57 protein-coding genes, 1 tRNA gene and 1 riboswitch (1 of these 59 running past the window's edge) are annotated in these 57,671 nt (G+C 46.3%); of the genes, 39 read left to right on the forward strand and 19 right to left on the reverse strand.

Annotated features, from left to right (window positions below):
- From QZZ36_RS04095 to QZZ36_RS04120, 6 genes are all read left to right on the forward strand, one after another.
- A partial coding sequence (locus QZZ36_RS04095; RefSeq protein WP_295077219.1) for a hypothetical protein occupies positions 1-229 on the forward strand: 229 nt, incomplete at its 5' end.
- A gap of 584 nt (positions 230-813) precedes the next feature.
- Positions 814-1,002 (forward strand): DUF1778 domain-containing protein, encoded by a 189-nt coding sequence (locus tag QZZ36_RS04100; protein ID WP_295077222.1) that lies wholly within the window; start codon positions 814-816, stop codon positions 1,000-1,002.
- Between the two features lie 26 nt (positions 1,003-1,028).
- Positions 1,029-2,027, forward strand: coding sequence for a relaxase/mobilization nuclease domain-containing protein (locus QZZ36_RS04105; protein ID WP_295077516.1), 999 nt, complete (start codon positions 1,029-1,031; stop codon positions 2,025-2,027).
- Positions 2,028-2,119: 92 nt separating this feature from the next.
- On the forward strand, positions 2,120-2,296 hold the full coding sequence (locus QZZ36_RS04110) for a hypothetical protein (protein WP_295077225.1): 177 nt from the start codon (positions 2,120-2,122) through the stop codon (positions 2,294-2,296).
- A 108-nt stretch (positions 2,297-2,404) separates the two neighbouring features.
- A complete protein-coding gene (locus QZZ36_RS04115; RefSeq protein ID WP_295077228.1) occupies positions 2,405-3,268 on the forward strand; it encodes a recombinase family protein in 864 nt (287 codons plus the stop codon).
- A complete protein-coding gene (locus QZZ36_RS04120) occupies positions 3,235-4,062 on the forward strand; it encodes a recombinase zinc beta ribbon domain-containing protein (protein WP_295077231.1) in 828 nt (275 codons plus the stop codon). Before QZZ36_RS04115 ends, QZZ36_RS04120 begins: the two co-directional genes overlap by 34 nt.
- 91 nt (positions 4,063-4,153) lie before the next feature.
- Here QZZ36_RS04120 and QZZ36_RS04125 read toward each other — a convergent pair whose 3' ends face one another.
- A complete protein-coding gene (locus tag QZZ36_RS04125; RefSeq protein ID WP_295077234.1) occupies positions 4,154-4,984 on the reverse strand; it encodes an Mrp/NBP35 family ATP-binding protein in 831 nt (276 codons plus the stop codon).
- Between the two features lie 315 nt (positions 4,985-5,299).
- A riboswitch (FMN riboswitch) is annotated at positions 5,300-5,413 on the forward strand.
- Between the two features lie 136 nt (positions 5,414-5,549).
- Between QZZ36_RS04125 and ribD the strand changes: the two genes are divergently transcribed.
- From ribD to QZZ36_RS04170, 9 genes are read left to right on the forward strand one after another with little or no spacing between them, the layout of a single operon-like run.
- On the forward strand, positions 5,550-6,659 hold the full coding sequence (gene ribD / locus QZZ36_RS04130; RefSeq protein ID WP_295077239.1) for a bifunctional diaminohydroxyphosphoribosylaminopyrimidine deaminase/5-amino-6-(5-phosphoribosylamino)uracil reductase RibD: 1,110 nt from the start codon (positions 5,550-5,552) through the stop codon (positions 6,657-6,659).
- A complete protein-coding gene (locus tag QZZ36_RS04135) occupies positions 6,640-7,284 on the forward strand; it encodes a riboflavin synthase (RefSeq protein ID WP_295077249.1) in 645 nt (214 codons plus the stop codon). The genes ribD and QZZ36_RS04135 overlap by 20 nt, the downstream gene beginning before the upstream one ends.
- A gap of 14 nt (positions 7,285-7,298) precedes the next feature.
- Positions 7,299-8,240, forward strand: a complete 942-nt coding sequence (locus QZZ36_RS04140; RefSeq protein ID WP_295077253.1) for a hypothetical protein — start codon at positions 7,299-7,301, stop codon at positions 8,238-8,240.
- Positions 8,241-8,251: 11 nt separating this feature from the next.
- On the forward strand, positions 8,252-9,451 hold the full coding sequence (locus QZZ36_RS04145; protein ID WP_295077262.1) for a bifunctional 3,4-dihydroxy-2-butanone-4-phosphate synthase/GTP cyclohydrolase II: 1,200 nt from the start codon (positions 8,252-8,254) through the stop codon (positions 9,449-9,451).
- 10 nt (positions 9,452-9,461) lie between these two features.
- Positions 9,462-9,929, forward strand: coding sequence for a hypothetical protein (locus QZZ36_RS04150; protein WP_295077269.1), 468 nt, complete (start codon positions 9,462-9,464; stop codon positions 9,927-9,929).
- Between the two features lie 11 nt (positions 9,930-9,940).
- Positions 9,941-10,465, forward strand: coding sequence for a hypothetical protein (locus QZZ36_RS04155; RefSeq protein ID WP_295077272.1), 525 nt, complete (start codon positions 9,941-9,943; stop codon positions 10,463-10,465).
- A gap of 24 nt (positions 10,466-10,489) precedes the next feature.
- The gene (gene ribE, locus QZZ36_RS04160) at positions 10,490-10,957 is read left to right on the forward strand and encodes a 6,7-dimethyl-8-ribityllumazine synthase (protein ID WP_295077275.1); all 468 of its coding nucleotides are present in this window, start codon (positions 10,490-10,492) and stop codon (positions 10,955-10,957) included.
- Entirely contained in the window at positions 10,957-11,613 is a 657-nt protein-coding gene (locus tag QZZ36_RS04165) for an HAD family hydrolase (protein ID WP_295077278.1), read from the forward strand. Before ribE ends, QZZ36_RS04165 begins: the two co-directional genes overlap by 1 nt.
- 16 nt (positions 11,614-11,629) lie before the next feature.
- Positions 11,630-13,264, forward strand: a complete 1,635-nt coding sequence (locus QZZ36_RS04170) for a hypothetical protein (RefSeq protein ID WP_295077281.1) — start codon at positions 11,630-11,632, stop codon at positions 13,262-13,264.
- A gap of 234 nt (positions 13,265-13,498) precedes the next feature.
- On the opposite strand, the gene QZZ36_RS04175 is transcribed toward QZZ36_RS04170, so the two are convergent.
- The 3 genes from QZZ36_RS04175 to QZZ36_RS04185 form a co-directional block, all read right to left on the reverse strand.
- Positions 13,499-16,501 (reverse strand): ABC transporter ATP-binding protein/permease, encoded by a 3,003-nt coding sequence (locus tag QZZ36_RS04175; RefSeq protein ID WP_295077284.1) that lies wholly within the window; start codon positions 16,499-16,501, stop codon positions 13,499-13,501.
- A gap of 182 nt (positions 16,502-16,683) precedes the next feature.
- Positions 16,684-17,829 carry a ribose-phosphate pyrophosphokinase gene (locus QZZ36_RS04180; RefSeq protein ID WP_295077519.1) on the reverse strand — a complete coding sequence of 382 codons (1,146 nt, stop codon included), beginning with the start codon at positions 17,827-17,829 and terminating at the stop codon, positions 16,684-16,686.
- A 71-nt stretch (positions 17,830-17,900) separates the two neighbouring features.
- A complete protein-coding gene (locus tag QZZ36_RS04185; protein WP_295077288.1) occupies positions 17,901-18,431 on the reverse strand; it encodes an inorganic diphosphatase in 531 nt (176 codons plus the stop codon).
- A 365-nt stretch (positions 18,432-18,796) separates the two neighbouring features.
- Here QZZ36_RS04185 and QZZ36_RS04190 point away from each other — a divergent pair, with 365 nt between their 5' ends.
- Positions 18,797-20,728, forward strand: a complete 1,932-nt coding sequence (locus QZZ36_RS04190) for a GGDEF domain-containing protein (protein ID WP_295077296.1) — start codon at positions 18,797-18,799, stop codon at positions 20,726-20,728.
- A 141-nt stretch (positions 20,729-20,869) separates the two neighbouring features.
- On the opposite strand, the gene QZZ36_RS04195 is transcribed toward QZZ36_RS04190, so the two are convergent.
- On the reverse strand, positions 20,870-22,294 hold the full coding sequence (locus QZZ36_RS04195) for a glycoside hydrolase family 16 protein (protein WP_295077301.1): 1,425 nt from the start codon (positions 22,292-22,294) through the stop codon (positions 20,870-20,872).
- A 307-nt stretch (positions 22,295-22,601) separates the two neighbouring features.
- Between QZZ36_RS04195 and QZZ36_RS04200 the strand changes: the two genes are divergently transcribed.
- Positions 22,602-23,267 (forward strand): hypothetical protein, encoded by a 666-nt coding sequence (locus QZZ36_RS04200; RefSeq protein ID WP_295077305.1) that lies wholly within the window; start codon positions 22,602-22,604, stop codon positions 23,265-23,267.
- 158 nt (positions 23,268-23,425) lie between these two features.
- Here QZZ36_RS04200 and QZZ36_RS04205 read toward each other — a convergent pair whose 3' ends face one another.
- The 6 genes from QZZ36_RS04205 to QZZ36_RS04230 form a co-directional block, all read right to left on the reverse strand.
- Positions 23,426-24,184: a radical SAM protein gene (locus QZZ36_RS04205; RefSeq protein WP_295077314.1), complete on the reverse strand. Its 759-nt coding sequence runs from the start codon at positions 24,182-24,184 to the stop codon at positions 23,426-23,428.
- A 128-nt stretch (positions 24,185-24,312) separates the two neighbouring features.
- Positions 24,313-24,795, reverse strand: a complete 483-nt coding sequence (locus QZZ36_RS04210) for a dCMP deaminase family protein (RefSeq protein WP_295077316.1) — start codon at positions 24,793-24,795, stop codon at positions 24,313-24,315.
- A 250-nt stretch (positions 24,796-25,045) separates the two neighbouring features.
- Positions 25,046-25,201: a hypothetical protein gene (locus QZZ36_RS04215; protein WP_295077321.1), complete on the reverse strand. Its 156-nt coding sequence runs from the start codon at positions 25,199-25,201 to the stop codon at positions 25,046-25,048.
- A 13-nt stretch (positions 25,202-25,214) separates the two neighbouring features.
- Entirely contained in the window at positions 25,215-25,865 is a 651-nt protein-coding gene (locus QZZ36_RS04220) for a DUF6883 domain-containing protein (protein ID WP_295077324.1), read from the reverse strand.
- 121 nt (positions 25,866-25,986) lie between these two features.
- Positions 25,987-26,058, reverse strand: a tRNA-Gln gene (locus QZZ36_RS04225).
- Positions 26,059-26,131: 73 nt separating this feature from the next.
- Positions 26,132-27,574: an MATE family efflux transporter gene (locus tag QZZ36_RS04230; protein WP_295077327.1), complete on the reverse strand. Its 1,443-nt coding sequence runs from the start codon at positions 27,572-27,574 to the stop codon at positions 26,132-26,134.
- 239 nt (positions 27,575-27,813) lie between these two features.
- Here QZZ36_RS04230 and QZZ36_RS04235 point away from each other — a divergent pair, with 239 nt between their 5' ends.
- From QZZ36_RS04235 to QZZ36_RS04315, 17 genes are all read left to right on the forward strand, one after another.
- The gene (locus QZZ36_RS04235; RefSeq protein WP_295077330.1) at positions 27,814-28,824 is read left to right on the forward strand and encodes a dockerin type I domain-containing protein; all 1,011 of its coding nucleotides are present in this window, start codon (positions 27,814-27,816) and stop codon (positions 28,822-28,824) included.
- Between the two features lie 13 nt (positions 28,825-28,837).
- On the forward strand, positions 28,838-29,395 hold the full coding sequence (locus tag QZZ36_RS04240; protein WP_295077332.1) for a Maf family protein: 558 nt from the start codon (positions 28,838-28,840) through the stop codon (positions 29,393-29,395).
- A 168-nt stretch (positions 29,396-29,563) separates the two neighbouring features.
- Positions 29,564-30,832 carry a DUF1015 domain-containing protein gene (locus tag QZZ36_RS04245; protein ID WP_295077334.1) on the forward strand — a complete coding sequence of 423 codons (1,269 nt, stop codon included), beginning with the start codon at positions 29,564-29,566 and terminating at the stop codon, positions 30,830-30,832.
- Positions 30,832-31,077 (forward strand): DUF3781 domain-containing protein, encoded by a 246-nt coding sequence (locus tag QZZ36_RS04250; RefSeq protein ID WP_295077336.1) that lies wholly within the window; start codon positions 30,832-30,834, stop codon positions 31,075-31,077. Before QZZ36_RS04245 ends, QZZ36_RS04250 begins: the two co-directional genes overlap by 1 nt.
- Position 31,078: 1 nt before the next feature.
- On the forward strand, positions 31,079-31,552 hold the full coding sequence (locus tag QZZ36_RS04255) for a GNAT family N-acetyltransferase (RefSeq protein WP_295077338.1): 474 nt from the start codon (positions 31,079-31,081) through the stop codon (positions 31,550-31,552).
- A gap of 10 nt (positions 31,553-31,562) precedes the next feature.
- Positions 31,563-32,312, forward strand: a complete 750-nt coding sequence (locus QZZ36_RS04260) for a tRNA threonylcarbamoyladenosine dehydratase (protein ID WP_295077340.1) — start codon at positions 31,563-31,565, stop codon at positions 32,310-32,312.
- A gap of 12 nt (positions 32,313-32,324) precedes the next feature.
- On the forward strand, positions 32,325-33,098 hold the full coding sequence (locus QZZ36_RS04265; protein ID WP_295077342.1) for a class I SAM-dependent methyltransferase: 774 nt from the start codon (positions 32,325-32,327) through the stop codon (positions 33,096-33,098).
- An 80-nt stretch (positions 33,099-33,178) separates the two neighbouring features.
- Entirely contained in the window at positions 33,179-34,900 is a 1,722-nt protein-coding gene (locus tag QZZ36_RS04270; RefSeq protein ID WP_295077344.1) for a DEAD/DEAH box helicase, read from the forward strand.
- A gap of 256 nt (positions 34,901-35,156) precedes the next feature.
- The gene (locus QZZ36_RS04275) at positions 35,157-35,972 is read left to right on the forward strand and encodes a sigma-E processing peptidase SpoIIGA (RefSeq protein ID WP_295077346.1); all 816 of its coding nucleotides are present in this window, start codon (positions 35,157-35,159) and stop codon (positions 35,970-35,972) included.
- A 22-nt stretch (positions 35,973-35,994) separates the two neighbouring features.
- A complete protein-coding gene (gene sigE / locus QZZ36_RS04280; protein ID WP_295077348.1) occupies positions 35,995-36,693 on the forward strand; it encodes an RNA polymerase sporulation sigma factor SigE in 699 nt (232 codons plus the stop codon).
- Between the two features lie 125 nt (positions 36,694-36,818).
- Complete coding sequence (recJ, locus tag QZZ36_RS04285; protein ID WP_295077351.1) at positions 36,819-38,855, forward strand: single-stranded-DNA-specific exonuclease RecJ; 2,037 nt, start codon at positions 36,819-36,821, stop codon at positions 38,853-38,855.
- A gap of 11 nt (positions 38,856-38,866) precedes the next feature.
- Positions 38,867-41,164, forward strand: coding sequence for a bifunctional (p)ppGpp synthetase/guanosine-3',5'-bis(diphosphate) 3'-pyrophosphohydrolase (locus tag QZZ36_RS04290; RefSeq protein WP_295077354.1), 2,298 nt, complete (start codon positions 38,867-38,869; stop codon positions 41,162-41,164).
- 11 nt (positions 41,165-41,175) lie between these two features.
- A complete protein-coding gene (locus QZZ36_RS04295) occupies positions 41,176-41,817 on the forward strand; it encodes an MBL fold metallo-hydrolase (protein ID WP_295077357.1) in 642 nt (213 codons plus the stop codon).
- Positions 41,807-43,291 (forward strand): coproporphyrinogen dehydrogenase HemZ, encoded by a 1,485-nt coding sequence (gene hemZ / locus QZZ36_RS04300; RefSeq protein ID WP_295077359.1) that lies wholly within the window; start codon positions 41,807-41,809, stop codon positions 43,289-43,291. The genes QZZ36_RS04295 and hemZ overlap by 11 nt, the downstream gene beginning before the upstream one ends.
- Positions 43,255-44,613 carry a 23S rRNA (uracil(1939)-C(5))-methyltransferase RlmD gene (gene rlmD, locus QZZ36_RS04305; RefSeq protein WP_295077362.1) on the forward strand — a complete coding sequence of 453 codons (1,359 nt, stop codon included), beginning with the start codon at positions 43,255-43,257 and terminating at the stop codon, positions 44,611-44,613. The genes hemZ and rlmD overlap by 37 nt, the downstream gene beginning before the upstream one ends.
- Before the next feature lie 372 nt (positions 44,614-44,985).
- Positions 44,986-45,642, forward strand: coding sequence for a CpXC domain-containing protein (locus QZZ36_RS04310; protein ID WP_295077365.1), 657 nt, complete (start codon positions 44,986-44,988; stop codon positions 45,640-45,642).
- A gap of 336 nt (positions 45,643-45,978) precedes the next feature.
- On the forward strand, positions 45,979-47,043 hold the full coding sequence (locus QZZ36_RS04315) for a GGDEF domain-containing protein (protein ID WP_295077368.1): 1,065 nt from the start codon (positions 45,979-45,981) through the stop codon (positions 47,041-47,043).
- A gap of 93 nt (positions 47,044-47,136) precedes the next feature.
- Here the strand turns inward: QZZ36_RS04315 and QZZ36_RS04320 are convergent, their stop codons facing one another.
- The 3 genes from QZZ36_RS04320 to ligA all read right to left on the reverse strand — a co-directional run bounded on the left by QZZ36_RS04320 (position 47,137) and on the right by ligA (position 50,477).
- Positions 47,137-47,838, reverse strand: a complete 702-nt coding sequence (locus QZZ36_RS04320) for a zf-HC2 domain-containing protein (protein WP_295077372.1) — start codon at positions 47,836-47,838, stop codon at positions 47,137-47,139.
- On the reverse strand, positions 47,835-48,332 hold the full coding sequence (locus tag QZZ36_RS04325) for an RNA polymerase sigma factor (RefSeq protein ID WP_295077374.1): 498 nt from the start codon (positions 48,330-48,332) through the stop codon (positions 47,835-47,837). Before QZZ36_RS04325 ends, QZZ36_RS04320 begins: the two co-directional genes overlap by 4 nt.
- A gap of 189 nt (positions 48,333-48,521) precedes the next feature.
- Positions 48,522-50,477: an NAD-dependent DNA ligase LigA gene (gene ligA / locus QZZ36_RS04330; protein WP_295077377.1), complete on the reverse strand. Its 1,956-nt coding sequence runs from the start codon at positions 50,475-50,477 to the stop codon at positions 48,522-48,524.
- A gap of 217 nt (positions 50,478-50,694) precedes the next feature.
- Between ligA and QZZ36_RS04335 the strand changes: the two genes are divergently transcribed.
- The 5 genes from QZZ36_RS04335 (at position 50,695) to QZZ36_RS04355 (ending at position 54,712) form a co-directional block, all read left to right on the forward strand.
- Complete coding sequence (locus QZZ36_RS04335; RefSeq protein ID WP_295077380.1) at positions 50,695-51,939, forward strand: hypothetical protein; 1,245 nt, start codon at positions 50,695-50,697, stop codon at positions 51,937-51,939.
- 50 nt (positions 51,940-51,989) lie between these two features.
- Entirely contained in the window at positions 51,990-52,226 is a 237-nt protein-coding gene (locus tag QZZ36_RS04340; RefSeq protein WP_295077383.1) for a hypothetical protein, read from the forward strand.
- Between the two features lie 148 nt (positions 52,227-52,374).
- Entirely contained in the window at positions 52,375-53,184 is an 810-nt protein-coding gene (locus tag QZZ36_RS04345; RefSeq protein ID WP_295077386.1) for an RNA methyltransferase, read from the forward strand.
- A 51-nt stretch (positions 53,185-53,235) separates the two neighbouring features.
- Positions 53,236-53,712 (forward strand): LURP-one-related family protein, encoded by a 477-nt coding sequence (locus QZZ36_RS04350; RefSeq protein WP_295077388.1) that lies wholly within the window; start codon positions 53,236-53,238, stop codon positions 53,710-53,712.
- A gap of 19 nt (positions 53,713-53,731) precedes the next feature.
- The gene (locus QZZ36_RS04355; RefSeq protein WP_295077390.1) at positions 53,732-54,712 is read left to right on the forward strand and encodes a Gfo/Idh/MocA family oxidoreductase; all 981 of its coding nucleotides are present in this window, start codon (positions 53,732-53,734) and stop codon (positions 54,710-54,712) included.
- Between the two features lie 30 nt (positions 54,713-54,742).
- Here the strand turns inward: QZZ36_RS04355 and upp are convergent, their stop codons facing one another.
- The 5 genes in view from upp to QZZ36_RS04380 are tightly spaced (at most 16 nt apart) and all read right to left on the reverse strand, a layout consistent with a single transcriptional unit that may run on beyond the window.
- A complete protein-coding gene (gene upp, locus QZZ36_RS04360; protein WP_294754324.1) occupies positions 54,743-55,372 on the reverse strand; it encodes a uracil phosphoribosyltransferase in 630 nt (209 codons plus the stop codon).
- A gap of 16 nt (positions 55,373-55,388) precedes the next feature.
- Positions 55,389-55,826 carry a ribose 5-phosphate isomerase B gene (gene rpiB / locus QZZ36_RS04365; RefSeq protein WP_295077395.1) on the reverse strand — a complete coding sequence of 146 codons (438 nt, stop codon included), beginning with the start codon at positions 55,824-55,826 and terminating at the stop codon, positions 55,389-55,391.
- Positions 55,827-55,842: 16 nt separating this feature from the next.
- Positions 55,843-56,529, reverse strand: coding sequence for a tRNA (adenosine(37)-N6)-threonylcarbamoyltransferase complex dimerization subunit type 1 TsaB (gene tsaB / locus QZZ36_RS04370; RefSeq protein WP_295077397.1), 687 nt, complete (start codon positions 56,527-56,529; stop codon positions 55,843-55,845).
- Complete coding sequence (gene tsaE / locus QZZ36_RS04375) at positions 56,510-56,950, reverse strand: tRNA (adenosine(37)-N6)-threonylcarbamoyltransferase complex ATPase subunit type 1 TsaE (RefSeq protein ID WP_295077400.1); 441 nt, start codon at positions 56,948-56,950, stop codon at positions 56,510-56,512. The genes tsaB and tsaE overlap by 20 nt, the downstream gene beginning before the upstream one ends.
- A gap of 6 nt (positions 56,951-56,956) precedes the next feature.
- On the reverse strand, positions 56,957-57,671 hold the 3' portion of the coding sequence (locus tag QZZ36_RS04380; protein ID WP_295077403.1) for a formate--tetrahydrofolate ligase. The gene runs 959 nt beyond the window's last position; 715 of the gene's 1,674 nt are visible here — the last part of the coding sequence; the start codon falls outside the window, past its right edge — the gene reads right to left on this strand; it ends in the stop codon at positions 56,957-56,959.

Raw genomic sequence — 57,671 nt, forward strand, 5'->3', positions numbered from 1 at the left:
AAGGAATCTTAACACAATTGAGATCGCTGAGCGAATGAGCACTACTGTCCGAGCTGTACAAAGGCTGTTACATCGAGCTTTGATAAAACTGCGCGAAGAATATGTTTCGCTATTTGAAGAAGCCAAAGCGTGCGGCTATCCGAAATGCGTCGAGCATAACTATGAGCGTATACTTCGGTTCTTTGAACAGTATGAGATCATACTTACAAAGAACGATCCCGCGGCGTAAACCTAACCCCACAGCATTAGTTTGCTGTGGGGATTTTTCAATCCTGCCGATTAGTAAACATTACTAAACAGGATATCAAAAATCATTTATCGGCTATACAACTCTACAAAATAATAAGGCGTATTTCTTGAAATGTTCGTTTTTTGCATTTCCCACCTCTATATATATGAAGGCAGTCCTCTCTTAACCGCTAACAGAGTGACGGTATGACAGTAAAATTGAGGTGTTGAAAATGCTGACTATGCCGTCACCCATGTTTAGCAAATATCTATATATCGTTGAAAGTTCGGGTGACGGTAAAAAATGCGGGTGACGGTATACTCACGCACAAAACGCGCCGTTTCTGCCGCCGATACCGAAAGCGGATACCTATCCCAGCTGCGGCGGTGAAAGCGGTTGTCGCGCAACGTGGAGCGAATGTGGGCAGCATTGGCATATGGAGAAAACTAACGCTGACGGAGCAGTACAGGCAGCGGAGGTTTGAAAAAGCCAGCATCGCATTCGGCAGTCCGCCGAACGCTTGCTGGTCGGGGAGACCCCCGAACCCCCTCTCAAAAATCGTACAATGAAAGGAAGGTGATACAATGCGAAAAAGAAACAGAACGATCACAATTCGCTGTACCGATGATGAGTACCAGCAGATACACAGCAAGGCTGAATGGCACAAATTATCGCTAAGCGACTTCGTTCTCAGGTCGGCTATGGACAAAAAGATAATCGTAGCTGACGGATTGGACGAGGTCGCAAAGCAGCAGAAAAGTATGAGGTTATAGTCGCAACCCACATCGACCGCGAGCATATTCACTCGCACTTCGTTTTCAACTCCGTCAGCTTCGATGGCGGAAAGAAATACCATTCCAACAAGGAGCCAGTCGAGGAGCTGATGAAGCTCAGCGATGAAATTTGTCAGCGGTACGGAGTTCATGTACTTGATGCTCCCAAGAAGAAAATGAACAAAGACTTCCTTTCCGACAGCGAGTACAGGTCAGCCAAGCGCGGTGAGAGCTTCAAGTGGGAGCTGATGAACGTCATCAATCAGGTGATGAAACAGGCGAAGTCAAAGAAGCAGTTCTGCTGCTTGATGAAGCAGCAGGGCTACGATGTAAGGTGGGAGGACAACCGTAAATACATTACCTACACCTGCCCGAACAAGAGAAAGTGCCGTGACAACAAGCTTCACGGCGAGAAGTATAGAAAGGAGAATATGGAGCATGAGTTCGAGATTAGACGAATTGAATCAGATGTACAACAAGGAATTATCACAGGCAGCGGACGCTCCGCCTGCAGTTTTAGTGCTCGATTCCAACTGGAGAGCGCTGATAGAATTGAACAGGCAGATGTCTCAGGAGCAGTTGGAAATACTCAGCAGTCTCTCGACGCTGTCAACCAAAGCGGAGACAGAACAGGTGCTGAAAACAGTTCGCTCCGAGCAGAGAGCGACCATAGAAACCTGTCGGGAACTTCTGAATCAGGCAATGGAACTGTCAGAAACAGCGGCGGCTCAATTAGAGAAAGCGACAACAGACCTGTCCTCACAGGCTGGGAAGCTGAACGAAGAATATGGCTCGAAGCTGAAAGAGCTCGACGAGTACAAACACAGGCTCAGCTTGAAAGCAGCCAAGTGGATAGTGATATCACAGTCGGTATTGATAGCATTGTCAGCGGCGTTACAGCTGTGGCTACGCTGATAGAGGACGAGCCTGCTGACGATACCGAGTACGCTCGGGAGCACATTGACAGCAAGGCTCTTGCCGAGGAACGAGAGCGAAAGGAAGCTCTCGGAATACACATGGGATAACCCAAATCTAATACGAAAGGACTTTTAAAAATGAACAACGCAAATCACATACGAAACATGAACGAGAGAACAATAAGGAGAGTGGTTATTGAATGGCAGAAAAGGATAATAAAACTTCAACGAACAAGTATGCGGAAATGCGAAGAACGCAGTATGAACTTAGGAAAGTCGTTATTGACGGCAAGACCTATACCGTCATAAATGCAACGCCGACTGATACGAATGTGACTGCGGCAGACAGACTCCGCGAACTTGTGAAAGCATATTAACGAAAATTTTACTGGGCTTTTGAGCCGAGTAGGAGTATACTGTTGGTGTACCGAGCGGTACACCAACAGAGTCCTATTCGGTTTGGTTTCCAGAGAAGGAGGATTTTAATGAAACCAAACAACGATCAAATTACAGCTTTGTATTGCCGACTTTCACAGGAAGATGCTCGCGAGGGCGAGTCGCTGTCAATAGAGAATCAGAAGAAAATGCTCATGGATTATGCTGAAAAGAATGGCTTTCGTAACTGTCAATTCTATATTGACGACGGTTACAGCGGAGTCAGCAGCAACCGTCCTGACTACCAACGAATGCTTAATGACGTTGAGAACGAGCTTGTGGGAACAGTCATTGTGAAAGATCAGAGCCGACTTTCGAGAAATTATCTCGAAGCAGGCAGACTTATGGAACTGGTGTTTCCTGCTAACGATGTCAGATTTATAGCAATCACAGACGGTGTTGATTCAGCCAATGGTATCAACGAGATGTCAGGCATAAAGAACTATTTTAATGACTTTTTCGCTCGTGACACATCAAAGAAGATACGTGCGGTTCAGAGAGCAAAAGGCGAGCGCGGAGAGCGTGTCGGAACGATAACTCCATACGGATACTTGAAAGATGCTGATACAAAACAGCTTGTCCCCGACCCGATCACTGCACCAATAGTGCATAAGATATTTGAGCTGTGCGCTGACGGAAAAGGTGTAAGAGCTATCTGCAATTACCTTTATGAGAACAAAGTCGAGACACCCGGGGTATATGAGTTCAAAACAAAGGGAAAAACTTGTAAACACCCTACTCTTGATACTCCATACATCTGGACACAAAGCACAGTAAGAGATATGCTCTCAAACAGGATATACTGCGGAGATACGGTCAACTTCAGCACATACAGCAAGTCCAACAAGCTTAAGAAAAGGCTGAAAATGCGCCTGAGAATATGCTTATCTTCGAGAATACTCATGAGCCGATAGTCAGCCGAGAACTGTTTGGGTTAGTGCAAAAGCGTTACGAAGGTAGGAAACGTCCCGACAGGCTTGGCGATGTTGATAAATATGCAGGATACTTGTACTGTGCCGACTGCGGAGCAAAGATGTATCTTCACAGAGGGAGCAATATCAAGTCCGATAATAATTACTATCAATGCGGTGGCTATCAGGCAAAGGGCAAGAATTACTGTACGGTACACAGCATAAAGGCAGATGTGCTCGATAAACTTGTCTTGGACGGTATCAAGTTCATGACCGACTTGGCAAGGGAGAAACCGCAGGAGTTCTATGACATAGCAGTTAAGAGCAATATGGCTAATGCCGAGAAGCAGCGGAAGGAGTCCGAAGTAAAGCATTCCAAACTGCAAACTCGTATCAAGGAGCTTGATAGCATTATGAGCTGCTTGTATGAGGATAGAGCATTGGATAAGATTACTCTCGAACGCTATGACAAGCTCGCATCAGGCTATGAGAAAGAGCAGAGTGAAATAAAAGCCGAACTTGAAACCCTCTCCATACAACTTGAAAACATGGAACATCAGGATAAAGCAGTGCAGGATTTCATTGAAAACGCAAAGGCTGACCTTGAAATGGAAGAGCTTACACCAAAGCTGCTCAGATTATTCATATCTCGTATTGAAGTATATGAAAAGCCTGAGAAGCATTCAAAAACCTGCGGAAATGATGTTGTGATACACTATTCATTTCATTCAATGCACAAGCCTATGCCTGTACTTACTCCGTCAAAGAACAGAACATTCACACAGGCAGCCTGCTAAACAGCAGAAACCCGAGGACGATATGCCCTCGGGTTACATAAGGAATATATAGTTCCGTTAAGGATAGCGGGCTAATATCCGCCCCTGCAAATTATTTTTCCATTGAAACGATCTTCTCGGCAGCCTCTGTGAGCCATTCGCCCTCAAAGAGCTCGATCGTACCCTGATCGCAGAGCTTTGCAAGCTGAGGGTCAATGGGGAGCTTTGCAAGTACCGGGATATCGTACTGAGCAGCTATCTCCTCTATATGGCTCTCGCCGTAGATGCTGTGGCGCTTGCCGCAGTCGGGACATTCAAAATAGCTCATATTCTCGATGATACCGAGTATGGGGATATTCATGAGCTTAGCCATTTTGACCGCCTTCTCCACTATCATGGAAACAAGCTCCTGAGGAGAAGTTACTATAACTATACCGTCGACCGGCAGTGACTGGAAAACAGTCAGCGGTACGTCGCCTGTTCCGGGAGGCATATCAATAACGAGGCAGTCGATATCCTTCCATATAACGTCAGTCCAGAACTGCTTTACGACACCTGCGATAACAGGGCCTCTCCATACAACAGGGTCGGACTCGTTCTCAAGGAGAAGATTTATAGACATGATGTCAAGTCCCATTTTTGTTTTTGCGGGGATTATTCCGAACTCGCAGGCATCAGCCTTCTGATGTATGCCGAAAGCCTTTGGTATAGAGGGACCTGTGATATCAGCGTCCATGATACCCACATTCTTTCCGAGTCTCTGCATTGATACGGCAAGCAGTGAAGATACCAGTGTCTTACCGACGCCGCCCTTTCCGCTGACAACTCCTACCACCTTGCCGATATTACTCATGGCATTGGGCTTTTCAAGCAGGCTCTGGGGCTCTTTTCTGCTGCCGCAATCGCTTCCGCAGCTTGAGCAGTCGTGTGTACATTCGCTCATAAAAAAAACACTCCTTATGATATAATGATAATATTATACCACACAATTCAGAAAATAGCAATAGGATATTGACAAATGTATAACACAGTGATATAATATCAGTTGAGAGTTGACAGTTTAGAGTGGAGAGTTATTGTATCGCCTTACGGCGATGTTATTTAAATAAGTCTGCGAAGCAGACACATTAACTCTCAATTCTCAACTCTTAACTCTCAACTTTTAAGAGTATCTTCGGGGCAGGGTGTGATTCCCTACCGGCAGGCGGAGAGGCTCCGCTCCCGGCATACGCTCCGGAGAAATAACTGAACATTATACAATTATCTTCGGGGCAGGGTGTGATTCCCTACCGGCAGTATAGCCTGCGAGCCTTGTGGCTGATTCGGTGAGATTCCGAAGCCGACGGTAAAGTCCGGATGAAAGAAGATAAACCGCACACCAATGTGCAGTAAAAGACTTAACGCCCCGTTATCAGGGGTTTTTTCTGTTTTCAGGGGATATTGTCCTTAATATCATATACCGCTAATCACTATGCACTAAATATTTTTCAACAATACCAGGAGGAACTATGTCTCACGAAGAATTTATGCGCGCAGCTCTTTTACTTGCCCGCAGGGGTATGGGCTTCACATCTCCCAATCCGATGGTGGGAGCTGTCATCGTCAAAAAAGGCGAGATAATCGGCAGCGGCTATCACAAGCGCTACGGCGATCTCCACGCTGAACGCAGCGCATTTGCGGACTGTGAAGCAAAGGGGATAGACTGCAAGGGCGCAGATATGTACGTAACTCTCGAACCCTGCTGTCACCACGGCAAGCAGCCCCCATGCACCGAGGCTGTCATAGCTCACGGCATAAAAAGAGTGTTCATCGGCTCATCAGATCCGAATCCCCTTGTTGCAGGCAAGGGTACGCAGATACTTCGCGACAGCGGCATAGAAGTGACAGAAGGCATCCTCAAAGATGAATGCGACGCCCTGAATGAGATCTTCTTCCATTATATCACAACAGGTCTCCCATTTGTGACAATGAAATACGCGATGACACTTGACGGAAAGATAGCCTGCTATACGGGAGAATCCAAATGGATAACCGGCGAAGCCGCACGGGCTCACGTGCAGCACGAAAGGCTTCATCACAGCGCAGTAATGGTAGGATTGGGAACAGTCATCGCAGACGATCCCCTGCTCACCTGCCGCCTTGAAAACAGCCGTGATCCAATACGAATAATATGCGACAGCAAACTCAGAACTCCCCTTAACTGCAATATCATAAAGACCGCCAGGGAAGTCCCGACCATTATTGCTACGGTATCAGAGGACAAAGAAGAAGCAGCACGCTTTGAAGAGGCAGGCTGCCGTATAATAAGAACTGCTGCGAAGGACAGCCGCGTAGACCTGATGGAACTAATGAAACAGCTCGGCAGCGAAAGGCTTGACAGCGTACTCCTTGAAGGCGGCGGAGAACTGAACTGGTCTGCTCTCAATGCAGGCATAGTGACAAAGATACAGGCTTATATAGCACCAAAGCTCTTCGGCGGCAGAGGCAGTTCACCTGTATCGGGAACAGGCGTACCAATGCCTGACGAGGCATTTATGCTTGAAAAATGCAGTATGATCAATATCGGAGAGGATATACTCATAGAAAGCAGGGTGAAGAATGTTCACGGGAATAATTGAAGAGGTGGGGACCGTAAAAGCGGTAAAGCGCTCCGGCAGCTCCTCCTTTATTGAGATACAGGCGGAAAAGGTGCTTGAGGACGTAAGCGTCGGAGACAGTATAGCCGTAAACGGCGTATGTCTTACGGTAACCCATTTCGGCGGCGGAGTATTCCGTGCAGACGTTATGAACGAAACTCTCAGCCGTTCATCGCTTGGCAGCCTTGCTTCAGGAAGTCCGGTGAATCTTGAACGTGCTATGGCTGCAAACGGACGCTTCGGCGGACATATAGTCTCCGGACACATCGACGGTACGGGTACAGTCACCGACATCAGAAACGACGGTATAGCAGTGTGGTACACGATAAGCGCCGACCCGGAGATAATGAGATATATAGTTGAAAAGGGCTCCATAGCCATTGACGGGATAAGCCTTACCGTTGCAAAGGTGACGGATACCTCATTCAGCGTTTCCATAATCCCCCACACAGCTTCACAGACAACTCTCGGCACGAAAAAGAAGGGTGACACTGTGAACCTTGAAAACGATATCATCGGCAAGTACGTTGAAAAGCTTATGAAGCCCGCGGAAAATACCGGAAAAAGCGGCATAACCATGGACTTCCTTGTAAAAAACGGTTTCTGAAGGAGACAATAAATATGAAAATATTTAAAACGGCTGTTCTGATCTCTCTTTTATTCTCGGCGGCACTGACAGGCTGTAAAAGCGGCAGCGGAGTCAATGTCAATGCCAATGCCAAATACAATTCGGAAGGCAAGAAAACAGAAACAGGCGATCATGAGGTCGATCCTGCCTCTCTCGGCATAGACCTCGATACAGAAAAAAAGGACTACAAGACAGAGCTCTTTACTCAGATGGATTTCGTATTCGATACCGACAAAAGCGTTTCGGAAGTAGGTGTTGATATAAACACCGGAAATATAACAATTGCCTGCTCCGGCGACAACAAGACAGGTTTATCTCTTGATTATACCGTTTACGCCGACACAGACGAGGTCTGTCAGGAGGTAAAGAGCCACCTGAACGCCACTGCTGAGGTAAACGGCAGCAGGCTCGACCTGAAGCTCATCGAGGACAAAACAGGTGAGAATATCGACAGCTGGCTCAAAAAGAATATCCCTGACTGCCGCGTGGAATACGATCTCTATGTGACCGTTCCGAAATTCGTAAAGAGCTTCGACGCAAAGGAAATTGTGGGAAATATCTCCTTCGGTGAACTGAGCGGTAAATTCAGCGCCAGTGTGAACGTCGGCAATATATGCTGCAACGGCACCGGATTCACTGAGGCTTCGGTATTGAAATGCATTGTAGGCAATATCGACCTGATGGACTGCACCTACAAGGCTGACACCGATATATCCGCAGATACCGGCAACATCTCATTCGGACTGCCGGCAAGCGGTTCCGGAGGTGCAAAGCTCAAAGTCGCTGCCGATACCGGAAACATTATGATAAAGGGGAACGGCAGCTACGATGTCTCAGACGAAAAGAAAAAGGGTACCTCACACAGCATGACCATAAGCGCCGAAGGCTGTACTGCGGCTCTTTCCGCTAAAAGCGGCGAAATAACCAAAGAGTAAGGAGTAATTCTATGTTCCGCTACAACACTGTTGAGGAAGCCTGCGAGGCTCTCCGTAACGGCGAGATAATCCTCGTCACAGACGACGAGGACAGAGAGAACGAAGGCGACATGATATGTGCCGCACAGTTTGCAACTACTGAAAACGTAAACTTCATGGCAGCTCACGCAAAAGGGCTTATCTGTATGCCAATGAGCGCCGGATTGTGCGACAGACTTCATCTGCCGCAGATGGTTGACTACAACACCGATAACCACTGCACAGCATTCACGGTCTCCATCGACCACATTAACACAACAACAGGCATTTCCGCCGAGGAAAGAGGCTATACAGCACGTATGTGCGTATCTCCCGATTCAAAGCCGGAGGACTTCCGGCGTCCGGGACATATGTTTCCGCTTACTGCAAAGAAAAACGGCGTTCTCGAACGGGAGGGTCATACCGAAGCTACGGTGGACCTGATGCGTTTAGCCGGTCTTGAGGAGTGCGGTCTGTGCTGTGAGATAATGCGGGATGACGGAACTATGATGCGCACCGATGAGCTCAGGCAGAAAGCGCAGGAGTGGAACATGAAGTTCATAACCATACAGTCGCTGAAGGAGTACAGGAAGGTGCATGACGTGCTTGTGGAGTGCGTGGCGAATACGAAGCTCCCCACAAAATACGGTGAATTCCGTGCCCTCGGATACGTCAACAAGCTCAACGGCGAGCACCATGTTGCTCTTGTTAAAGGCGATATAGACGACGGACAGGATATACTCTGCCGAGTACATTCCGAGTGCCTCACAGGTGACGCCTTCGGCTCGCTCAAATGTGACTGCGGACAGCAGTTTGCAGCGGCAATGACGCAGATAGAAAAAGAGGGGCGCGGGGTACTTCTCTATATGCGGCAGGAGGGACGAGGCATAGGACTTATCAATAAGCTCCGCGCCTACGAATTGCAGGACAAGGGAATGGATACCCTCGAAGCGAATCTCGCTCTCGGCTTTCCCGGAGATATGCGCGAATACTACATCGGAGCGCAGATACTCCGCGACCTTGGCTGCAAAACACTGAGACTGCTGACCAACAACCCCGACAAGGTTTACGGACTCAGCGGCTTCGGACTTGAAATAAAGGAGCGTGTGCCAATACAGGTGGACGCTACCGCCTACGACCTGTTCTATCTCAAAACGAAACGCGACAAGATGGGACATATTCTTAATTACTGAGGTGTTTATCATGAGTACATTTTTTACAGTCGTTCTTATCATTCTTTGCGCAGCCGCTCTTGTATATGATATATGCTGTTTCATTTCATGGTCGAGAGCAAAGGAAAAGTCGTTCATAAGCAATATCCTGGCGCTCGCAGGCATTATTGTTCTCGCTGTCTGCGGTTTGTTCTTAAAAAATACCGCTCATTCCGTTCTTATGATACTGCTCGCTGTGCTCCTTATCCCCTGCGATATCACCTGCCTTTCACCAGAGGGTATCAGGACTGCCATTTTCGCAAACAAGGGCATTTCTCCTGTGAAGAACCTGAGCTATGAATACGGCAAGGGACTGTTCGGAATGGAGAAGCTCGATCTTTTCATAAACGATAAAAAGTTCGCAAAGGGCTTCAATCTCGGCATAAAGAAGATGAAGACAGTAAAAATGCTGGCTGACTGGTACGGTAAGCACGGCTACGAAAATCCCCTTACAAAGTAAAGGAGAAAGCCATGACTGCTATGAGGATAATCTCGATATCAGCACTCTGCATAATGAGTGCGGTATTCATATTCGGTATCATAGGATATTTCATATTCCGCAGCCGCGTGAAAACAAAAAAGACAGCTGTGAAACTGAAGAGACAGCTAAAAAAGAATGCTGTATGGTGGAGCTGCTGTTGGGCCGCATGGCTGCTCATCGGCTTCATGTACTGGAACGCCGCAAGAATAGAGCACAATGATGAACAGCTCGTCAACTTCGGTCTGCTGTTCATTGCCGGAGTCCTTCTCACGATACTTCTCCTGCTTGATTTCTTCATAGGAAAATATGCCTACATAACCTCACAGAGAGTGTATTTTCCTGATAACTTCGGACTTGCCCGCAATAAGAAAAGTGTCATGTACAAATTCAACGGCAGTACTCTGCAGCTCTGGTTCAATAACGGCATAATGCCTAAGGAGTTCTCTGTTCCCGAAAAGGAGGAAGAGCTCAGAAAGCTCCTGAAAGACAACTACAAGCTCAACAAGACTGTATAAGCTAAAAGAAAGGAAAAATATACAATGAAAACTTACGAAGGTAAACTTATCTCAAAGGACATAAGAATAGGTATCGTCGTTGCACGTTTCAACGAGTTCATCACCTCAAAGCTCCTCGGAGGGGCAGTTGACGTCCTCAAACGTCATGATGTAAGTGAAGGCGCTATTGATATCGCTTGGGTACCCGGTGCATTCGAGATACCGCTCATAGCTTCAAAAATGGCTAACTCAGGAAAATACGACGCTGTAATATGCCTTGGCGCGATCATAAGAGGAAGCACATCACACTACGACCTCGTCTGCAACGAGGCCGCAAAGGGCATTGCTCAGGTATCACTCCAGACAGGCATACCGGTAATGTTCGGTGTCATAACGACCGAGAATATCGAACAGGCTATCGAACGTGCAGGCTCAAAGGCCGGAAACAAGGGCAGCGAGTGCGCTGAAGGCGCTATCGAGATGATAAACCTCATCAGAGAGATAGAGGCATAATGACAAATCTTATTTTCGACTACGACGGTACTTTACACAACTCCATGCTCACCTACGCTCCTGCGTTCAGGGATACGATGAAATGGCTCTCCGACAACGGATATATAGCTGAAAAGGAATACTCCGACAACGAGATAAGCTGCTGGCTTGGATTCAATTCCACAGATATGTGGAACAGCTTTCACCCGGAGCTTGACCCTGAAATAAGGGAAAAAGCACGTCTTATGCTGGGCAGGGATATGGCTGAACGCATAGACAACGGCGAAGGCGCTCTCTATGACGGAGCCGAGGAAACACTGTCGGAGCTGAAAAAGCGCGGCTATACTCTTATATTTCTGAGCAACTGCCGCTTTCACTACCTTGAACGTCACAGACGTGTTTTTGGACTTGACCGTTTTTTCGATCACTACTATTGCTGTGAAGCTTTTGACTTCATACCTAAATATAAAATATTCCCAAAGATTGCTCCCGCTCATAAGGGGAACTTCATAGTAATAGGTGATCGTTTCCATGATATAGAGACCGCTGTAAGGAACGGACTGCCGTCAATAGGCTGCAGCTACGGATTCGGTTCCCCTGAGGAGCTTTCCGGAGCTGATATCATTGTTGACAGCATTACCGGCATACCTGCCGCGGCAGAAAGACTTCCACACTGAAAGGAAGGGGATGGATATGAGATCTGCCCGTCTTATAGCTATTGCAGCTGCAGCTGTATTTTCCGTTTCATGCTTTTCATGTTCGGATAACAACAGACCGCCGCGCATATCACGCTACAGGGACAAAGTAAAAGAATTCAAGATAGGTCAGGCAGGTATAGACAACGACGACAGCACAGATCAGCTGCCGGAACGGAGCAATCTGGACGATGTCGAGGAATCTGTCAGAAAGCTGCTTGATGATATAGGAAGATCAGATAACGAAGAAGCTGTAAAAGCCGATATCGACAGCCTGCTGTCTATGTACGATACAATATACGAAGCACGCACGAATGCCGAATTCATTTTTTACCGCAACTATACTGACAAGCACGTGGAAGCGCTCTACAATGAATACTACCATGACGCTGCCGTTGCGGCGGATCTGATAATGTACGGCTTCAACCGCGGAGCTGACAGCGATTACTCTTCTCTTTTTGAAAAGCTTGTTGACAAGGAGGGAAAGGAGCACTATGTATACAGTCTTTCCTCTGCCCGTGCAGAAGCTGAATCGAGCTTCCTTGACATTGCCGAGACGAAAAGCGAATACTACGAGGTAATAAATGACGCCTCTCTCTCCGTAGGCGAAAAGGATCTGCGCTGTGCAGAGCTTCTCCTTGAATTAATCGAGGACTATACTCCCGAAACCTTCTACACCCAGTATGACAGAGACTATACCGGCGAGGAGATACTCGAACTCGGCAAAACAGTATCAGACAAGATAATACCGGTATACAAGGAAATGCTGAAAGACTATTTCGGCACGGTATCATGGTCTGATTACTTTTCCGAAGACGACTCGGAGGAAAATCCGTTTGAAACTGTAAGGGAATACGCAAAGACGCTTTCACCTGAGTTTGACAAGTATTCGCAGAAGCTCATTGATGAAAAGCTGTATACCGTATGCTACAACGACGACGCTTTTGAGGGAGCATTCACCGACGAGCTCCCGACCCAGAACAGCGCAAAGATATTCATAGGAAATATGGGCAACAGCCGGAACAGGCTCACTACCGCCATACATGAATTCGGTCACTACTACGCCTCTTTCTTTGATGAGACCCATGCGCTTATGGCAAAGAACAATCTCGATATCGCCGAGATACAGTCTCAGGGCTTCGAGCTGCTCTTCATGCAGTTCTACAACGATATCTACGGCAAGAGCGGAGACAGCATGAAGCTTTACAGGATACTTAATATTGCGGATTCAATAGTATGCGGCTTCCTTGTCGGAGAATTTGAATACAGCATTATTTCCGAAAAGGATTCCATAACTCCGGAAGAGGTAGTTGACAAATTCAACGATCTTTTTGAGGAACTTGAAATAGATTATCACCTTTCGGATATACCGCATATCATTGAGAGCCCGGGCTACTACATAAGCTATGCGACTTCCGCGCTCGCAAGCCTTGACCTCCTCGACGACGTCATGAATGACCCTGCAAAGGCTCTTGAAAAGTACGAGAAAATGGCGAGGATATCAAACAACTCAGGCGAATACAGCTTCCGTGCAGCGCTGAAGGAATGCGGCTTCGATGATGTTCTTACAAAAGAATACATCACATCTCTTGCCGCAAAGCTGAAAATGTACTCAAAGGAACTAAGCAGATAAAGAACTTTTTTGGTGGTCGGGAACTGCCGGGCGTTTGCGTAATTGCCCGAAACCACAAATACAAATCCTGTCAGGACCGCCACTTATGGCGCTTGTCTTGGTCTTGACCGAATCTGGATTTGTGGTATAATAAGCAATTTCGAACGCCGGATGCACAATAAACCGCCAAAATAATTATATACCCGAAAAATAAAGGAATGCAAGGGACATATTCCCTGCATTCCTTTTTTATTGTCATTCTGTTCTGAGCGCTACCACAGGATCTCTCTTAGCCGCCAGTCCGGCAGGGATAAGTCCTGCAATAAGCGTGAGCACCATGCTTATTATCACGAGTATCACCGCTCCCGTAAAAGGCATATGAGCCCTAAGGGTATCAAGTGAAGTGACCTTGTGTATTATCGCATTTATCGGTATCGTGAGCAGCACGGAAACACCTATTCCGATAAGTCCTGCGGTAAGTCCCACAAGCAGCGTCTCCGCGTTGAATACTGTGCGTACATTGCGCTTGGAAGCGCCGATAGCTCTGAGTATTCCGATCTCACGGGTACGTTCAAGTACGGAGATATACGTAATGATACCTATCATTATGGACGATACTACAAGAGATATACCCACGAAAGCTATGAGCAGGTAAGATATACCGCTTATTATTCCGGTTATTGACGACATGAGAAGAGCTACCACGTCGGTATAGTGTATAACGTCAGCTTCCTCCGCACCGTCATTATAACGTGTTATCGCGTCTGCTATTTCGTCCTTTTCCTCGAAGCTCTTCGCAAAAATGCGTATTACCGACGGATCGGCTTCATCTGCTACGCCAAGAAGCTTCAGGTTGTCTTCGTATGTTGAATCCGATATCTCCTCAGGAGTATACTTTTCAAATATCACTCCATAGTTTTCAGGGCTTATCTCAGCTGTATCGAGCATAGCAGCAAGCTCCGCATTGCTCAGCGAACCGAGCTGCTCCTGTGACAGCTTTGCGTACTGCTCTGCTATCTGCTCTCTTATAGCCTGCTCAGCGTAGTTCTTTATCTCCTCATCGCTCATCTGACTTACGAATGAAGTGATCTGCGACGCATCTACTCCAAGCTCGGAAGAATACATTTCTGTTATCTGCTGTACGAAAGACTTCCTGTCGAAGTCCTTCATTGCCGCGGCAACCTGTTCGTCTGCCTGCTTAGGATCCGGCTGTGCAGCCACAAGGCGGAAGATATCAGCCTTTGTATCAGTGTCAGCCTTTTTTATGAATGCCTTTGCAGTCTCAGCCTTTTCCTCCGGAGTCGGAGCCGTATATTCATCTGTCATGAACTTCGTTCCCGTGATGATATCGTTCTCCTTATCATCTTGCTGTGCCTTTACTATATCGCTGCTGTTTGTCTTTTCTATAACGTAATTTGTGAGCAGGCTCGTATAACCCATATAGCTCTTCAGCATAGGAGCCTTTACATCCTCGCCCGGACGTATGAAGCCGACTATCTTTATCTCTGTTCCGATATCGTCGCTGTTGAACAGATATTCAAGACCGGTCTGTGTAGCAGTAAGGTCATTGTAGCCTTTTCCTGAAGAAATGCCCTGATAGTATTCACAGGGAAGTATCATTTTGAACTTCTTGCCTGTTATCTCGTCAAGGCTCCATTCAAGCTGACCGTAATCGTTTATCTCCTGATTGCTCATGATGGCATTGAGCTTTTCGTTGAAGCCCTCCTGATCCTTTAGTCCGAGTGCGTACACTATAATATCAGGTATCTCGTTGTTCCTCGTCAGGACTATAACAGCTTCATCGTATTTTTCCGGCCATTTACCGTTAACAAGCTCATACTGCTCCTTTACGATATCGTTTACAGGTTCACCGTTTTCGCCCGGCAGAAGCTCCTGCATAACATTCAGACCGAAAGCCTGCATCTCCATATCAGCCATCGGGTTGTTCATCGTAGCGGTCATAATGTCTGATTTGCCCATGCCAAGCGCTTTGCTGTACATATCCATAAAATCGACCTTGATTATCTCGCCTGAGGGAGATTTGGTAAACACCGGCATTTTCAGGTCGTATCCGTAGCTTACGGCACTTGACTTATCCTTAATAACGCTGTCATTGTCAAGGAAGGTCTTGAAGTCCTTCATATTGTTTATCTGCTTTGCGGAAGCATTGAAGGAATTGAACATATCATATACCTGAGTATTGGCATATACCGTATCATCCCTGAACTCACGGCTCTCATACTCCTTCTGATTGTTCATAAGAGCCTCTATCATTCCTGAGGTATCAGTATTTTCGCGCATTATTTCCAGCGGATATGATGAAAGCGTCTCCTCCTGAACATCGTTTATATAATCATTTACGCCTGTAGCAAGTGAAAGTATCAGCGCTATGCCGATTATACCTATAGAACCTGCAAAGGCAGTAAGTATAGTCCTGCCTTTTTTTGTAAGTAGGTTGTTGAGAGAAAGGGAGACCGCCGTACCGAATGACATTGATACCCGTTTTTTCTTTTCATCAGTCTTTTTCTTTGACTTTTCTGCTTTTTCCTTCTTCTTTTTCCTGCTTTTTGCAGTTTCACCGTCAAAAGGATCGCTGTCGTCCGTAAGTCTGCCGTCCTTAATCCTTACAATACGGGTAGCATACTGATCCGCAAGCTCAGGATTATGCGTTACCATGATAACGAGTTTATCCTTTGCTATCTCCTTCAGAAGTTCCATTACCTGTATGGAGGTCTCCGAATCAAGAGCTCCGGTAGGCTCGTCTGCAAGGAGTATATCCGGATCGTTTATCAGAGCACGGGCTATAGCCACACGCTGCATCTGTCCGCCTGACAGCTGATTCGGCTTTTTATGGAGCTGATCTCCGAGACCGACTTTTTCAAGGGCTTCCTTTGCGCGTCTGCGGCGTTCTGACTTTGATACGCCCGAAATAGTCAGAGCGAGCTCGACATTTGAGAGCACTGTCTGATGCGGTATAAGGTTATAGCTCTGGAATATGAAGCCTATTGAATGATTGCGGTATGCGTCCCAGTTTCTGTCCTTGTATTCCTTAGTTGACACCCCATTGATGATAAGATCACCGGAAGTATAATGATCCAGTCCTCCGATGATATTGAGCAGCGTTGTCTTGCCGCAGCCCGAATGGCCAAGTACAGCTACAAATTCACTTTCACGGAAGGTGATACTTACCCCTCTTAAAGCGGTAACGATATTTTCTCCGCTGCCATACTCCTTAACGATCTCCTTTAATTGAAGCATAACGATCCCCTACTTTCAATTTTTTAACCATATTATTGTATCTGTGATTGATTCTCACCTTATCCATTATAGCACTTTGACGAATAATTGTCAATTTCGTTTGTAGTAAATTAACAAGGTCTTAACGTATTTTTCACAAATAAAAAGGGCGCTGTTTGTAAACAACGCCCAATATATATTTATTACTTCATGCCATACTTTTTGAGAAGAGTTTCGATCTTTGTATGAGGATCGATTATCTTGCTGATAGAAACGTCATGATTGATAGCTTCAATAAAATACGCGATATACTTTGACACGTCAACCTCATGGAACCATTGTCTGCTGAGGAGCTCCGGTGTCCTGTAGGTAAGATTGGTACCGAATACGCCGTCGATAGTGCCCTCCTCGTATGCCTTGTCGAACTTTTCAAGGCCGTTGGTGAAGATAGCATAAGTAGCGTAAGCATAGATCCTGCCTGCGTTCTTCTTTTTAAGAGCAGAAGCAACATCGAGCATTGATTCACCCGATGAGATGATATCGTCTGAAACGAAGATGTCCTTGCCCTCAACAGGATTTCCGAGATACTCATGAGCAACTATAGGGTTGCGTCCGTTTACTATAGTGGAGTAATCTCTTCTCTTGTAGAACATACCCATTTCAACTCCGAGAACAGAAGCATAGTACATATTTCTGTTGAGAGCGCCTTCATCGGGGCTTACTACCATGAACTTCTCCTTGTTGAAGCTGATGTCCTTTATATCCTTGAGCATTGCCTTGAGCACCTGATAGGTAGGCATTACATTGTCGAATCCCATAAGGGGTATAGCGTTCTGGACTCTCGGATCGTGAGCGTCAAAAGTAACTATATTGGAAACGCCCATAGCTTCAAGCTCCTGGAGAGCACAGGCACAGTCAAGTGATTCGCGGTAGCTTCTTCTGTGCTGACGACCGCCGTAAAGAGTAGGCATAATGACAGTTATGCGGTGAGCCTTTCCGCTTGCAGCCTGTATTATTCTTTTAAGATCCTGAAAATGATCGTCGGGAGACATAGCGTTCTGCATTCCGAAGTAATCATACTTTATGCTGTAGTTTCCCACATCAATGATTATGAAAAGATCCTTGCCGCGTATAGTAGACTTGATATATCCCTTGCCGTCACCGGAAGAAAATCTCGGACACTCGCTCTCTACGAGGAAGGTATCAACATTGATACCGCCTTTTCCTGCCCAGTCAACGAGATAGTCATCGATCTTTTTTCCCAGCTCTGTAACGCTGTTCATAGCGATGATGCCGATAGGTGCGACGTTGGAATCGCTGCCGAATAAAATTTCACTTGAAGCTGTCATAACACTTTTTTCGCACGTGATCACGCGCGATACTCCTTTCGCTTTTTAGTCACTTTCGGTCAAAGCCCTGCTTATTTGCAGAAATACTCGATATAGCGTTCGATATCACCGCTGATGATCTCTCTGGCAATGTCGGCATGATCGACCTCGTTAACGGCTGTTGTTTTGTTTTCAAGTTCCTTGTAAACCTTGAAGAAATGCGTCATTTCGTCAAAAACGTGCTTAGGGAGTTCCTCGATATCCTTGTACATATTGTAATTCGGATCGTCGAACGGGATAGCGATGATCTTCTCATCGTGATGTCCGTTGTCAAGCATTCTGATAACTCCGATAGGATAGCATCTTACCAGCGTGAGCGGCATGAGCTGCTCCGAACAGAGCACCAGTACGTCGAGGGGGTCGTTATCGTCTGAATACGTCCTCGGAATAAAACCGTAATTTGCAGGGTAATGAGTGGAGGTATAGAGGATACGGTCCATTTTTATAAGACCTGTCTCCTTGTCAAGCTCATACTTGATCTTGCTGCCCTTGCCGATCTCGATCACCGCAATAAAATCATCCGGAGTTATTCTCTTTGGACTTATTTTGTGCCAGATATTCATAATTTCCCTCCTCCAAAGCATATCTGTACGTGCAGCGGACACGTTGACAGAACATTGATAAGCCATTAAACATGACGTTATCCCCTACAAATTAGTATACCATTTTTTTGAGATTTGTCAATATACGCCCTGATTTTCAGCAATTATGATAAATTATCCTGAAATCCTGAGATATTTTCGTCTTTTCGTCTTTTGCAGAAAATTCACAGATTTAATTTATATTGCTCTATAATGTCGCTTTATTAACAAAAAATGAATATAGCTAATGAATATTATAATTTTCATCTATTGCTTTTTGTGAAAAAATATAGTAAAATATATTTGTATAATTTCAAACGGAAGACGAATGAAAGGAGTGACATAACTTGATAGGTTCACGTATCGCTGTTATCATTGAAGAAATAGGACAAAGTTATCAGAGCACTATACTTGGCGGAATAGACCAGGGTGCCAAGGAATTCGGACTGAATATCGCAGCATTCACGTCGTTCAGCGGCGATATGGATAATCCCCGTCACGATATGGGCGAATTCAACATCTTCAATCTCCCTGATTTCAAGGATTTCGACGGAGCTATCCTGCTTACGAATACTCTTTCATACAAACCTGTGGTAAAGGAAATACTTGACCGTATAAAAAGGGCGGGGATCCCTGCCGTAAGCATAGATAATGACATAAAGGACTTCTACTACATCGGAAGCGACAATTTTTCTGCAATGCGCAGTATCACCGAGCATATGATAAATGTTCACGGGTTCACTAAATTCGCTTATATCTCAGGTCCCGGAGAAAACCCCGAAAGCTCCGACAGACTTGCCGCTTTCTGCACAGTCCTCGATGAACACGGGCTGGATATAAGTGATGAAGCCATATATTACGGAGATTTCCGTGCGCCTACCGGGAAAATGGCTGTGGAGCATTTCCTTGAAGAGCTTTCTGAAATGCCGCAGGCTATAATCTGCGCAAACGACGAAATGGCTGCGTCGGCGATAACAACTCTCAGGAGCCACGGCATCAGCGTCCCCGGAGATATAGCAGTGACCGGCTTTGACAATACCTACAATCACCACAATTACCTTGTAGAGCTGACATCTGTTGACCGTCCGCTGGAGCTTTCCGGACTTCTTGCCTGCCAGCTGCTATATAATCACCTTAACAAGATACCGCAGGACAGAAAGCTGCTTCTGAATATGACTCCCCACTTTACAGAAAGCTGCGGCTGCGGCCACAATGCGCTGTCCGATGTCTCAGAGCTGAAGGAACTCAATTTCCGCAACTACTCCAACTTTGAAACAGTTCAGATATATATGGGGGTCCTTAACCGTATGTCCACGCAGCTCCTTGCCTGCAACAGCTTCAGCGACTACATAGTCACACTGAAAAAGACTGCCGTTGAGATACATCCGGACGAATTTTACTTCTGTCTCTGCGACAACTGGAACATTGAATCCGCTATCGACACCTCGACCACTCTTGACGGAGTCGACAACTCCGTACCAATGACATATACAGACTATGTTACCGTTCAGATAGCCTATGTTAACGGTGAATTCCTTGAATGTGACAAGATAAAGTCAAAGGACGTTTTTCCGCCGTCAGCCGAAAACGGCAAGTCCGGCAAGCTTTATTACATAACTCCGCTTCATTTCGGAGAACGCTGTCTCGGTTACATGATAATACGAAGCTCAAGTCTTGCGCTCCAGAACATAATGTTCGAGACCTTTGTCATAAATATATGCAACTCCCTTGAAAACATCAGGAAGCTGATGTGTCTCGAATACGCTGTCAAGCGTCTTGGCAACCTCTACGTTCAGGATACATTCTCAGGCATATTCAACCGCAATGGCTTTGTCCACGCTACAAACGACCTGTATCACGAGTGTATCGAAAAGAAACGGGATATAATGCTAATGTTCCTTGATCTTGACGGTCTGAAGGAAATAAACGATACCTTCGGACACAGCACCGGCGACAAGGCTATATGCTGTATAGCAGGCGTACTCAAGGATTCCTGCTGCAGCAATGAGGTGTTCTGCCGTTTCGGCGGAGATGAATTCATTGTTTTCGGCGCGGATTATACAAAAGAGATGGCTGAGGATCTTACAGCCGTTATACAGAATAATATCAAGTACATCAACGACAGCGCACTGTATCCGTTTACTCTCAGCGCAAGCTCAGGCTTTGTCGTTGCTACTCCGAAGATAGGCGAGGACATTTTCTACTTCGTTACCGAAGCAGACAAGATCATGTATAACGAAAAGCGCAGAAAAAAGCACTCAAATTACCTGAAATCCTAAAATGTAACAATACAGGACTGAGTTGCTGCCCTCCCCTTTCCAGAGACTTTTACCTATATAACAAAAAAGACCTGCAGGAATGCAGGTCTTTTCTTATATGGTGAAAACAGAGTTTCAGGAAATGAGCTTGCGGCACGTTTTTTATTTCCATGATATATTGTAAAGTGTGACCTCATGCCCGCCGAGTGCGGCGGCATTGTCGATATTTCCCAGCTGGAACTTTATATCCGCCGACATATCGCTATCAAAGGTGACGTCAAAGCTGAAATGCTTCTTCTCTGTCGATATTTCCACTTTTTCGTTGAGATATCTCATGTAGGAGCTGTCCTCGGCTGTGACTACCATATTTCTCGGAACTGTTGAGCTCACATCGAATTCAAGGGTATGCTTTTCGCCTGCCATGACCTCTTTTCCGCGAAGAAGTCCCATTACCGCATATTCCAGCTCTCCTGCGTTCCTGATATCTATGACGGTGCAGCCCTCCTTATTGGTCACGGAAGCATCTGCGCCCTCTATATAATTGTCAAGAGCAAGCGAGCTCATCTCAGTGGGAGCAAAGCCGGAATCCTTCTTTTCATAGACACGGACATAGTCTATATCGAAGTGCTTCTCGCCCTCCGCAAATATACCCGGTTCCGCATAAATGCCGTCCACTCCGTCGAAATGTCCGCCCACCGCAAGATTGAGTATTATATAAAAATTCTGGTCAAAGGGAGCCGGATAGCTGAAGCCCTCGGAGTACCATTCTGTCTGGGTGCTGTAAAGTATGCCGTCAACGTACCAGCGTATCTCTCCGCGTTCCCATTCAACGCTGTAGGTATGCCAGTTAACGGAGCTGTCTCCCTCAGGAAAATCATAATCATTGGTAAGGTAGGTGTTTGCAGGCCATGCGCCGCCGAAGTGTATGGTTCCGCATATCTTCTCCGGAGTGCTGCCCCAGCCCTCCATAATATCTATTTCTCCCGATGAAGCCCAGCCGCCGTAAACACTGTCCTCAGGGAGCATCCATATTGCAGGCCACAGTGACTTGCCGGAGTCGCAGCGTGCCCGCACCTCTATTCTTCCGCCGCAGACCGAGAACTTATGCTGTGTGTTTATACGAGCGGAGGTATAGTCGTAGCTGCCCTGCTTTTCATCCATCCAGTTTTCCTTGCGGGCTGCGATAGTAAGTATACCGTCTTTGACAGTGGTGTTCCGGGAGGTGTAGAACTCCTGCTCGTTATTGCCCCAGCCGTTGGTGACATAGTTGCCGCTGTCGTCAAGCTTCCAGTTGCCGAGCTCATAGGACCATTTGCTCATGTCAAGCTCGTTTCCGCTGAACTCGTCGCTCCACAGCAGCGTGTAACCGTCTTCCGGCTCTGTTCCCGCATTGCTGCCGAGAAGGAAGCCGCTGAGACACCGGAGCTCTTCCGCGGAAGCTCCGCTTTTTCGTGCGCTTACCATATCAAATATATCCACAATGCCGTCACTGTTGAAATCCATAGCTGTACTGCTGTCCGCAAATACCGCCGCAGGAAGAGATGCAAGCATTACTGCTGCCGCTGCAATTATTTTTAAGATCTTCATATAATCCTCCAAGCCATAGCAGCAATGGAACTGCCGCTGTTTTACGACCTGATTTTATCATAAAAAGCAGCCTGTGTCAAGACAAAAACCCTGTTTTTATGTGCAAATGAACTACTTTTGGTATTGATTGCACCGGCTTTTAACTGCATTTCGGCAACTTTTTCGTTTTTCTCTTGAAATTACGGAAAGTACATGATATAATGTTCCATGTCGGAGTCATAACTTTTTTTGGCTTATGCCTTGAAAAAAAGAAATCTGCTCCGTATACTATATATTGGAATAATTATGATCCTATGGAGGTCTTTTTATGAAAAAGTTAATCACATCGGCAGCGGTATGTTCAGTGGCACTCTGCGCTCTTGTTTCATGCGGCAGCAAGGACAAGGAAGAAAAAGGTTCCAAAAAGGCAAATGAAATTGTTGGAAAATGGTCAATGAGCGGCATAGAAAGCACAGGTGTTGACGGAGGCGGACTTGTCTTCAAGGAAGACGGAAAGGGTTCGGTTTATGAAGACACTTCTTCGCTCCTTCACTTTGAGAGCGAGGGTTTCAATGTAGGCGGCACGGTTATATCAAACGAGTACATCAAGGAAGAGGGCGATAACCTCATTGTTGATGTAATGGGAAATGAAATGCTCAATATGAAAAAACTTGAGACAAAGGACGGCAACGACGGTCTGTATGAGCTCAAGGGCGGTATGCTTTACACAAGTATCGTTGACGGTATGAAGAATAAAGGTAATTTAGAAGAGGACAAACTCAATATCACTATTGACTTTGAGGGCGCGCACAGCGAAGTTGTTTTCAATGATATCTTTACATATTCGACCAAAAAGGATAAGCTGACTGTATCCGGATTCTCCGGATTCCTTGAGGGTGACGGTGATTCCATCACAGCTGATTATAAGATAGAGGGAGATACTCTCACTATCATTGATACAAAGTCAACTGAAAAGCTTACAAGAGTAAAGTAATAAAAAGCTGTCTTGTGTTATATTCAGATAAAAATTTTTTATGATTATAATTGAGGGAGGATCCTTTTTCAAAAAGATCCTCCCTCAAACTGCTTTATGAGAAAACACATATGTCTCCGGATTTAGCCCTTGTATCAGTACAAAACCGGATACCGGGATCATTTTACAGCGGTATATGCTTCGATTATATCCATAATGTCAGAGCTGTATATATTTCCGCCAAGTACGCTCCCGTCAGGATCAAAGCACAGGGAGCGTATGTCTGACGGATCGTCCTCATAAGGATTTATATACTCTTCATCGCCGTCAAAGTACTCAGAGAGGTTTATTGCAGCGTTACCCTGCGGGAATATCACATTACCGCTGTCTGCGCTGAAACCGTTTGCTGCAAAAGCGCCAATAAGCTCCCTCGTTTTTATGTTATACGGATTGTCGTCATCAGCGCTGACAAGCCATGCAGGGTGAAGCTCGATAAAAACGCCGTTCTCACGGACACATTCAGCGAAATACTCCACCAGCTCAAGAGGTATCGTCTCCTGATGGAATGCATCAACGGACAGCATAACACGGTTCACGCCGCTTTCCGACAGCATTTTCGCAACTTCACTGATTCTCCGTCTGTCCCTGCTGAAAAAGCCGTTGGTTATGATCTCACGCTGCTTTATGCCAGCCTTTGCCGCGGCATTGTGTATCATGCAGACGGTTTCGGGAAAAAGCAGCGGCTCACCGCCGAAGGTCATGAGAGACTTTATATCATAGTGCCGGCAGACCTCCGTTACAGTCTTTGCTGCCGTCTCACCGTCAATATGTTCTCCTGCGAAAGCATGGCTGCCCTCGCTGCAATGCTTGCAGCGGCCGGTACAGCCCATTGTAACGACAAATTCTATCCTGTCAAGATTTCTTGTATATATGTTCATAATAACTGCTCCTTTTATATTTATACTTTATAAATAAAGGTGCAGCACGGGAACATTTCTTACTCCGGTGTATCGTTCCCTGTTACCGCACCGGGCAGTTAATTCGTTTTATCACCATTTTTCTCACCTCAAACCGAAAGGACTATATCCTTGCCGCTGGGAATATATTCGGACGTTTCAACGCCGCACTTCTCAAAGAGTATGCACGAAGCCTTTACCGCTTCTGTGCCGGCATATTTGTTGTTATAGTATACCACCCGCTTTATGCCCGACTGTATTATAGCCTTTGCGCACTCGTTGCAGGGGAAAAGCGTCACATAAAGAGTACAGCCGGCAAGACTTGCAAAGCTGCTGTTCAGTATGGCATTGAGCTCCGCATGGCATACAAAGGGGTACTTTGTATCGAGGCTCGTCTCGCCCTCGCGCTCCCACGGCATATCGTCGTCGTTGCAGCCGGTGGGCATACCGTTGTATCCCACTGATACTATCTTGTGCTTGTCGTTCACTATACAGGCGCCCACTTGTGTGGAGTTGTCCTTGCTGCGCTGTGCCGAGAGCATGGCGATACCCATGAAGTACTCGTCCCAGCTTATATAGTCGCTTCTTTTCATTTGATTCACCTCGGAATTATTCACGTAATTGATAACTTATAATAGCATATCCGGGGAAAAATGTCAATCTTTAGGGGGAGTGATTAGTTTTTAGTGATTAGTGCTTAGTTTAATAAGCTGAAAAACCGTCCTTGAACTGCGCCCTCTGTGTACCGTTATGGTCGGGGCGAAGGTTCGGCTTTGCCATGCTCCCACCTCCTGCTTGGGGTATAAGAAAACCGCCCATTACTGAGCGGTTAAGTTAATATACTTAGTTGCCTAATACTTCAACAATGTCATCTGGAGTGATGTCTCTAATATCAAAGCCGGGGAATTCAACCATATATGTTTGAAATTTCTCGCTTACTTCAACAATATACCCGACTTCGCCAGTCGCTATTTTAACTTTTGTATAAGGCTTAAGCATAATTCCCCCTCCTTTACTTATCAACATACAAACTTGTCAAATGAAAACCTTTTTGTTCGTTTATATCATCAAGCCAAGCTGTTAACACTTTTGCGGTTTTGCCATTGACACCAGTAATCTCGTAATGCAATTCATATTTGTCACCCTGAGGATTATGTCCTTTTTCAATTAGTTTCTCCCGAACGAAATTTCCGCGAATCTGCTCTTCCAAGAGTTCATAATTATCTAAATTATAGCCTAAAGCCGATTCAAACGCTTTGGCTTTATCTGGCTGTTTTTCAGGATTAAGTGCATACTCGATAAATTTCCTTTTGTCAATGGTTGCATTTTCACCTGTAACATTGTTTATTCCTACTATTTTAATTTTACCATCATTCGCGCCATTTGTCAACCCTCTGATTTGTGAAAGATTCCTCTGCTCAATAGCTCTACCCTCGGCTTCCGAGAGTGTTGGTGCTGTATAGTCTGCTGCATTTGCGTTCGGGAGTTCCTCCCACGTCTTGGAACGTGAGCCGTCGGCGTTCTGCTTGCCACGCAGTACCTGTCCGTCGTAGATGATAGTGCAGTCACAGTTATCGTGCCTGCGGAATATGCCTTGCGGCTGGTCTTTAATCTCATATTTGCCTGCAACGTCAGAGCACCATTGGCAGCAGTCCGTACCCATACGGATTATGTATCATTTCAGTCGAAAAAAAGTTTCGATCAATTCTTATAAACTAAGCACTATGCACTAATAACTAACCACTAAAAACTAAGCCCCTCGGTGAAACCGAGGGGCGTTGGGATTGGGGCAGCGGGATTTGAACCCACGAATGCAGGAGTCAAAGTCCTGTGCCTTACCGCTTGGCTATGCCCCAACACTTACCAAAATATTATAACAAAAATCCTGCAATAAATCAATACCGCAGGATTTTTATTTTTATTTTAACTTTACCACCATTCCTTCTCATGCATATCCTTGAACTCGCCTATCGCCATAATAACAGCGACAACCGCCGAAAGCACATCGGCAACGGGTCCTGCATAGGTTATGCCGTCTATCGCAAAAACCATAGGCAGAAGTATCAGCAGTGGCATAAAGAAGATTATCTGTCTTGTAAGTGAAAGGAATATGCCCTTTACAGGCTTGCCTATCGAAGTGAAGAACGTCGAAATTATAGGCTGCAGGCAGTTTAGCCAAGTAAAGAACAGGAATATACGGAAGAACTTTGCTCCGAATTCATAATATCCATCACTCGCTCCGCTGTTCGCAAATACGCTGAGTATCTGTTTCGGGAACAACTGGAAGAGTACAAACGCTACAAGTGAAATAGCCGCTCCTGTCTTGACAGCCATCCAGAACGCACTCTTGACCCTGTCATAATTCCTTGCTCCGTAATTGAAGCTCTCAATGGGCTGTGTACCCTGCGCAAGTCCTATAACGATGGAGAATACTATCATATTCACCTTCATAACGATACTTGCTACAGCGATAGGATCTTCAGCGCCGTACTTTGACAATGCTCCGTAGTGCCTGAGGGAATTGTTCAGAACTATCTGCACCAAAGCTATAGCAAGCTGATTGAAGCATGAAGCCATTCCTATCGAGCAGACACGTCTTACAATGCCGAATGACGGGATAAGGTGCTTTCCGAAGAGATATACCGTCTTGAAGTTGAAACAGTATATAATAACTATCAGTGCGGATATAAACTGTCCTATGACCGTTGCTACAGCGGCGCCCTTCATTCCCCAGCCGAGAACAAGTACGAAGACCGCATCAAGTATAGTATTAATAACAGCTCCGGTAACATTGCATATCATTGTCATTTTAGGACTGCCGTCCGCCCTGACGATATGTCCTCCTCCTGCCGTCAGAATAAGGAAAGGAAATCCGAAAGCAGTATACCTTACATATTCCTCTGCATACGGAAGAACAGCGTCGGTAGCACCGAATCTCTTCAGCAAAGGTGTAAGGAACATAAGCGTTACGACCGACAGGACAATACCGCTTATCGCAAGCAGAGACAAAGCATTTCCGGCGAAATAAGGCGCTCTCTTCTTATCGCCCATACCAAGGGCAAGATTGAAGCAGGACGCTCCGCCGATACCGAGCAGCAATGCTATAGCCATGCAGCCGGTAGTAAACGGGAAAGCTATACCGGTCGCCGTATTTCCGAGAGTACCCACAGCCTTGCCGATAAACAGCTGATCCACCATATTGTATAGTGCGCTTACCAGCATACCTATTATGCTCGGTATAGCGAACTTCATCATAAGTGACCTTACAGGAGCATTGCCAAGCGGATTTCCCATTCCGTCAGGCGGTCCTCCCACGCCCTGAGGCGGTCCTCCCACACCCGGAGGCGGTCCTCCATAATTTCTGTTATTCATATTTTTACCCTTCTTTTCTCTTTAACATCAAATACTTTCTAATTATACATCATATAAAATAAAAATACAATAGTGAGATTAAAAATGTTATGCCAAATTTTTCTTGATACATTTAGTTGAACATAATGCAATTTCAACAATCAGGATATCATTTGTTCTTGACAGTATGCTGTGTGTGTGGTAAAATTATTTCAGGGGATATCACGTTATTTCACTTAAAACAAAAAGGGGGTATCATTGTGAAGCATAACAGACTTTTCACATTTTTGATCACTGTCACGTTTTCCTGCATACTATGCACATTTGTGCATCAGGCAAGAGCCGACAGCACTGTTTTCAGCACCGGTGATGTAAACGGCGACGGATTTGTTGATGCGGTAGATGCATCAGCCGTTCTTGCGGAATATGCGCAAATCTCGGCTGAACTGCCTGAAAGCTTCTCCCCGGCTCAGAAGTCAGCCGCCGATGTGAATAACGACGGTTTTAATGACGCCGTAGACGCTTCACAGATACTTTCATACTATGCCTATCTTTCTGCCGGAGGTACAGCTGAGCTTAAAGACTTCATTAATACACCACCTGCAATTACAATGACCTCCTCTGTCTCTGAAATATTAATTCCCACAACTACCACCATTCCGCAGGAATACTTGGTTAACGGCTACAGCAAGTACGATCTGCTTTCAGATGATACAGAAAAGGCTGTACAGGCATTTAAGAATTTATCTTCCCAATTAAGAAATGAAATGTATGGTAGCTATATAGTTAGAGGCTCATGGGGAGGATCAAATGGAGCAGATCAAGCTAAGGTAATATTAGCTGCATTAAATTATAATCAAGGAATAGCTCCAGAAGTTTTAGCAAGTAATGAAACATTGGGTACGTACTCACAAGATGAATTGATTCAATATTGTGAAGCTCTTGATATTGCAGGACAAAGATATAATGGTTTGAATTTTAACAAGTACATGTTAGATGAAGAATTGGCTAACTATTTTACAGATTTAATAGCTAAATATGATAATTGGCGCGATGGAGATGAAGAATCATTGCTTGATGAACTAGAACAACATAATATAACTTTTGAACTCCTTGAACCAGAAAAAATAGAAAATATAATAAAAACGTATATGTATACATCAGTATGTTATCATACTGATGGATGGCCACAAGATAGAATGACAAAATTTTTAGCAAATAACTTAATAACACCAATGTACCAAAGTTATGAACAATACATAACCAAATAAAGGTCGTGAAAATATGAAGCTAATACTTGCTTCGGCTTCGCCGAGAAGGCGCGAGCTGATGAAATATATATCCTGCGACTTTGAAGCTGTCTCAACCGACTGTGACGAGACTCTACCAAAGGATATCAAGCCTGCGGCAGCTGCGGAATATCTTGCTACAGTCAAAGCAAAGGCAGCTGCGGAAAAATATCCGGACTGCATAGTCATCGGCTGCGATACCACCGTTTTATGCGGCAGCGAGATACTTGGCAAACCAATGGATAAAGCTCAGTGTATCGCTGATATTTCAAAGCTTTCAGGGCGTACTCATCAGGTAGTCACAGGCTGCTGCATAATAAGCGGCGGAGATATCACCTCATTCTCAGAGGTCACAGACGTTACCTTCCGCAGACTGTCCGCTGCCGAGATCGAAGCCTACGCCGACACAGACGAGCCCTACGACAAGGCAGGCGGCTATGGTATACAGGGGCTGGGCTCGGCCCTTATTTCCCACATTGACGGAGACTTCTTCAACGTGGTGGGACTGCCCGTAGCACGGCTTTTCAATGAACTGAAAAAAGTTGAGAGTTAAGAGTGTAGAGTTGAGAGTTGTTGTGTTCGCTTCGCTCACATATTTTTAATATTATCGCCGCAGGCGATACCATAACTTTCAACTCTCAATTCTCAACTCTCAACTTTAAATCGGAACGCCGCCCCTACAAATCACTAAAACTAAGTAACTATAAAGGAGTATCCAATCATGAACTCAACCGCATTTCATTCTGCTGACATTCTTTTACCCAAGGACTGCGATATGCACAAGTGGTCCGTTATCGCCTGCGACCAGTACACCAGCGAGCCTGAGTACTGGGACGAGGTAAGCGCTACAGTGGGCAGCGCTCCCTCAACGCTGAACCTTATCCTACCCGAACTCTATCTCGAACAGGACGGCGTCGCAAAGCGTATAGACGATATCCATACTGCTATGGACAAGTATATTGCTGAAAGTATTTTCACCGAGTACAAGGACGCTATGGTCTACGTTGAGCGCACTCAGAGCAACGGGATACTCCGTCAGGGCATCGTGGGAGCTATCGACCTTGAAAAGTACGACTTCTCAAAGGGCAGCACCTCTGAGGTAAGAGCTACCGAGGCTACAGTTATCGAGCGTATCCCTCCCCGTATCAAAGTAAGGCAGGGCGCTCCCCTTGAACTTCCCCATATTATGATACTTATCGACGACCCGAACAATACAGTTATCGAGCCCCTTGCAAAAGCTGTTTCCGACGACAGCAGGCTTTACGATTTTAAGCTCATGCAGAACGGCGGCAGCATAAAGGGCTGGCTTGTGGACAAGTCAGCACAGGAGGCTGTCGACAAGGCTCTCTGCGCACTTGCAGATCCCGATACCTTCTGTAAAAAATACGGTCTTTCTGATACTCCCGTACTCCTCTATGCTATGGGCGACGGAAATCATTCTCTCGCAACTGCAAAGGAATTCTACGAGCAGCTGAAAAAGGCTAACCCAGGCAAGGACTTATCAAATCACCCTGCACGCTATGCGCTTGCCGAGATAGTTAATCTCCACAGTGAAGCTCTCAAATTTGAGGCTATACACCGCCTTGTATATGATGTTGACTGCGACAGGCTCATCGGAGAGCTCACAGCCGCACTGGAGCTTTCCGAGACAAAGACCTCGGACCAGTACGTTATCTGCTCATGCAAGGGCACCGAAAAGAAGCTTTACATCAACAAAAAGTCCTCAAATCTGTCTGTTGGTTCTCTCCAGAACTTCCTCGACGGCTATATCAAGGCAAACGGTGGAAAGATAGACTATATCCACGGAGCCGATACAGTAAAGTCTCTCGCTGACAAGCACAACGGTATCGCATTCATACTTCCCGATATGGACAAATCCCAGCTCTTCCCCACTGTCATCAAGGACGGCGCTCTTCCGAGAAAGACCTTCTCAATGGGTCACGCCGAGGACAAGAGATTTTACATCGAAGCCCGCAGGATCACTGAATAATGGAATTACTGAACAATATCGCCAAGCTTCATACAACGGAGCTTGGCGCAGTTCGTATAAAGAGGAATCTCTCACTGGATACAGAAGATACTGTCGCATGGTGCAGGGAGCAGATAAGCTCTCCCGGAGCTGTTATCGAGCGCAATGGCAAGAACTGGTACATAACCGTAAACGGCTGTATCATCACCGTTAATGCTTACAGCTATACCATAATCACCGCACATAAGCTCAGAAAGGAAAGATAATATGAACATAAGAAGATTTAAAGAATCAGACGCAGAAGCAGTCTCGGCTGTTGTCATAAAAACTATAAGAATATCCAACGCAAAGGACTACCCTGCCGACCTTATGGAAGAGATCGTAGAATCTCAGCAGCCGCAGAATATTCTCGAACGTGCGGGCTGGACCCATTTCTATGTTGTTGAGGATAACGATGATATCATCGGCTGCGGCTCTATAGGACCTTTCTGGGGCAAGGAGGACGAGAGCGGTCTGTTCACTATATTTGTACTCCCAGAGTATCAGGGAAAAGGCGCAGGCAGGCTCATTATGGAAACTCTCGAAAATGACGAGTACTTCCTCCGGGCAAAGCGCATTGAGATACCCTCCTCAATAACAGGCTGCCAGTTCTACAGAAAGTTCGGTTACGACTACAAGAACGGCATTGCGGAGCTTGACGATGAGCGGCTTTACCGCCTTGAAAAGTTCCGAGAAGTATAAGGAGTAAACTATGTCCGAACGCTTTTCAAGAACCGGGCTTCTCTTAGGAGAGGAAGCTATGAATATACTTGCAAACTCCCGCGTTGCCGTTTTCGGCGTGGGCGGAGTAGGCGGCTATGCCGTTGAAGCTCTCGCACGCTCCGGCGTGGGAGCACTTGATCTCATCGACGACGACAAGGTCTGCGTGACCAATATAAACCGTCAGATCATAGCCCTTGGCAGCACCGTGGGTATGTACAAGGTTGACGCGGCGGCGGAGCGTATCCGCGACATCAATCCCGAATGCAGGGTGACCTGCCACAAGATGTTCTATATGCCGGACAACGCCGATAAGCTTGACTTTTCTCAGTACGACTACGTTATAGACGCTATCGACACCGTAACGGGCAAGATCGAGATAATCATGCAGGCTGAAAAAGCAGGAGTTCCCGTCATAAGCTCAATGGGTGCAGGCAACAAGCTTGACCCCACTGCCTTTGAAGTTGCCGATATATACAAGACCTCTGTATGTCCTCTCGCAAGAGCAATCCGTTATCAGCTGAAACGACGCGGCATAAAGAAGCTTAAAGTGGTCTACTCAAAGGAACAGCCCTTAGTGCCGCAGGGCATTGCCGCAGAGGACGGTTCTGGCAAAACGGATATGCGCACCGGAACAGCAAGGCGCTCAACTCCCGGTTCAACAGCCTTTGTACCCTCTGTCGCCGGACTTATCATAGCCGGCGAGGTCATAAAGGATCTCACAGGTCTGAACAAAAAATAAAGGAACGATAAAATGACGTACAGTGAAGATAGCATTTCTGCCGCAAAACAATGCTTTGAAGCTTCCTTTGCAGAAAAGGACTTTTACGACAGGCAGACTCAGGACAGCTCGCATATTGATTCGATAATTGATATCCTGCCGGTAAAAAGCGGCATGAGAATACTCGACCTCGGTACGGGCAGCGGCTATCTTGCCTTTGCCATCGCCCGAAGATATCCGGACGTATCATTAACCGGACTTGATATCGTTGAAAAAGCTCTTGAGCAAAACAGGAAAAGAGCTGAACATGAAGGAATTGAAAATTTAAGCTTTTCAAGCTATGACGGCATATCCTTTCCCTTTGAAAAAGGCAGCTTTGATATGGTCGTATCACGTTACGCTCTCCACCACTTCCCAGATATACACAAAAGTCTTTCGGAAGTACACCGCGTTCTGTCTGAAAAAGGCTGCTTTTTCATTTCAGACCCGTCTCCGAACGAAAATGATACCAGCGGGTTTGCCGATGAGTATATGCAGGTAAAACCCGACGGACATATCAGGTTCCGCACATTCGCCGAATGGATCGCTCTTTGCAGTCAGAACGGTTTTTATCTTGAAGAATCATTTGTGAGCAGTATCCGTTTTCCGAGGAAATATGAGAAAATATATGATCCTGTCATCAGCCGGCACCCTCAGAAAACGGTAAAGAGCTACGGAATAAAGATAAACGGCGGAGAAATATTCATAACCGAACAGGTAAACAATATTCTTTTCCGCAGGAACTCCGACAGAACTATTAATATTTAACTATTAAATTCCCTTGACCTTTTTGTCTTTTTGTGCTATGATATTTTGTATTGGAATAAAGATGGAAGAAAGGTAACAAAATGCATTTTAACGAACTGAATTTATCGGATGAGCTTCTCCGTGCTGTTGAAGAACTGGGATACACGGAGATGACTGAGATACAGCAGCAGAGCATACCATTGCTGCTTGAAGGACGCGACGTTGTTGGGCGCTCAAATACAGGCACCGGCAAGACTGCCGCTTTCGGCATACCGGCTGTGGAGAGTATAACCGAGGCGGACAGGAAGTCTGCCGTCATTCTCATACTATGCCCCACAAGAGAGCTTGCGATGCAGGCAAACGAGGAAATTCGCAAGTTTGCCAAATTCAAGGAGGGCGTAAAGTCCTCTGCCGTTTACGGTGGCGCAAGCATGGAAAAGCAGATACACGAGCTGAAACGTGGCGCTAATATCGTTATAGGCACTCCCGGACGTATAATGGATCATATCCGCAGAAAAACGCTGCGGCTTGACAATATCCGCACCGTTATACTTGACGAGGCTGACGAAATGCTGAACATGGGCTTCCGCGAGGATATAGAATCCATACTCGCAGATATCCCTGAGGACAGACAGACTGTTCTCTTCTCTGCGACTATGCCGAAGGAGATAATGGCTATCACCGAAAAGTATCAGCAGGATCCGGTACATATAAAGATCAGATCAGCCCAGAAAACTGTCGAACTCATAGAGCAGTTCTACTTTGAAGTTGCAATGGGACGCAAGACCGACGCGCTGAAGCTTCTTCTCACAGCATATAAGCCTTCTTCCGCAATGGTCTTCTGCAACACAAAGGTCATGGTGGATCAGCTCACGGAGGAGCTTGTCAGAAGCGGCTTCCGCGCAGCAGGCCTCCACGGTGATATGAAGCAGATACAGCGTACACAGGTAATGAACAGCTTCAAGAACAGGGCTGCGGAGATACTTGTAGCTACAGACGTTGCCGCAAGAGGTATCGATGTGAGCGGAGTTGACGCTGTATTCAACTACGATCTGCCTCAGGACAATGAGTACTACATACACCGTATCGGCAGAACAGGCCGGGCAGGCAGAACAGGTACGGCTTATACCCTTATAAGCGGCAGGAAACAGCTTTTCGACCTGAGGGCAATAGAGAAGTATACCCATGCTGAGATACGCGAAATGCCGCTTCCAGACAAGGCTGATATAATAGCCATGAAGAAGGAGTCTCTCATAAAGGAGATATCAGAGGCACAGGCAGGTCACAACGCTTATGATATACTTGACAGGCTCGCTTCACAGGGAATAGACTACCGGGAAGCTGCCGCAAGGATAATAGAAAAGCAGCTGAAGGCAGAGACCGACGCCCTTCCGGACTTTGAGAGCGCACGTCCGCTCAAAAAGGGCAGGAACAACGGCGCAAAAACTGTAAAGATAGTTATAAACGTGGGAAGAAACCGCCGCATAGCTCCGAATTTCATACTCGGAGCACTTGTTGACGCCACCGGAATGACGGGCAAGGATTTCGGCAAGATAGATATATTCGACGAGCATACTACCGTTGAAGTGCCGGAAGCCGAGTCCGAATATATAATTGAAAGCACGGACTCAATAAAAATAAACGGAAACAAGGTGGAGGTCAAGCTGTACAAGGGCTCAGACCTGGGAGCACGCAGGAACCGCCGCCCCGATGACAAGCCTCGTTTTGACCGGAAAAAGGCTGCTTACGGCAATAAAAAAAGAGCGGAGCTTTTCTCCGATTACATACCTAACCGAAAAAAGCGCATGAAAAAAAGACATTAAGGAGGTATTCAAATGCATAATGACAAAAAAACATGGACAAGGATAATTATATTAGCTCTTGCGATCATAATGGCGCTGGGTGCTATAATACTTCCGTTCCTGGGATAAAATATCAAACGCTGCTGCTTCATGATGAGACAGCAGCGTTTTTCTTTTTTCCCCCAGTCAGAATATCAGACGTATACTGCGTTATGACATATTTCTCGGACCTGCTGCAATATAATTGTACTACAGACAGCAGACCGGGAGGTGTTCCGTGCAGACGATATATATTGACGTACTGATTGTCCTTAATATCTATGTAAACTTTTTCCTGCTGCGGATCACCGCAGGAATAACACATTCGCCCCTGCGTACATGGAGATGTACAGCTGCTTCGGTCTACGGGAGCCTTTTCTCCCTTACGATACTTCTTCCGTTTCTCGGAAATACGGTATCTCTGATCATAAAACTTGCAGCTGCCGTCACCATAGTAGCATTTGCGTTCGGTATCCGCTGCCCCAGGAGACTGCTCATAAACACTGCCGCTTTTTTCGCTGCGAATTTTGTCCTTGCAGGGACAGTATACAGCGTATATACCCTGCTGAAACCTGATTTCATTCACTTCAACAACGGCTGCTTTTACATAGATTTTTCGCTGCTGATACTCATAATCACAACGGCAGCGCTGTATTTCGCCGTAAGGATCGTGCGCATATTTACAGACAAAGCTCCCGCCGGTGATTACCGCGTACTGATACGCGCAGGGAAAAAGGTTATATCACTTACCGGACTTGCCGACACCGGCAACGGTCTTGTAGACTATTTTACCGGCTCCCCTGTGATAATCTGCTCTGAGGAGAGCTTCCCGGAGCTTACCGGTAGAGAGCTGGATATATCGCTGCTGCCAAAGGGCTTCCGCCTGCTCCCCTGCTCGGCAGTGTCCGGCAGCGGACTTATTCCCGTTTTCCGTCCTGACGAGGTACTGATAATCAGCTGCACACAAAATGAAAAGAAACCTGTTGACGCTGTCATAGGCTTTGGCGAAAGCGGCGGAAAAGCCGTTTTCAATCCGAAGCTGCTGAAAATATAGCCATAAACGAAGGAGAAAAAACATGAACATCATCAGAAAGATCAAAGCGTACCTGAAAAAACATTTTCCCGGAGAAGTATTCTACGTAAACGGCTCGGATACTCTTCCGCCTCCCCTCACAAAAGAAGAAGAAAACGAAGTATTTACACGTCTCGGTGAACATGACACAGATGCCCGCAACTGCCTTATCGAGCATAATCTCCGCCTTGTGGTATACATAGCGAAGAAGTTCGAGTCCACAGGCATAGGCATTGAGGATCTTGTATCCATAGGCACTATAGGGCTTATAAAAGCCGTCAATACCTTCTGTCCCACTAAGAATATCAAGCTTGCGACCTACGCCTCTCGCTGCATAGAGAACGAGATACTCATGTTCCTGCGCAAATCCTCCCAGTACCGAAACGATCTTTCCATAGACGAGCCGCTCAATATTGACTATGACGGAAACGAGCTCCTGCTCTCGGATATTCTCGGTACCGACGACGATATAGTCAACAAGGGCATAGAGAACGAAGCGGAAAGGGATATACTCCGCAGCGCCGTAGCCGAGCTCGGCGACCGTGAACGGGAAATAATGGAAATGCGTTTCGGACTTATCGACGGCAAGGAGAAGACGCAGAAGGAGGTCGCCGACAGTATAGGCATATCCCAGTCCTATATATCAAGACTTGAAAAAAAGATAATCAAAAAGCTCCGGGTAAAGATAGAAAGTGTTTCGTGACTAAAAGTCCCTGCCATAGCAGGGGCTTTTTCTGTCATATTCAGTTTTTTTGCTGTCTGCTATTGTAAAAAAAGCGTTTTTGTGATATAATGAATTAAATATATCTTTTCATCAGGAGTCACTATATGAAAAAATGGAATGTCGGCAGACCCGACAGAAAAACGATCTCAGCGCTCATGCTCGGCTGCGGCGTCACCTCACTGACGGCTGCCGCTCTTGCAGCCAAGGGGTATTCCTCCGCTGAGTCCGTAATGGAGAGCCTTAATGCGGACGAGCTTTCCGATCCCTTTCTCATAAAGGATATGCAGCAGGCGGCTGATACTATAAATACCGCCATAGAAAACGGTGAACGTATATGTATTTACGGGGATTACGACTGCGACGGCATAATGTCTGCCGTCATACTTTATTCCTATCTCCTTGAAGCCGGAGCTGACGTTACATATTATATCCCCGAACGCACAGAGGGCTACGGTCTTAACATAAAGGCGGCAGATAAAATAGCTGCTGACGGCGTATCGCTCATAATCACTGTTGATAACGGCATATCGGCTATCGAAGAAGCCGAATACATATACGCCCTCGGAATGAGGCTCGTAGTTACGGATCACCACCGTCAGGGCGAACAGCTCCCCCGCGCGGAAGCGGTTGTGGACCCACACAGGCACGACTGCTTCTCCCCTTTCAAGGATATGTGCGGCGCAGGTATTGCGCTGAAGCTGGTGGCTGCACTTGACGGCGGCGACTACACCATGGCGCTGGAGCAGTTCGGCGATCTCGCAGCTATAGCAACTGTTGCCGACATTGTAAGCCTTAAAGGTGAAAACCGTTTCCTTGTCTCCTACGGACTGGAGCTTATCAGCAATACAGACCGTCCTGCCCTTATGGCTCTGAAAGAAGTATGCGGACTTAATGGCAAGCCCGTAGATACACGTTCCGTAGGCTTCGGGATAGGTCCGAGGATAAACGCGGCAGGAAGATTCGGCTCCCCGAAAACTGCTGCGGAGCTTTTTCTCTGCGAGGACTATGACGAAGCACTCAAAGCCGCGCAGGAGCTCGACAGTCTCAATAATCTGCGCAAGGACGAGGAAAACTCCATTATTTCCGAAATATACTCCATGATAGACAGCGACCCACATATCATACGCGAAAGAGTGATATTCCTCTGCGAAAAGAACTGGCATCACGGTGTGATTGGAATAGTTGCCTCACGTATCGTCGAGCAGTTCGGCAAGCCCTGCTTCATAGTATCGGAGGCTGAAGGCGAGCTGAGAGGCTCTGCCCGCTCTTTCGGTGAGTTCTCCGTATTTGAAGCGCTGACCGCTGCCTCAGATGTACTTGAAAAATTCGGCGGACACCCCGGCGCAGGGGGCTTCACCATAAAAAACGGAATGGCGGAAAGCTTTCATCAGCTCCTTGAAAAGTACGCCCTTGATAATCACAGGGTAATGCCGGCAGCGGAGCTTTCCGCCGACAGTCCGGTGTCCCCTCAGGAGCTTGAAATTGAAAATATAAAAGGACTTGACGTCCTTGAACCCTTCGGCACTGACAATGAAAAGCCCCTTTTCTATATCGAGAACGCTCAGATACTTGATATAGTCCCACTTTCGGACGGTGCTCACACAAAGCTGCGGATAAAGGTCGGCTACACACAGGCTGACGCTCTGATGTTCAGGAAGTCTCCCCATGAGCTCCCCGTATCAAAGGGCGATGTATGCAGCATGATAGTTTCACTGGGAGTGAACGAGTTTCGCGGCACTGTCTCACCCAATATCATCATAAGCGATATCCGTCCGCAGCCCTTTGAGCAGAGCAGATATTTCGCCGCTCTGAATGCCTTTGAAGCTTTCATGCGCGGTGAAGAGCTCCCTCAGAACTACTATCCGAGTATGTATCCGTCACGTGACGATGTCGTAAAGATATACAAGTCCATACCCGACGGAGGTATTAACACGGACACGCTCTATATCAGGCTCAATGACAGGAATATAAACTTCTGTAGGTTCTGTATTTCCGTTGAAGCTCTCAGACAGCTCGGACTCGTCAGCGTTTCATTTGCTGAAATGACAATAAAAAGGATCAGCGTAACTCAGAAAGCCGATCTGGACTCGGCTCCCGTACTTGCTTCTCTCAGAAGCAGGCTCGGTAAAAGCCATAAATAAGGAGAATAGATATGACAGATGACATGAATGTATCAAATCTCACACATCATGAGGTCGAAGTCCCGATACCAGAATCGGCGCTACCCAAGGATCCCACTGATTTTCTCAATGATATCCCCGATTTCAAGGACGATTACACCATTGAGAAGATAATACAGAAGATACTCACTGACGATAAGCAGTACGATCTCAGCAAGATCATTTCCGCTTACGAATTCGCTGCGAAGGCTCATGAGGGACAGACACGCTCCTCAGGACAGCCATATATCACACACCCCTTAGCCGTATCCTATACCCTTCTTGAACTGGGTATGGACACCGATACTATCTGTGCAGCCCTGCTCCACGACGTAGTAGAGGATACAGACGCCACTCTTGATGATATAAAGAAGCGTTTCGGACAGGACGTTGCCCTCCTCGTTGACGGAGTAACAAAGCTGAGCAAGATCCCCACCTCCAGCAAGGAGGAGCAGCAGGCTGAGAATATCCGAAAGATACTCCTTGCGATGTCTCAGGATATCCGTGTAATGATAATCAAGCTCAGCGACCGTCTCCACAATATGCGCACGCTGAAATACCGTCCTCTCGAAAAGCAGAGGAACACCGCTCTCGAAACAATGAATATCTACGCTCCTATCGCTCACCGCCTTGGTATAAGAGCCATGAAGGAGGAGCTTCAGGATCTTGCTTTCCACTTCCTCGACCCATATGCCTACTCTGAAATTGAAAATATACTCGAAAACAAGAAGGAAGAGCGGGAGGCGTTTATCGAGATAATCAAGAGCCGTATCGCTCAGCGCTTCAAGTCGGAGGAATTCGCTCAGCCGCCGCAGATAGACGGACGAGTAAAGAGCATATACAGCATTTACCGAAAGATATTCATAAACCACAAGGATATCGACGAGATATACGACAAATACGCAGTAAGAATAATCGTTACCACTATCGCCGAATGCTACAATGTTCTCGGACTTATCCACGATATGTTCAAGCCCCTTCCCAACCGCTTCAAGGACTATATCTCCACACCCAAGAACAATATGTATCAGTCTCTGCACACCACTGTTCTCGGCAAGGAGGGCATACCCTTCGAGGTGCAGATACGTACATGGGATATGCACGAGACCGCGGAATACGGTATCGCAGCCCACTGGAAATACAAGGAGGGCATACAGGGCAAGGATAAGATGGAGCACCGTCTCGCATGGGTGCGTCAGGTGATCGAGGCCCAGCAGACCTCCGACGACGTTGAGGAGATAGTCCGCATAATCAAAACCGATCTCGACCCGGAGGATATAGTAGTAATGACTCCAAAGGGTATGTCGGTAAGTCTGCCTATAAACTCCACCGTTATCGACTTCGCCTACCGTATCCACACTCAGATAGGTCACAAGACCGTAGGCGCAAAGGTGGACGGAAGGATAGTCCCCCTCGATTACAAGCTCCAGACCGGTCAGATATGCGAGATCATCACCAGCAAGGACCCGGAAAAGGGCCCCAACCGCGCATGGCTGAACATAGTGCAGACCAACGAAGCACGCTCCAAGATACGCTCATGGTTCAAGAAGGAAAGGCGCGAGGAGAATATCACTGAGGGAAAGACCCAGCTTGAACGTGAATTCAAGCGCCACAGGATAAATCTCAGGGAAGATCAGTACACCGAGTTCCTGCAGGACGACTTCAAACGCCACAACTGCGAAAATCTTGAGGACTTCTACGCTTCCATAGGCTACGGAGGCATAACTCTCTCAAAGATGATGCCACGCCTGAAGGACAAGTACGAAAAGCTCCACGAAAATGACGACGAGCCGTCGGTAGTTCCGCTCATCAAGCCAAAGCCCAACGGCAGGAGCAGTATCATACTTGACCAGATAGACGATATGCTCATTAAATTCGCTCAGTGCTGCAATCCTCTTCCCGGTGATGATATTATCGGATTCATCACAAGAGGCTACGGCATATCTGTTCACACTACCAGCTGTACCAACTACAAGGCTGCCCTGGCAAGAAATATCCCTGAGGAGCTTGACCGCTGGGTGGAGATACAGTGGACAGACAACAGCGATACACAGCTTCAGACAAGCTTTGAAGTCACAGCTACAGACCGCGTTGGACTGGTATACGATATTTCCGCAGTCCTGCTCGAAGCCCGTGTGCCGATCGTCCATTCAGCTTCAAGAGTGCTGAAAAACGGCAATGCGCTGTTTGAAGCCACTATCGTTATATCAAGCACGGAACAGCTGAAGAATCTCTTTGAGAAGCTCAGGAAGATAAAGGGCGTTATCTCTGTAGAGAGAGCCGCTATTTAAGGAGGATACACATGAAGATACATCATTTGCAGCTCGGACCGATGCGCTCAAACTGCTATATAGTCGAGACAGCTCCGGGACGCTGCGTTGCCGTAGATATCGGCGGCGACAGCAGACTGCTTCTTGAATTCCTGAAAATGAAAAAGCTCAGGCTTAAAAAGATACTCCTCACCCACGGTCATTTCGATCATTTCGGCGGCGCGGAGGAGGTTCATCAGGCTACCGGTGCGGAAATATATATCCATGAGCTTGATGCTCATATGCTCACAAGCGAATCTGCTTCACTCGCCACGAATATGTCATTCATTAAATTTGTACCGGTCACTGACTGGACCTGTATTTTCGGCGACTGCTACATTAATGACGGCGACTGCTCTTTCAGGGTCATCCATACTCCCGGACATTCACGCGGAAGCGTATGCTATGTCTGCGAAGATGTCATTTTTTCCGGAGACACCCTTTTCTGTTGCTCCGTCGGAAGGACAGATTTCCCAGACGGCAGCGTGGCAGCCATGACCTATTCTCTGAATAAGCTTTATAACCTTGAGGGCGATTACACGGTACATCCCGGACATAACGGAAGCACCACCCTCGGCTACGAGCGTGAATCAAATCCGTATATGAAACAGTTCAGAGGTAAAAATGACGACTGATAATACCAAAATGCCGATAATTCTCATCGGCAATTCTTTTAAATACGAGATCGAAGCCACAATGAAGCTCTTTTTCAGTACGGCTCATTACACCTTTGGCAGTTCCCGTGATGATATCACAGGAGATGAGTATGTAATCGCAGAGGTCTCCGGAGACGGAAAGACTATAACCGCAGAAGTAAAGCTCAGCGGCGAAGCCCCTGTGATACGCTGTTCTTCTCCCGGTGATACGTCAGAAAACGAGCATGAGCTTTGCAGACTTATCTTCCATATACTCTGCGAAAAAACAGGAATAAGACCCCCATGGGGACTTATGACCGGGATACGTCCCGTAAAAAAGGTCATCGAGCTCATGGATCAGGGGCTTTCAAGGGAAGATATATTCAGGGATCTGTCAGACAGATATGAAGTCACTGAAAAAAAACTTCAGCTTGCTTATGATACCGCTGTAAATCAGCTCCCTATAGTCGAAAGGATAGACAGCTCGGCTGTTAGTCTTTACGTTTCCATACCCTTCTGTCCTACAAGGTGCAGCTACTGCTCCTTCGTATCACATTCAATGGATTCTGCAATGAAGCTGATGCCGGAATACGTTTCGGCGCTGTGCCGGGAGCTTGAGATACTCGGAAATATCGTAAAAGAGACCGGTACAAAGGTGGATACCGTTTACTTCGGAGGGGGCACTCCCACTTCTCTGTCAGCACAGGATCTGAAAACAATTATGGAAGCCGTTGCGAAAAACTTCGATATCGCAAATATCCGCGAATACAGCGTTGAGGCAGGACGCCCAGACACCATAACAGAGGAAAAGCTCAGGGTAATAAAGGATCTGGGCGCTGACAGAATATCCGTAAATCCTCAGACTCTCAATGACGATGTGCTGAAGGTCATCGGCAGAAGGCACTCCGGCGGGGACTTTATCAGAGCATTTGAGCTAGCAAGAAATATCGGCTTCAGGAATATCAATACCGACCTTATAGCAGGTCTTCCCACAGAGTCTGCGGAAAGCTTCCGCAATACACTTGACAGGATAATTGAGCTGGACCCGGAAAGTATTACCGTCCATACCCTTACAATAAAGCGTTCAGCCACCCTGTTCGCAGGCGGGAACGAAAACTGCTCAAATCCTGCCGCAGAAATGGTGGACTACAGCATACCTGCTCTTATGTCTCACGGCTATCTGCCGTACTATATGTACCGTCAGAAGAATACCGTGGACAACCTTGAAAACGTAGGCTACGCGAAAAAGGGCTTCGAGAGCTATTACAATATCTTCATCATGGACGAAACACAGACCATACTCGGCGCAGGCTGTGCGGCTTCCACGAAGCTCCTTTACGAAAACAACAGGATAGAGCGCATACATAATTACAAGTTCCCTTACGAATATATACGCAGCTTCGACAAGCTCATGGAAAAGAAAAAGGAGGTGGCTGAATGCTTGAAAAAAATCAAGTTTTTAAAGCTGAGATAACAGGCATGACCTCCGAGGGAAACGGCGTATGCCGCATTGACGGCATGGCGGTCTTTGTTCCCGGAACAGCTGTGGGAGACATCTGCGATATAAAGATAGTAAAGGTACTTAAAAGCTATGCCTTCGGTATAGTTGAAAGGCTGATAACGCCCTCTCCCGACCGTACAGAGGACAACTGTCCCGTATATAAAAAATGCGGCGGCTGTCTGTTCAGACATATCTCCTATGAGGCGGAATGCCGCACCAAAGACGGCATAGTCCGGGACGCTTTTACACGCATTGGCGGACTGTCACCTGCATTTGACAGCTTCCTCGGTGCCGGAACTACCGGACGCTACCGCAATAAGGCTCAGTATCCCCTTGCCGTCGTTGACGGAAAAGCTGTCTGCGGTTTTTTTGCTCCGCGGAGCCACAGGCTCGTACCTGTGACGGACTGCGGTCTGCAGCCTGAAATATTCCGGGATATCCTAAAAACAGTCATTGACTATATAAATGAAAAGAAACTGTCTGTATATAACGAAGAAACCAATACAGGCATACTGCGTCATATCTATATACGCCGTGGAGCCCACTCAGGCGAGATAATGGTCTGTCTTGTGGTACGCAAGGATATAGCTCGTCAGGTTTCATCGCTGTGCAGGATACTCACGGAACGCTTCCCGGATATCAGAAGTATAGTGATGAATATAAATCCGAAGAAGACAAATGTTATACTCGGCGACGAATGTGCAACTCTCTGGGGAAACGATACCATAACCGATACTATGTGCGGAAATACTGTGAAGATATCTCCCCTCTCCTTCTATCAGGTGAATACCCTACAGGCAGAAAGGCTCTACGCAAAGGCGCTGGAGTATGCTGCTCCCGGCAAAAGCGATGTTATCGCCGACCTTTACTGCGGCGCAGGCACTATAGGTCTTTCAATGGCAAAGCAGGCAGTGAAGATAGTCGGTGTTGAAATAGTTCTGCAGGCTGTTGAGAACGCAAAGACAAATGCTGAACTTAACAATATCACAAATGCGGATTTTTACTGCGGTGACGCGGGAGAGGTGTTCGGAAAGCTCCGGGAACAGGGCTGCAAGCCGGATATCATAGTGATCGACCCGCCGAGAAAGGGCTGTTCCCCTGAAACCATAGAAGTAATCGCGGAAGCGGCTCCGAAAAAAATTGTAATGATATCATGCAATCCGGCAACTGCCGCCCGTGACGCAAAACTCCTGTCAGAAAATGGATATAGTGTTGACATAGTCTGCGGAGTGGATCTGTTTCCAAGAACCGGTCACGTTGAGTGCGTGGTTCTGATGTCAAAAATAGGCTTATAAAATCAAGTAAACTGCCGGTTATACGGCAGTTTTTGTTTTACTTTCATTTGCTATTCTCTAAAGCCGTCAATTAACTGTTTTTTGAACACCTTAACTGTACAACGCAATATTTATATTACAATAATTTAACACATCCGCTCTAAACTGTTTCCTTAACTTGATTTTTCACCGGATTCATGTTATACTATATTGTGGCAGCCTGAACGAAGCCGTAAAAAATATAACAGAACTATCATTCTGCCAACAGCCGATGTGCGCTCAGCACAGATTATCCTACTTTGAAATAACATATAAAAATACACATATGATACCGGAGCATATTTTTTCACAGCTCTGATATAATGAACAATAAAATGAAAAGAGGAAAAAACTATGTCAAAAAACCATCTGGAAAAGATAAAATGTCCCCAGTGTGAACATGAGGACGATATGACTGTATGGGAAAGTGTAAATACTGACGATAATCCTGAGATGAAGGAGCTTGTGAGGAATCAGCAGGCATTTATATACCACTGTCCTGAATGCGGAAAGGATTCTGTCGTTTTCTATCCTATGTTTTACCATGAACCGAAAAAAGGATTCCTCATTAATTTTGTCCCTGAGTACTCTAATGCCGCGATCAGCTTTATGAAAGACCTCAGTCATGATCCCTACGACGAAAAGCTTCCTCTTGAGTCAAACTGCCAGAAGCGTGTTGTATTCAACATCAACCAGCTCCATGAAAAGCTCCTTATACTCGATGAAGGTCTTGATGACAGGGCAGTAGAGCTGACAAAGCTCTTTATAATTGCTGAGATAATGAACAAGGACCGTGAGCATAAGATCGAAGAGATATACCTGAACAAAGAAAAAGACGGGTCCCTTAAATTTGCAGTATTATTCAATAACAACGAATGGGGACGTACTGAATTCATACGCAGCAACTACGATCTCATCGTTGACAAATTCAAGGTCGAGCTCCTTTCTTCCGATGAAGTACGTATAAATACTCAGTGGGCTATGGATATCATGAATAAAAAAATAAAGTGATCCGGAACAATAAGTAAATAATATACACATATATATACTATTGATTTTATCCTATCAATATGGTATAATTAGCGTATACTCAATAATCGCTGCGAAGTGGTTATTCAGCTTAGCTTTGTTCGGAAAGCCCGACTTCTTTAATAATGAAGAAGCTTTTTAACGCTGCACTTTTTTATGTCAGGCTCATTTTGCCCTTCAGGGCAAAACAAGGTGCAGGAATATCATTCTTGCACCTTGACAACTGAAAAACGGCTTTTCAAGCTTAGTAAAAAGCCGTTTTTCAGTTGCTGAGCTGACATCGGTCAATAATATATTTCAGGAAAGGGAGCTGATGGAGTGTTCAGGGATATTGTACAGATGAGCTACCTTATTATTGTGACGGATGTTGTATTGTTCTTCTTTCTTATGTTCAATTCGACACTTTCTGCCAAACGCAAATCAAAATTCATACTCTGTACTATCATGTCATTTGTAATGGTGATATGCAATATAGTAAACTATACCTACAGCGGCAGCGGTAAACACATCTTACTGATGAAGATATTCTCCGCAATAAGCTTCTCTATAAGCGGACCGGTAACACTTCCCTTCATTTTTGTGACAGGGGTATTAAAAAAACGAACTCGTATCGTTATACAGGTGCTGGCTCTTATAAACGTGATACTCAGCTTTATAAGCATTTTCAACGGCTGTATATTCAAATTTGACAGTACGGGCATCCGTTCATTGGGAACGCTCGGATTTATCCCGTATCTTTTCAGTTTCATATACATAGCCGTACTTCTTTCGACTGCCATAGTCAAATTCAGACTGGGCTTCAAGCACGAAAGCGTTTTCATACTGGCTCTTTCGCTTGGCATAGTCATTGCCGTGGTAATGAACGCGCTGCTGCATTACAAGTTCCTTATAAGCGGTATGGCAGCTCTTTCATGTACTTTTTACTATATGTTCTTCACTACTGAAACTCTTACACGAGACGCTCTTACAGATGCATTCAACCGTCATTCCTTCTATAATGATATCAAGGATATGCAGAAAAGGCAGATGTATATCGCGTCTATCGACCTTAACGGACTGAAAAGAATAAATGATACCTACGGACATGATGCCGGAGACAAGGCTATTCTTGCAGTAGCCGAAAGCGCTTCCGAAGTGCTCCCAGTAAGATGCCGCTTCTACAGAATGGGCGGAGACGAGTTTGAGGTGCTCTATCCCAACGCAACATATACAGAAGTTGAACTAAACATGAAGCATCTGAAAGAAACTGTAAATAAAAGAGGCTACAGTATTGCTGTAGGATTCGGAGAATTCAAAAAGGGCATGAAGCTGGACGATGTCATCAGAGAAGTTGACGCGATAATGTATGAGGACAAGGCTCAGATGAAAGCCGCCGGTGAATGATACAGGCAGCCGCTTTCAAAAAGCCATTCTGTAACAAGTCATTCAGACGAAATATAATGCACAAAAACGTCCGGGAATACTCCCGGACGTTTTTTATTTGAGGTAGTCTCCCCATTTGTCCTGTGCGGCTTTCATAAGCTCTTCTATCTGGTCATGGTTTTCACTTATTATCTGCTTGGCTTTCTCATCGTTATCATGCACTTTATACCCAATTGGGTCAAATTCAACGGACTCGGTTATAGGTATACTGTAACCCGCGGAATCCGTTCTTATTACGGCCACATACTTGATATCACCTGTAATTCTCGGAATTATCCTCAGTTCCGTAACTTTTTTATCCTTTTGATACCAGATATAAAGCTTTCCTCTGAAAAATTCAAGATATTTAGGCATAACTACATTATAACAATAGTCGCCGTTCAATTCCTGATAAAGCTTTCCGTCATCTGTATTATATTCAGCCATACCAAATGAATAGTCCTTGTACGGCAGGAACTTAAGCTTTATCCACGCCACGTTCACAGCCACTGCTGCTGCAAGCAGAAAAATCAGTATTCTTCTGTAAAGCTTACCCTTTTTAAGCTTTTTCCCTACTTTTTTGAAAGTCTCGCTCTCAGTAGGCATTTTTTCAGCCGCCCTTTCGGGTATTTCCACCTGCTCGCAAAGCAGGCGGCAGTCCTCACAGCTGCGGATATGCTCCTCCACAAGATCCTTCGTCTCCTCGCTGCATATATCCTCCTTGTACAGCGGCAGCAGGTCAACTATAACATTACAGGGTATTTTTTTTTCTGTCATAAAAGTCCCTCCTTTTTCAGAAGCTGCAAAAGCTTCTGCTTAGCCCGGTAATAGGTCACGCCTGCCCAGTTCTCGCTTTTGCCGAATACCTTGGCGATGTCGGCATATTTCAGCTCCGCGAAAACACGCAGGGTAAAGACCTCGCGGTACGGCTCGTCAAGCTCGTGAAGAAGATGATGTATGCGCAGGGCGGTATCCCTGTCGGCAAAGCAGTTCTCTATGCTGACCTGCGAAACAGGCTCGTTTATATCACTGAGCGGAAGATCGCGGCTCTCAGCCTTTTTCAGACGGTCGTACCAGAGATTTCTTGCAATGGTATACAGCCACGTCTTTACGGAGCAGTCCCCCCTGAAGCTGTCGGCGCTGGTCATGGCTTTCAGCATGGTATCCTGCAAAATGTCCTTCGCAAGCTGCTCGCTGCGGCACATCCTCAGGATAAAGGCGTAAAGGTCGGTACTGTATTTTTCGTATATCTCGTGAAGTTCCTGCTTCATCTTCTCACCCCCTTCACTTACTTAGACGAATGACTTTTGGTTTTATTACAGAAAAATCATAAAGGCAGACAAAATGTCCGCCGAAAAATTTGTAGAGGCGAACAGCGTTCGTCCGTAAAATCGCATTGTGACCTGCGTGGCGCACACTGTGCGCCACTGCAGTTTTAATTGCTCATTGCGCATTATGAATTACGCATTAACAAGGGCTTGGAACTCCTCCTCGGTTATTATCGGCACTCCGAGCTCCTTTGCGGTCTTGTTCTTGGTGGAATTTGAAGTATTATCATTATTTATCAGGTAGTCCGTCTTTGAGGACACAGAGCCTGCCGCCTTACCGCCGTTCTGCTCAATGAAGGCTTTCAGTTCATTCCTGTTCTTCCATATATGCACGGAACCCGTTATAACAAAGGTCTTGCCTGCTATTGAGGAGCCGCTGTTTACAGCAGCAGCTTCCTCTATGGTGAGTTCCGCAAGCAGGTTACGGAACTCTGCAATATTCTTCTCGTCAGCGAAGAACCTGACATAGTCATTTGCAAGGACCTCTCCTATTCCGTCTATAGCCGTAAGTTCAGCCGCGGTAAGGTGCTCCAGCTCCTCTGCCGTGGGATATTCGGCACAGATGAGCCTTGAAGCCTGCCTGCCTATATTTGGTATACCCATAGCATAAAGCACACGGCTAAGCTCGGTCTTACGGGAAACCTCAACTGCATCGGCAAGCTTCTGATAGGACTTTTCGCCGAAGCCATCAAGCACAACTATCTTGAATTTATAGTCGTCAAGGTGATAGAAATCCCTGAACTCACGGACAAAGCCCTCGGAAACAAGAGTTTCTATGGTAGCAGTGGACATACCTACAATGTTCATGGCGTCACGCTGCACAAAATGCTCAAATTTGCCTATATGCTTTGCAGCACAGTCCTTATTCGGACAGACAAGTGTCTCAACATCCTCGTCGGAAGTCCGTATTTCCGTTCTGCCGCCGCATACCGGGCATATCTCAGGTATCTCAAGGCTTCCGGAAGCGGTCTTGTTTTCAAGTACCTGAGGGATTATCATATTCGCCTTGAATATGGTCAGGGTGTCGCCTATACCGAGACGGAGCTGCTTAACGATACTAAGATTGTGTACGGAAGCACGTGATACCGTGGTACCTTCAAGCTCCACAGAGTCAAATATGGCAACAGGATTGAGCAGTCCCGTGCGGCTTGCCGACCACTCAACCTCGCGGAGAACAGTGTCCGCTGTCTCGTCGCGCCATTTGAAAGCGATACCGTTTCTCGGCGCGTGAGAGGTCTCTCCGAGGCTCAGACCGTAAGCCACATCGTCGTACATGAGCACAAGTCCGTCCGAGGGAAATTCATTTTCAGCAACAGCCTTTTCAAAGTCGGAAACCGCCCCCTCAACGGTGTCAGCAGTCACAGTTATACCGTAAACGCGCTGAAAACCCTGTGTTTCAAGCCAGTCAAGACGGCGCGAGAAGGAGTTCTCCTCATAGCCCTCGGCTGAAACGAGATTGAAGGCGAAGAAATTGATATTTCTCTCGGCAGTCACCCTCGAATCAAGGTTACGGACAGTTCCGACGCAGAGATTGCGGGGATTCTTGTATTTTGAGCCGTCGTCGATCTCGGCGTTCACCCGCTCAAAGTCCTTATATTTCATCAGGGACTCGCCGCGGACAACAAGTCTTCCCTTGAATGGTATCTTTGCAGGTATACCTATTATATGCCGGGCATTGGCAGTGATGTCCTCTCCTATCTCGCCGTTTCCGCGTGTAACAGCCTGTTCGAGCTCGCCGTTGCTGTAGGTGAGTACCAGAGTAAGTCCGTCAAGCTTCCAGCTGAGAAAGCCTTTATGCTCACCCAGCCAGCTTTTCAGCTCCTCAACGCTCTTGGTCTTGTCAAGGGAGAGCATTTTTGTGGTATGCTTTATTTTCTGAAGTCCGGAGGACACCTCATAGCCTACCTGCTGAGTACGGCTGCCGCTGAGTATGACACCGGTCTTTTTTTCAAGAGCATCAAGCTCATCGTAAAGCTCGTCGTACTGCTTGTCTGACATTATCTCAACGCCTGTATTGTAGTATGCGTCAGAAGCCTTTGCCAGCAGCTCGTTCAGCTCCTTCATTCTGTTTATATCATTATTAGCCATAATTGCAGACTCCTTATTTCAATATAACACTATTATACCATGAATTCCATTAAAAAGCCATACCAAAAGATAAAAAGAGTTATGACTGCGGATATTGACGTAATGCGGGGAAACTGGTATAATTTATTTAAGCCGTTTGCTTTTTGTGCTATGGCTTGACAGGGTAAATCAGATTATATCATGAAGATCATTAAATTGAAAGGCAGGGATATTTTTTATGGGGTATAATTTTTTTAACATCAAAGAAGTTCCGGAAGCTTTTAACTGCAAATTAAATGAGTTCAGAGCATCGCTCGGAGCTGCTGTAGGCAAGGGAAAGAACATAACCTTTGCAGATAATGATATTACATATACTCTGAAGCTTCAGCATGACAGGCTCTCCAAGAAAGGGCTCGAGCTTGACTACGATATCTATTCCAGAGATGAGGGCAAAAACAAATTCATAGCAGGCAGCAACTGGAGAGACGCTCACTATGAAAGTACCGTCTGCTTTAATCAAAGCGGAATAAAGCGAAAAGTCACGAAGGGCGGAAAAACCAAGTATAAAGACGACCATAAGAGCGTTTTATACGAAACGATAACCGATGTGGTCACAGGTTCACATCCTGACAATGACCCCTTCTGCTGTCCGAACTGCGGTGCGGTCTCAACTGTTGCCGGGCTTCAGAACGGCTGTCCTCACTGCGGAACAAGATTTCAGATAGATGACCTTTTCCCTAAGGTCACATCATATTATTTTTTAGATAGTCCCGGAATGACAAAAAAAGAATTCATGTCGGGATATATGGTTTCATATGCCATTACTGTCATTGCCATGTTTATTCTTTGCCTTGTGCTTCACAAAAGTATAGGATATTATATCGGCGCTGCCATAGGAAGCATTTTTATTGCGTATATTCTGTATGCATATTTTCTGCTTATGAAGCTTATCGCGGGAGCAATTTCCTCTGCAGGAAAAATGGGAACAGCAGGTTCACGAAGCAAATTTGAGAAACGAATGAAAAAGATAAGTCCCGAGTTTTCTTATGAGTATTTTACCAGCAAGACATTGTCCCTTATCAAAACGGCTGTGTTTTCCGAGGACGAGAGTGAGCTTTTGTTTTATGAAGGTGCAAAGCTTGATCCGAAGATGAAGGACATTATTGATCTGAATTACGGCGGTGCGTTAGGCTGCAAAAGCATACGTGAAGAGGGCAATTTTGTAACGGTCGAAACAAAGGCTTATTTTGACGTGCTTTATGCAAGCGGTGACAAGGTGTTTTTCAAAAAGCAGATCTTCAGCGCAGTATTAAAACGCCGCACTGATATCCCTGTGAATTTCAACTTTTCCATGACGAAGATCTCATGCCCGTCCTGCGGTGCAAGTTTTGATGCAACGAAAAACAGAAACTGTCCGTACTGCGGAAGCAAGTATGAGATAACCACTGATGACTGGGCTTTAGTGGAGCTGAAATACATTTAAGCCGTTAGCTTTTGAAGCTGATATGATAAATTACAATTCAGAGGTGAATCATGGATAAACATACAGAAATGTTGGGAAAAATCAAGAGCAGAGAAGACTTTCTTGAATTTATGAGCTTTTTCATAACGGCAACACAAGATGTATCTTTAAAGAATTATGTGGAGGCGCTGGCAGCATGGGCAGCGGATATGGACGGGTATTACAAAAATTGCGGAAAAGAAGTGCCGACGGATATTAACTGGAATTTTATCGCCACTCTTCTTTACACAGGCAGTATTTATGAATAAAATAATGCTGCTTCCAATTCTGATACACCTCACCAACTCATAACTCTCAACTCTCAATTCTTAACTTGCGGGACGTCGAGGACGCCGTCCCCTACATTGTTTTTTCGGAACGCCGAGGGCGGCGTTCCCTACAGCAGAAAGGCAAACTATGTCAAACATAATCGAGATAAACAATAACAGCACCGATGTGCTGCAAATATTCGCGCTGCTGTCCGAGCCGCAGCTGCTCCACTATTTCGAGCCTGAGCCGGGACTGTTCATTGCAGAAAGCCCCAAGGTCATAGAACGGGCTCTGAACGCAGGCTATGAGCCCTTTTCCCTTCTTATGGAGCATAAAGACATCACAGGACAGATGAAGGAGCTCCTGCCGCGCTGCGGCGATGTGCCTGTTTATACTGCGGATTTCAACGAGTTGACCGCAGTGACCGGCTTCAAGCTTATCCGCGGAGCGCTCTGCGCTTTCAGGCGTAAAACTGTTCCGACCGCGGAGGAGCTATGCAAAAGCGCACGGCGCATAGCGGTTCTGGAAAATGTGGTCAATCCTACGAATATAGGCGCTATCTTCCGCTCCGCAGCTGCTCTCAACATGGACGCGGTACTGCTTACACCAGCCTGCTGTGACCCGCTGTACAGGCGTTCTTCAAGGGTAAGCATGGGAACGGTCTTTCAGGTGCCATGGACCTATCTTGCAGACGAACACGACTATCCGCAGCAGCTCCGTGATATGGGGTTCAGGACTGCTGCAATGGCTCTCAGCGACGATTCGATAAGTATAGATTCTCCTGAGCTTGCAGATATCGAAAAACTCGCAATAGTTCTCGGTACAGAGGGCGAGGGACTTGCTGACAAAACCGTCGCCGACTGCGATTACACCGTGAAAATACCGATGTCTCATGGCGTTGACTCGCTCAATGTCGCAGCCGCAAGCGCAGTTGCCTTCTGGCAGCTGGGCAGATAACATGGTCATAGCTCTTAGGAGTATGAATATATAATGATATGGGGAAAATATATGAAACTATATTTCAAGCAAAAGGTTTTTACACTCAAACAGCGCTCAAACATCTTTGATAGGGCAGGCAATGTATTATTTACAGCCGAGGCGGAGATCATCTCTCTCGGCAGGAAAATGCATATTTATGACGATATGAACAACGAAGTAGCATTCGTGCAGCAGAGACTGCTCAGGCTTCTGCCAAGATTTTCCGTATATACCGGCGGACAGCATATAGCCGATATAGTCAAGGAGTTCACTTTGCTGAAGCCACGCTATTATATAGAAGGGCTCGACTGGCAGATAAATGGTGACTTTTTCGCTCATGACTACAGCATATCAAGCCTCAATCAGCACATTGCCTCGATACACAAGCGCTGGATGAGCTGGGGCGACAGCTATGAGATAGACATCGCAGACGGACAGGATATAATTATGGTACTTGCTGTAATAATAGCTATAGACTGTGTTATCGACCAGTCTCAGAACAGCTGATGCTGAAAGGAGTATAACAATGAAAAAGTACAAATGGGGAGTTATAGGTACAGGCAAGATCGCTCACACTTTTGCGACCGCACTGAAGCACTGTGAAAATGCGGAGCTGTGCGCCGCTGCTTCAAGGACTGATGAAAAAGCAAAGCAATTCGCCGAGGAGTTCGGCTTCTCCGAATACTATGGCAGCTACAGGGAATTTGCGGAAAAAAGCGACGCGGAGATAGTGTATATAGCTACTCCTATGGCTTCGCATTTCGACGACGCATGGCTCTGCCTTGAAAACGGAAAAAATGTGCTGTGCGAAAAGTCCCTCACTCTCAATACCGCTCAGACAGAAAAACTCCTTGGATTTGCAAAGGAAAAAGGGCTTTTCTTCATGGAAGCCATGTGGATGAAATGCCGTCCCGTATACAAAAAAATGAAAGAGTGGATAGCTTCCGGCGCTATTGGTGATATCGAATATATCAAGGCTGATTTCAGCAACTTTATCCCTTACGACGAGAACGACAGGCTATTCCGCGCAGACTGCGGCGGCGGCTGTCTCCTCGACCTGGGTATATACCCTATAACACTTACTCACGACCTTCTCGGTATGCCTGATGAGATAATCAGTTCCGCACATATGATGTACGGGATAGATATGAGCAACTCTATCCTTTTCCGCTACAAAAACGGTGCTTTCTCATCAATGGAAAACGGTTTCGAGATACAGCTCCGGAATAATGCAATAATATCAGGTACAAAGGGCTTTATCACTCTCGGCAACTGGTTCCACTGCACTGATGAGGGTATACTCTATGACAGAAACGGAAAAGAGGTCGAGCGGTATGTCCGCAAGGACGATATCAACGGCTATGAATATGAAATAGCCGAGGTACACAGCTGCCTTGAAGTCGGACTAACCGAAAGTCCACTCGTTCCTCACAGCGATACTATTGCAGTTATGAAACTCATGGACGAGTGCCGCGCACAGTGGGGTATGAGATTCCCGAATGAATAATAAAAGGAGCACTTATGTGCTCCTTTTTTCTTATTTTGTACCGAAAATACGGTCTCCTGCGTCGCCTACGCCGGGAACGATATACTTGTCCTCATTGAGCTTCTCGTCCATAACTCCTGCGTATATCTCTACGTCAGGATGTGCGGTCTGGACTGCCTTTACGCCCTCCGGAGAGCATATAATACACATGAACTTTATGTGCTTTACGCCCAGATCCTTCAGTTCAGTGATAGCCGCAACCGCTGAATTACCGGTCGCAAGCATAGGGTCAACTATTATAGCGTCACGCTCATGGATATCGTCAGGCATTTTTGCGTAATATTTCACAGGCTCCTTTGTGACGGGGTCACGGAAAAGTCCGATATGTCCAATCTTTGCGGCAGGTACAAGAGTTGTGACACCCTCAACCATGCCAAGTCCCGCACGAAGTATAGGTATGAAAGCAAGCTTTCTGCCTGATATTATCTTTGTCTTTGCTACAGCGAGAGGAGTTTCGAGCTCTATCTCCTTCAGGGGAAGGTCTCTTGTAGCCTCATAGCATATAAACATAGCTATTTCGGATACAAGCTCGCGGAACTCCTTTGTACCTGTGTTCTTGTCTCTCAGTAATGAGATCTTGTGCTGTACAAGCGGATGATCGATTATGTGCAGCTCTGCCATATTTTAACAGCCCCTTTCAGTTTTTGGCTTCTATCGCCGATATAAGGTCGATACGCCTCTGATGGCGTCCACCCTCGAATTCAGTGGTAAGGAATATCTCGGCAAGCTCGCAGGCAAGTCCTGAACCGAGAGTTCTCGCGCCCATGCACATTACGTTTGCATTGTTGTGCATACGTGTGAAACGTGTTGAGAAGGAATCGGAGCAGAGCGCAGCGCGTATGCCCTTGAACTTGTTTGCAGCTATGGACATACCTATACCTGTTCCGCAAATGAGTATGCCCTTTTCACAGTTCCCCGCAAGCACCTCTTTGCAGAGCTTTTCCGCCATATCAGGGTAATCGCAGGGCTCACCGTTAGTACCGAGATCCTTCATCTCAAAGCCCTTTTCGGTGAGGTAATCTCTGACCGTATTTTTCATTTCCACAGCAGCGTGGTCACAGCCTATTGCTATCATATTAAACATCTCCATATTATAACTTTTTATTATCTAAGTCCTTTTCAGCTTTTACCTTCTGTAAATAGGATACTTCAAGCTGTCCGGGCTCTGAAAGCTTTTTTGAAATACCTGCAAGACATACTCCAGCAGCGCTCTGCAGCCGTCCCTGAGGCGGTGCTATGATAAACGCCGGCGATGCATATGTATTGTAGAAATCTGCAGCTCCGTCGCCGCAGAGCATAGCCTCCTTCACATTCAAAGCAAGGAACTCCGCAAGCTCGTCCTGTGAGATTATCTGCTCCTCAGTCACCTGCTCTACGCAGTAGCCGTCGCTTTTATAGGTGCAGGTATAGACAAGCTCGCCTCTTGCCTTCATAATTGCGCATATATGTCCCTTATAGGCAAGGTTGTTGCAGGCAAGTCCGAGAAGCGTTGATACTCCGCAGCATTTTACGCCCAGTCCGAAGCTGAGAGCCTTTACTGCCGCAACTCCGATACGTAGTCCCGTATATGATCCGGGACCGTTCGCTGCAGCAATGCCGCCAAGGTCGGAAAGCTCCTTCCCTGCCTGTGCCATTACGTCCTTTACCATGGGCATTATGACCTGTGAATGTGTTTTCTGTGTATAAACGGTACTCTGAGCCAAGAACAGCTCCTTATCCGAGTCAAAAAGCGCTGCGGACGCGGTCTTACCTGATGTATCAATCCCAAGCAGCAGCAAATCTTCCACCGTCCTCGATAATTATTTCCCTGTCGTTTTCTCCCACACTGTTTATTGTGACATAGATGGTATCATCAGGGAGAAACTCCGCGATATTCTCCGACCACTCCACGGCTGCCACATTATCCTCGAAGGGATAGTCGTAAAAGCCCGTGGATTCAAGGTCTTCCTCAGAATTTATGCGGTACATATCAAAATGGTAAAGAGTCAGCTTATCTCCGCGGTACTCATTCACAAGAGCAAATGTAGGAGAGGTAACGCTGTCGCCAAGTCCCATGCCAATGGCAATGCCTCTTGTAAATGTAGTCTTCCCTGCGCCGAGACCGCCCTTATATGCGATCATATCTCCGGCTCTGAGGAATCTGCCAAGCTTTTCCGCAGCCCTGATAGTCTCCGCGGGAGAATGTGTGATTATCTTCATACCTTATCAGAACAGTCCCGTGATGTTTCCGTTTCCGTCGCAGTCTATATTAAGAGCTGCCGGTGCCTTGGGAAGACCGGGCATTGTAAGGATATCGCCTGTATATATTACAACGAAGCCTGCGCCGGCGGACAGCCTTGCGTCACGTACAGTAATTTTGAAATTCTTCGGTTTTCCGAGAAGAGCCGGATTATCAGAAAGTGAATACTGAGTCTTTGCGACGCAGATAGGCAGATCCCAGAAGCCGATATTCTCGATCTCCTTGACAGCCTTTTCAGCCTGTGCCGTGAAAGTAACACCTTCCGCACGGTATATCTCCTTTGCTATCTTTTCCACCTTGTCCTTTATAGTAGCGTGGGTATCGTAAAGGGGCTTGAACTCATTTTCTCCGCAGAGATCAATAGTCTCGCATACCTTCTTTGCAAGATCAGTTCCGCCTTCGCTGCCCTTTGCGAACACCTCGCACATAGAGACCTCAACGCCCATATCAGAGCAGAAATTCTCGACGAACTTCACTTCCTCGTCGGTATCAGTTGCAAATCTGTTGATAGCAACAACAACCGGAACATGATATTTATGCATATTCTCGATATGCGTCCTGAGGTTCTCGATACCCTTTTCAAGAGCCCACATATTCTCCTTTGCGAGATCCTGTTTCTGAACGCCTCCGTTATACTTCAGAGCCTTTATTGTCGCAACAAGAACAACACATGAAGGAGCA

It is taken from the genome of Ruminococcus sp. (assembly GCF_016287535.1).
Lineage (GTDB): Bacteria > Bacillota > Clostridia > Oscillospirales > Ruminococcaceae > Ruminococcus.

Excerpts from the sequence above, each read along its gene's own strand:
- QZZ36_RS04100 (WP_295077222.1), top strand. The coding sequence starts at position 814 with ATGCGAAAAAGAAACAGAACGATCACAATTCGCTGTACCGATGATGAG.
- QZZ36_RS04110 (WP_295077225.1), top strand. The coding sequence starts at position 2,120 with ATGGCAGAAAAGGATAATAAAACTTCAACGAACAAGTATGCGGAAATG.
- QZZ36_RS04115 (WP_295077228.1), top strand. The coding sequence starts at position 2,405 with ATGAAACCAAACAACGATCAAATTACAGCTTTGTATTGCCGACTTTCA.
- QZZ36_RS04120 (WP_295077231.1), top strand. The coding sequence starts at position 3,235 with ATGCTTATCTTCGAGAATACTCATGAGCCGATAGTCAGCCGAGAACTG.
- QZZ36_RS04125 (WP_295077234.1), bottom strand. The coding sequence starts at position 4,984 with ATGAGCGAATGTACACACGACTGCTCAAGCTGCGGAAGCGATTGCGGC.
- ribD (WP_295077239.1), top strand. The coding sequence starts at position 5,550 with ATGTCTCACGAAGAATTTATGCGCGCAGCTCTTTTACTTGCCCGCAGG.
- QZZ36_RS04135 (WP_295077249.1), top strand. The coding sequence starts at position 6,640 with ATGTTCACGGGAATAATTGAAGAGGTGGGGACCGTAAAAGCGGTAAAG.
- QZZ36_RS04140 (WP_295077253.1), top strand. The coding sequence starts at position 7,299 with ATGAAAATATTTAAAACGGCTGTTCTGATCTCTCTTTTATTCTCGGCG.
- QZZ36_RS04145 (WP_295077262.1), top strand. The coding sequence starts at position 8,252 with ATGTTCCGCTACAACACTGTTGAGGAAGCCTGCGAGGCTCTCCGTAAC.
- QZZ36_RS04150 (WP_295077269.1), top strand. The coding sequence starts at position 9,462 with ATGAGTACATTTTTTACAGTCGTTCTTATCATTCTTTGCGCAGCCGCT.
- QZZ36_RS04155 (WP_295077272.1), top strand. The coding sequence starts at position 9,941 with ATGACTGCTATGAGGATAATCTCGATATCAGCACTCTGCATAATGAGT.
- ribE (WP_295077275.1), top strand. The coding sequence starts at position 10,490 with ATGAAAACTTACGAAGGTAAACTTATCTCAAAGGACATAAGAATAGGT.
- QZZ36_RS04165 (WP_295077278.1), top strand. The coding sequence starts at position 10,957 with ATGACAAATCTTATTTTCGACTACGACGGTACTTTACACAACTCCATG.
- QZZ36_RS04170 (WP_295077281.1), top strand. The coding sequence starts at position 11,630 with ATGAGATCTGCCCGTCTTATAGCTATTGCAGCTGCAGCTGTATTTTCC.
- QZZ36_RS04175 (WP_295077284.1), bottom strand. The coding sequence starts at position 16,501 with ATGCTTCAATTAAAGGAGATCGTTAAGGAGTATGGCAGCGGAGAAAAT.
- QZZ36_RS04180 (WP_295077519.1), bottom strand. The coding sequence starts at position 17,829 with ATGACAGCTTCAAGTGAAATTTTATTCGGCAGCGATTCCAACGTCGCA.
- QZZ36_RS04185 (WP_295077288.1), bottom strand. The coding sequence starts at position 18,431 with ATGAATATCTGGCACAAAATAAGTCCAAAGAGAATAACTCCGGATGAT.
- QZZ36_RS04195 (WP_295077301.1), bottom strand. The coding sequence starts at position 22,294 with ATGAAGATCTTAAAAATAATTGCAGCGGCAGCAGTAATGCTTGCATCT.
- QZZ36_RS04200 (WP_295077305.1), top strand. The coding sequence starts at position 22,602 with ATGAAAAAGTTAATCACATCGGCAGCGGTATGTTCAGTGGCACTCTGC.
- QZZ36_RS04205 (WP_295077314.1), bottom strand. The coding sequence starts at position 24,184 with ATGAACATATATACAAGAAATCTTGACAGGATAGAATTTGTCGTTACA.
- QZZ36_RS04210 (WP_295077316.1), bottom strand. The coding sequence starts at position 24,795 with ATGAAAAGAAGCGACTATATAAGCTGGGACGAGTACTTCATGGGTATC.
- QZZ36_RS04215 (WP_295077321.1), bottom strand. The coding sequence starts at position 25,201 with ATGCTTAAGCCTTATACAAAAGTTAAAATAGCGACTGGCGAAGTCGGG.
- QZZ36_RS04220 (WP_295077324.1), bottom strand. The coding sequence starts at position 25,865 with ATGGGTACGGACTGCTGCCAATGGTGCTCTGACGTTGCAGGCAAATAT.
- QZZ36_RS04230 (WP_295077327.1), bottom strand. The coding sequence starts at position 27,574 with ATGAATAACAGAAATTATGGAGGACCGCCTCCGGGTGTGGGAGGACCG.
- QZZ36_RS04240 (WP_295077332.1), top strand. The coding sequence starts at position 28,838 with ATGAAGCTAATACTTGCTTCGGCTTCGCCGAGAAGGCGCGAGCTGATG.
- QZZ36_RS04245 (WP_295077334.1), top strand. The coding sequence starts at position 29,564 with ATGAACTCAACCGCATTTCATTCTGCTGACATTCTTTTACCCAAGGAC.
- QZZ36_RS04250 (WP_295077336.1), top strand. The coding sequence starts at position 30,832 with ATGGAATTACTGAACAATATCGCCAAGCTTCATACAACGGAGCTTGGC.
- QZZ36_RS04255 (WP_295077338.1), top strand. The coding sequence starts at position 31,079 with ATGAACATAAGAAGATTTAAAGAATCAGACGCAGAAGCAGTCTCGGCT.
- QZZ36_RS04260 (WP_295077340.1), top strand. The coding sequence starts at position 31,563 with ATGTCCGAACGCTTTTCAAGAACCGGGCTTCTCTTAGGAGAGGAAGCT.
- QZZ36_RS04265 (WP_295077342.1), top strand. The coding sequence starts at position 32,325 with ATGACGTACAGTGAAGATAGCATTTCTGCCGCAAAACAATGCTTTGAA.
- QZZ36_RS04270 (WP_295077344.1), top strand. The coding sequence starts at position 33,179 with ATGCATTTTAACGAACTGAATTTATCGGATGAGCTTCTCCGTGCTGTT.
- sigE (WP_295077348.1), top strand. The coding sequence starts at position 35,995 with ATGAACATCATCAGAAAGATCAAAGCGTACCTGAAAAAACATTTTCCC.
- recJ (WP_295077351.1), top strand. The coding sequence starts at position 36,819 with ATGAAAAAATGGAATGTCGGCAGACCCGACAGAAAAACGATCTCAGCG.
- QZZ36_RS04290 (WP_295077354.1), top strand. The coding sequence starts at position 38,867 with ATGACAGATGACATGAATGTATCAAATCTCACACATCATGAGGTCGAA.
- QZZ36_RS04295 (WP_295077357.1), top strand. The coding sequence starts at position 41,176 with ATGAAGATACATCATTTGCAGCTCGGACCGATGCGCTCAAACTGCTAT.
- hemZ (WP_295077359.1), top strand. The coding sequence starts at position 41,807 with ATGACGACTGATAATACCAAAATGCCGATAATTCTCATCGGCAATTCT.
- rlmD (WP_295077362.1), top strand. The coding sequence starts at position 43,255 with ATGCTTGAAAAAAATCAAGTTTTTAAAGCTGAGATAACAGGCATGACC.
- QZZ36_RS04310 (WP_295077365.1), top strand. The coding sequence starts at position 44,986 with ATGTCAAAAAACCATCTGGAAAAGATAAAATGTCCCCAGTGTGAACAT.
- QZZ36_RS04320 (WP_295077372.1), bottom strand. The coding sequence starts at position 47,838 with ATGACAGAAAAAAAAATACCCTGTAATGTTATAGTTGACCTGCTGCCG.
- QZZ36_RS04325 (WP_295077374.1), bottom strand. The coding sequence starts at position 48,332 with ATGAAGCAGGAACTTCACGAGATATACGAAAAATACAGTACCGACCTT.
- ligA (WP_295077377.1), bottom strand. The coding sequence starts at position 50,477 with ATGGCTAATAATGATATAAACAGAATGAAGGAGCTGAACGAGCTGCTG.
- QZZ36_RS04335 (WP_295077380.1), top strand. The coding sequence starts at position 50,695 with ATGGGGTATAATTTTTTTAACATCAAAGAAGTTCCGGAAGCTTTTAAC.
- QZZ36_RS04340 (WP_295077383.1), top strand. The coding sequence starts at position 51,990 with ATGGATAAACATACAGAAATGTTGGGAAAAATCAAGAGCAGAGAAGAC.
- QZZ36_RS04345 (WP_295077386.1), top strand. The coding sequence starts at position 52,375 with ATGTCAAACATAATCGAGATAAACAATAACAGCACCGATGTGCTGCAA.
- QZZ36_RS04350 (WP_295077388.1), top strand. The coding sequence starts at position 53,236 with ATGAAACTATATTTCAAGCAAAAGGTTTTTACACTCAAACAGCGCTCA.
- QZZ36_RS04355 (WP_295077390.1), top strand. The coding sequence starts at position 53,732 with ATGAAAAAGTACAAATGGGGAGTTATAGGTACAGGCAAGATCGCTCAC.
- upp (WP_294754324.1), bottom strand. The coding sequence starts at position 55,372 with ATGGCAGAGCTGCACATAATCGATCATCCGCTTGTACAGCACAAGATC.
- rpiB (WP_295077395.1), bottom strand. The coding sequence starts at position 55,826 with ATGATAGCAATAGGCTGTGACCACGCTGCTGTGGAAATGAAAAATACG.
- tsaE (WP_295077400.1), bottom strand. The coding sequence starts at position 56,950 with ATGAAGATAATCACACATTCTCCCGCGGAGACTATCAGGGCTGCGGAA.